The organism is Sphingomonas sp. Leaf62, assembly GCF_001421915.1.
In the GTDB taxonomy this organism is placed as follows: domain Bacteria; phylum Pseudomonadota; class Alphaproteobacteria; order Sphingomonadales; family Sphingomonadaceae; genus Sphingomonas.
This window is the reverse complement of the sequence record NZ_LMLN01000007.1, coordinates 1-55165: the sequence shown is the minus strand read 5'-3', so window position 1 is coordinate 55165 and position 55165 is coordinate 1. Positions and strand designations below refer to the sequence as shown.

General features: G+C 66.1%; 58 protein-coding genes, 1 tRNA gene, 4 pseudogenes and 1 riboswitch (1 of these 64 cut by a window edge). Of the genes and pseudogenes, 29 read left to right on the top strand and 34 right to left on the bottom strand.

The features are described from left to right. A protein-coding gene (locus tag ASE91_RS05095; protein ID WP_056623443.1) for an XrtA/PEP-CTERM system amidotransferase crosses the window boundary here: on the top strand, positions 1–1153 show its 3' portion. It extends 734 nt beyond the left edge of the window; 1153 of the gene's 1887 nt are visible here — the last part of the coding sequence; its start codon lies off the left edge, out of view; it ends in the stop codon at positions 1151–1153. A 111-nt stretch (positions 1154–1264) separates the two neighbouring features. Further along, the gene (locus ASE91_RS05090; protein WP_056623441.1) at positions 1265–4057 is read left to right on the top strand and encodes a DUF3857 domain-containing protein; all 2793 of its coding nucleotides are present in this window, start codon (positions 1265–1267) and stop codon (positions 4055–4057) included. A 79-nt stretch (positions 4058–4136) separates the two neighbouring features. On the opposite strand, the gene ASE91_RS05085 is transcribed toward ASE91_RS05090, so the two are convergent. Then, entirely contained in the window at positions 4137–5189 is a 1053-nt protein-coding gene (locus tag ASE91_RS05085) for a 1,9-bis(guanidino)-5-aza-nonane synthase (RefSeq protein WP_055756247.1), read from the bottom strand. Positions 5190–5375: 186 nt separating this feature from the next. Next, a complete protein-coding gene (locus ASE91_RS05080) occupies positions 5376–6617 on the bottom strand; it encodes a type III PLP-dependent enzyme (protein ID WP_082453829.1) in 1242 nt (413 codons plus the stop codon). A 193-nt stretch (positions 6618–6810) separates the two neighbouring features. Between ASE91_RS05080 and ASE91_RS05075 the strand changes: the two genes are divergently transcribed. Then, the gene (locus tag ASE91_RS05075) at positions 6811–7719 is read left to right on the top strand and encodes a threonine ammonia-lyase (protein WP_235530326.1); all 909 of its coding nucleotides are present in this window, start codon (positions 6811–6813) and stop codon (positions 7717–7719) included. Next, the gene (locus ASE91_RS19205; RefSeq protein ID WP_156357674.1) at positions 7716–7883 is read left to right on the top strand and encodes a hypothetical protein; all 168 of its coding nucleotides are present in this window, start codon (positions 7716–7718) and stop codon (positions 7881–7883) included. Before ASE91_RS05075 ends, ASE91_RS19205 begins: the two co-directional genes overlap by 4 nt. Positions 7884–7886: 3 nt before the next feature. Here the strand turns inward: ASE91_RS19205 and ASE91_RS05070 are convergent, their stop codons facing one another. Then, positions 7887–8114 carry a hypothetical protein gene (locus tag ASE91_RS05070; RefSeq protein ID WP_056623435.1) on the bottom strand — a complete coding sequence of 76 codons (228 nt, stop codon included), beginning with the start codon at positions 8112–8114 and terminating at the stop codon, positions 7887–7889. A gap of 173 nt (positions 8115–8287) precedes the next feature. Then, on the bottom strand, positions 8288–8944 hold the full coding sequence (locus tag ASE91_RS05065) for an alpha/beta hydrolase (RefSeq protein ID WP_055994400.1): 657 nt from the start codon (positions 8942–8944) through the stop codon (positions 8288–8290). Between the two features lie 41 nt (positions 8945–8985). Between ASE91_RS05065 and ASE91_RS05060 the strand changes: the two genes are divergently transcribed. From ASE91_RS05060 to ASE91_RS05050, 3 genes are read left to right on the top strand one after another with little or no spacing between them, the layout of a single operon-like run. After that, positions 8986–10101, top strand: a complete 1116-nt coding sequence (locus ASE91_RS05060; RefSeq protein WP_056623432.1) for a cysteine desulfurase family protein — start codon at positions 8986–8988, stop codon at positions 10099–10101. Beyond that, positions 10098–11201, top strand: coding sequence for a cysteine desulfurase family protein (locus ASE91_RS05055; protein WP_056623593.1), 1104 nt, complete (start codon positions 10098–10100; stop codon positions 11199–11201). Before ASE91_RS05060 ends, ASE91_RS05055 begins: the two co-directional genes overlap by 4 nt. Next, positions 11198–11527: a 2Fe-2S iron-sulfur cluster-binding protein gene (locus ASE91_RS05050; RefSeq protein ID WP_056623429.1), complete on the top strand. Its 330-nt coding sequence runs from the start codon at positions 11198–11200 to the stop codon at positions 11525–11527. Before ASE91_RS05055 ends, ASE91_RS05050 begins: the two co-directional genes overlap by 4 nt. On the opposite strand, the gene ASE91_RS05045 is transcribed toward ASE91_RS05050, so the two are convergent. Then, positions 11524–11877: a ribosomal maturation YjgA family protein gene (locus ASE91_RS05045; RefSeq protein ID WP_056623426.1), complete on the bottom strand. Its 354-nt coding sequence runs from the start codon at positions 11875–11877 to the stop codon at positions 11524–11526. The two genes, ASE91_RS05050 and ASE91_RS05045, sit on opposite strands and share 4 nt — an antisense overlap. A gap of 93 nt (positions 11878–11970) precedes the next feature. Here ASE91_RS05045 and ASE91_RS05040 point away from each other — a divergent pair, with 93 nt between their 5' ends. Continuing rightward, complete coding sequence (locus ASE91_RS05040) at positions 11971–13422, top strand: ATP-binding protein (RefSeq protein ID WP_056623423.1); 1452 nt, start codon at positions 11971–11973, stop codon at positions 13420–13422. A 23-nt stretch (positions 13423–13445) separates the two neighbouring features. On the opposite strand, the gene ASE91_RS05035 is transcribed toward ASE91_RS05040, so the two are convergent. The 5 genes from ASE91_RS05035 to serS form a co-directional block, all read right to left on the bottom strand. Next, complete coding sequence (locus ASE91_RS05035) at positions 13446–14828, bottom strand: leucyl aminopeptidase family protein (RefSeq protein ID WP_056623420.1); 1383 nt, start codon at positions 14826–14828, stop codon at positions 13446–13448. 59 nt (positions 14829–14887) lie between these two features. Then, positions 14888–16219, bottom strand: coding sequence for a 30S ribosomal protein S12 methylthiotransferase RimO (gene rimO, locus ASE91_RS05030; RefSeq protein ID WP_056623417.1), 1332 nt, complete (start codon positions 16217–16219; stop codon positions 14888–14890). Between the two features lie 112 nt (positions 16220–16331). Beyond that, complete coding sequence (locus ASE91_RS05025) at positions 16332–17342, bottom strand: potassium channel family protein (RefSeq protein ID WP_056623414.1); 1011 nt, start codon at positions 17340–17342, stop codon at positions 16332–16334. Beyond that, positions 17339–18415: a peptidoglycan DD-metalloendopeptidase family protein gene (locus ASE91_RS05020; RefSeq protein WP_082453828.1), complete on the bottom strand. Its 1077-nt coding sequence runs from the start codon at positions 18413–18415 to the stop codon at positions 17339–17341. Before ASE91_RS05020 ends, ASE91_RS05025 begins: the two co-directional genes overlap by 4 nt. Positions 18416–18434: 19 nt before the next feature. Further along, a complete protein-coding gene (gene serS, locus ASE91_RS05015) occupies positions 18435–19712 on the bottom strand; it encodes a serine--tRNA ligase (protein ID WP_056623411.1) in 1278 nt (425 codons plus the stop codon). A gap of 95 nt (positions 19713–19807) precedes the next feature. On the opposite strand from serS, the gene ASE91_RS05010 reads away from it, so the two are divergent. The 3 genes from ASE91_RS05010 (at position 19808) to dksA (ending at position 22076) form a co-directional block, all read left to right on the top strand. Further along, positions 19808–20260, top strand: coding sequence for a host attachment family protein (locus ASE91_RS05010; RefSeq protein WP_056623410.1), 453 nt, complete (start codon positions 19808–19810; stop codon positions 20258–20260). A 55-nt stretch (positions 20261–20315) separates the two neighbouring features. Further along, a complete protein-coding gene (locus ASE91_RS20060; protein ID WP_200911199.1) occupies positions 20316–21026 on the top strand; it encodes a hypothetical protein in 711 nt (236 codons plus the stop codon). A 591-nt stretch (positions 21027–21617) separates the two neighbouring features. Next, positions 21618–22076, top strand: a complete 459-nt coding sequence (gene dksA, locus ASE91_RS05000) for an RNA polymerase-binding protein DksA (RefSeq protein ID WP_055994371.1) — start codon at positions 21618–21620, stop codon at positions 22074–22076. A 45-nt stretch (positions 22077–22121) separates the two neighbouring features. Here dksA and ASE91_RS04995 read toward each other — a convergent pair whose 3' ends face one another. Next, positions 22122–22277, bottom strand: coding sequence for a YdcH family protein (locus ASE91_RS04995; RefSeq protein WP_082449468.1), 156 nt, complete (start codon positions 22275–22277; stop codon positions 22122–22124). Between the two features lie 150 nt (positions 22278–22427). On the opposite strand from ASE91_RS04995, the gene ASE91_RS04990 reads away from it, so the two are divergent. Further along, the gene (locus tag ASE91_RS04990; protein WP_055994365.1) at positions 22428–22625 is read left to right on the top strand and encodes a YdcH family protein; all 198 of its coding nucleotides are present in this window, start codon (positions 22428–22430) and stop codon (positions 22623–22625) included. An 83-nt stretch (positions 22626–22708) separates the two neighbouring features. Further along, the gene (locus ASE91_RS04985; protein WP_055994363.1) at positions 22709–23167 is read left to right on the top strand and encodes a DUF1465 family protein; all 459 of its coding nucleotides are present in this window, start codon (positions 22709–22711) and stop codon (positions 23165–23167) included. Here ASE91_RS04985 and ASE91_RS04980 read toward each other — a convergent pair. Next, positions 23162–24106: an NAD(P)H-dependent flavin oxidoreductase gene (locus ASE91_RS04980; protein WP_056623407.1), complete on the bottom strand. Its 945-nt coding sequence runs from the start codon at positions 24104–24106 to the stop codon at positions 23162–23164. The genes ASE91_RS04985 and ASE91_RS04980 overlap by 6 nt on opposite strands. A 306-nt stretch (positions 24107–24412) precedes the next feature. Here ASE91_RS04980 and ASE91_RS04975 point away from each other — a divergent pair, with 306 nt between their 5' ends. Beyond that, complete coding sequence (locus ASE91_RS04975; RefSeq protein ID WP_235530325.1) at positions 24413–24808, top strand: hypothetical protein; 396 nt, start codon at positions 24413–24415, stop codon at positions 24806–24808. 197 nt (positions 24809–25005) lie between these two features. On the opposite strand, the gene ASE91_RS04970 is transcribed toward ASE91_RS04975, so the two are convergent. The 6 genes from ASE91_RS04970 to cysS form a co-directional block, all read right to left on the bottom strand. Continuing rightward, on the bottom strand, positions 25006–26340 hold the full coding sequence (locus tag ASE91_RS04970) for an Nramp family divalent metal transporter (RefSeq protein ID WP_056623401.1): 1335 nt from the start codon (positions 26338–26340) through the stop codon (positions 25006–25008). Between the two features lie 26 nt (positions 26341–26366). Further along, positions 26367–27368, bottom strand: coding sequence for a ferritin-like domain-containing protein (locus ASE91_RS04965; protein WP_056623399.1), 1002 nt, complete (start codon positions 27366–27368; stop codon positions 26367–26369). A gap of 20 nt (positions 27369–27388) precedes the next feature. After that, positions 27389–28408, bottom strand: a complete 1020-nt coding sequence (locus tag ASE91_RS04960) for a ferritin-like domain-containing protein (RefSeq protein ID WP_056623395.1) — start codon at positions 28406–28408, stop codon at positions 27389–27391. 326 nt (positions 28409–28734) lie between these two features. Further along, positions 28735–30108: a class II 3-deoxy-7-phosphoheptulonate synthase gene (locus tag ASE91_RS04955; RefSeq protein ID WP_055994349.1), complete on the bottom strand. Its 1374-nt coding sequence runs from the start codon at positions 30106–30108 to the stop codon at positions 28735–28737. Positions 30109–30206: 98 nt separating this feature from the next. Then, the gene (locus ASE91_RS04950; protein ID WP_056623392.1) at positions 30207–30647 is read right to left on the bottom strand and encodes a TM2 domain-containing protein; all 441 of its coding nucleotides are present in this window, start codon (positions 30645–30647) and stop codon (positions 30207–30209) included. 70 nt (positions 30648–30717) lie between these two features. Next, positions 30718–32157 carry a cysteine--tRNA ligase gene (gene cysS / locus ASE91_RS04945; RefSeq protein WP_056623389.1) on the bottom strand — a complete coding sequence of 480 codons (1440 nt, stop codon included), beginning with the start codon at positions 32155–32157 and terminating at the stop codon, positions 30718–30720. A gap of 190 nt (positions 32158–32347) precedes the next feature. On the opposite strand from cysS, the gene ASE91_RS04940 reads away from it, so the two are divergent. Genes ASE91_RS04940 through ASE91_RS04930 form a run of 3 tightly spaced genes read left to right on the top strand, consistent with a single transcriptional unit; the run spans position 32348 to position 34908 of the window. After that, positions 32348–32920: an SRPBCC family protein gene (locus tag ASE91_RS04940; protein ID WP_056623587.1), complete on the top strand. Its 573-nt coding sequence runs from the start codon at positions 32348–32350 to the stop codon at positions 32918–32920. Positions 32921–32935: 15 nt separating this feature from the next. Beyond that, the gene (locus ASE91_RS04935; RefSeq protein WP_056623386.1) at positions 32936–34138 is read left to right on the top strand and encodes a zinc-dependent alcohol dehydrogenase; all 1203 of its coding nucleotides are present in this window, start codon (positions 32936–32938) and stop codon (positions 34136–34138) included. Then, positions 34138–34908 (top strand): SDR family NAD(P)-dependent oxidoreductase, encoded by a 771-nt coding sequence (locus ASE91_RS04930; RefSeq protein WP_056623384.1) that lies wholly within the window; start codon positions 34138–34140, stop codon positions 34906–34908. Before ASE91_RS04935 ends, ASE91_RS04930 begins: the two co-directional genes overlap by 1 nt. A 79-nt stretch (positions 34909–34987) precedes the next feature. Here ASE91_RS04930 and purU read toward each other — a convergent pair whose 3' ends face one another. Genes purU through ASE91_RS20465 form a run of 7 tightly spaced genes read right to left on the bottom strand, consistent with a single transcriptional unit; the run spans position 34988 to position 40281 of the window. Next, complete coding sequence (gene purU / locus ASE91_RS04925) at positions 34988–35869, bottom strand: formyltetrahydrofolate deformylase (RefSeq protein ID WP_056623381.1); 882 nt, start codon at positions 35867–35869, stop codon at positions 34988–34990. A 49-nt stretch (positions 35870–35918) separates the two neighbouring features. After that, entirely contained in the window at positions 35919–36836 is a 918-nt protein-coding gene (locus ASE91_RS04920; RefSeq protein WP_056623378.1) for a copper resistance protein B, read from the bottom strand. Next, complete coding sequence (locus ASE91_RS04915; RefSeq protein WP_056623583.1) at positions 36833–38674, bottom strand: copper resistance system multicopper oxidase; 1842 nt, start codon at positions 38672–38674, stop codon at positions 36833–36835. Before ASE91_RS04915 ends, ASE91_RS04920 begins: the two co-directional genes overlap by 4 nt. 51 nt (positions 38675–38725) lie before the next feature. Then, positions 38726–39292, bottom strand: coding sequence for an RNA polymerase sigma factor (locus ASE91_RS04910; RefSeq protein WP_056623375.1), 567 nt, complete (start codon positions 39290–39292; stop codon positions 38726–38728). After that, positions 39289–39732, bottom strand: coding sequence for a periplasmic heavy metal sensor (locus ASE91_RS04905; protein ID WP_056623373.1), 444 nt, complete (start codon positions 39730–39732; stop codon positions 39289–39291). The genes ASE91_RS04910 and ASE91_RS04905 overlap by 4 nt, the downstream gene beginning before the upstream one ends. After that, positions 39729–39995, bottom strand: a complete 267-nt coding sequence (locus ASE91_RS04900; RefSeq protein WP_156357672.1) for a hypothetical protein — start codon at positions 39993–39995, stop codon at positions 39729–39731. The genes ASE91_RS04905 and ASE91_RS04900 overlap by 4 nt, the downstream gene beginning before the upstream one ends. A gap of 46 nt (positions 39996–40041) precedes the next feature. Next, positions 40042–40281, bottom strand: coding sequence for a hypothetical protein (locus ASE91_RS20465; protein WP_156357671.1), 240 nt, complete (start codon positions 40279–40281; stop codon positions 40042–40044). A 302-nt stretch (positions 40282–40583) separates the two neighbouring features. On the opposite strand from ASE91_RS20465, the gene ASE91_RS04895 reads away from it, so the two are divergent. From ASE91_RS04895 to ASE91_RS18675, 8 genes and pseudogenes are all read left to right on the top strand, one after another. Then, positions 40584–41297, top strand: coding sequence for an SDR family NAD(P)-dependent oxidoreductase (locus ASE91_RS04895; protein WP_200911198.1), 714 nt, complete (start codon positions 40584–40586; stop codon positions 41295–41297). Positions 41298–41547: 250 nt separating this feature from the next. Continuing rightward, positions 41548–41715: pseudogene (locus ASE91_RS19190) on the top strand (oxidoreductase); the annotation flags it as partial. A 137-nt stretch (positions 41716–41852) separates the two neighbouring features. Then, positions 41853–42083: a hypothetical protein gene (locus ASE91_RS20925; protein ID WP_327196761.1), complete on the top strand. Its 231-nt coding sequence runs from the start codon at positions 41853–41855 to the stop codon at positions 42081–42083. 182 nt (positions 42084–42265) lie between these two features. Beyond that, positions 42266–42880 carry a YceI family protein gene (locus tag ASE91_RS04885; RefSeq protein ID WP_056623367.1) on the top strand — a complete coding sequence of 205 codons (615 nt, stop codon included), beginning with the start codon at positions 42266–42268 and terminating at the stop codon, positions 42878–42880. Between the two features lie 68 nt (positions 42881–42948). Beyond that, positions 42949–43530 (top strand): cytochrome b, encoded by a 582-nt coding sequence (locus ASE91_RS04880; RefSeq protein ID WP_056623364.1) that lies wholly within the window; start codon positions 42949–42951, stop codon positions 43528–43530. 25 nt (positions 43531–43555) lie between these two features. Beyond that, positions 43556–44098: a YceI family protein gene (locus ASE91_RS04875; protein ID WP_056623361.1), complete on the top strand. Its 543-nt coding sequence runs from the start codon at positions 43556–43558 to the stop codon at positions 44096–44098. A gap of 10 nt (positions 44099–44108) precedes the next feature. Continuing rightward, complete coding sequence (locus tag ASE91_RS04870; RefSeq protein WP_056623358.1) at positions 44109–44858, top strand: SDR family oxidoreductase; 750 nt, start codon at positions 44109–44111, stop codon at positions 44856–44858. Between the two features lie 21 nt (positions 44859–44879). Next, a complete protein-coding gene (locus ASE91_RS18675; protein ID WP_082453822.1) occupies positions 44880–45200 on the top strand; it encodes an NAD(P)H-binding protein in 321 nt (106 codons plus the stop codon). Positions 45201–45389: 189 nt separating this feature from the next. Here ASE91_RS18675 and ASE91_RS04865 read toward each other — a convergent pair whose 3' ends face one another. Genes ASE91_RS04865 through ASE91_RS19870 form a run of 4 tightly spaced genes read right to left on the bottom strand, consistent with a single transcriptional unit; the run spans position 45390 to position 47154 of the window. Continuing rightward, a complete protein-coding gene (locus tag ASE91_RS04865; protein ID WP_056623355.1) occupies positions 45390–45713 on the bottom strand; it encodes a LytTR family DNA-binding domain-containing protein in 324 nt (107 codons plus the stop codon). A gap of 60 nt (positions 45714–45773) precedes the next feature. Then, on the bottom strand, positions 45774–46115 hold the full coding sequence (locus ASE91_RS04860; RefSeq protein ID WP_055994302.1) for a response regulator: 342 nt from the start codon (positions 46113–46115) through the stop codon (positions 45774–45776). Next, a complete protein-coding gene (locus ASE91_RS18670) occupies positions 46112–46840 on the bottom strand; it encodes a sensor histidine kinase (RefSeq protein WP_162233623.1) in 729 nt (242 codons plus the stop codon). The genes ASE91_RS04860 and ASE91_RS18670 overlap by 4 nt, the downstream gene beginning before the upstream one ends. 26 nt (positions 46841–46866) lie before the next feature. Then, on the bottom strand, positions 46867–47154 hold the full coding sequence (locus ASE91_RS19870; RefSeq protein WP_162233622.1) for a hypothetical protein: 288 nt from the start codon (positions 47152–47154) through the stop codon (positions 46867–46869). Positions 47155–47225: 71 nt separating this feature from the next. On the opposite strand from ASE91_RS19870, the gene ASE91_RS04840 reads away from it, so the two are divergent. After that, positions 47226–48391, top strand: a protein-coding gene (locus ASE91_RS04840; RefSeq protein WP_156357670.1) for an IS3 family transposase whose coding sequence is annotated in 2 segments (ribosomal slippage) — positions 47226–47478 and positions 47478–48391 — 1167 coding nt in all. Because the reading frame shifts where the segments join, the coding sequence is not laid out codon by codon here. 108 nt (positions 48392–48499) lie between these two features. Here ASE91_RS04840 and ASE91_RS04835 read toward each other — a convergent pair. Further along, positions 48500–48573: transfer RNA gene (locus tag ASE91_RS04835), tRNA-Cys, on the bottom strand. Between the two features lie 317 nt (positions 48574–48890). Here ASE91_RS04835 and ASE91_RS19185 point away from each other — a divergent pair. Further along, positions 48891–49023: pseudogene (locus ASE91_RS19185) on the top strand (IS481 family transposase); the annotation flags it as partial. On the opposite strand, the pseudogene ASE91_RS20460 reads toward ASE91_RS19185, so the two are convergent. The 3 genes and pseudogenes from ASE91_RS20460 to ASE91_RS04825 all read right to left on the bottom strand — a co-directional run. Then, positions 49023–49400 (bottom strand): annotated as a pseudogene (locus ASE91_RS20460) (transposase); the annotation flags it as partial. The pseudogenes ASE91_RS19185 and ASE91_RS20460 sit on opposite strands and share 1 nt — an antisense overlap. 1 nt (position 49401) lies before the next feature. Further along, on the bottom strand, positions 49402–49716 hold a 315-nt coding region (locus tag ASE91_RS20455; RefSeq protein WP_235530334.1), incomplete at its 3' end, for a transposase. 57 nt (positions 49717–49773) lie between these two features. Further along, positions 49774–50028, bottom strand: a pseudogene (locus tag ASE91_RS04825) (transposase); the annotation flags it as partial. A 423-nt stretch (positions 50029–50451) separates the two neighbouring features. Beyond that, positions 50452–50533, top strand: a riboswitch (ZMP/ZTP riboswitch). Between the two features lie 17 nt (positions 50534–50550). Here ASE91_RS04825 and ASE91_RS04820 point away from each other — a divergent pair. Then, the gene (locus tag ASE91_RS04820) at positions 50551–51183 is read left to right on the top strand and encodes a LysE family translocator (RefSeq protein WP_056623341.1); all 633 of its coding nucleotides are present in this window, start codon (positions 50551–50553) and stop codon (positions 51181–51183) included. A 170-nt stretch (positions 51184–51353) separates the two neighbouring features. Here the strand turns inward: ASE91_RS04820 and ASE91_RS04815 are convergent, their stop codons facing one another. Then, entirely contained in the window at positions 51354–53711 is a 2358-nt protein-coding gene (locus ASE91_RS04815) for a glycoside hydrolase family 31 protein (RefSeq protein WP_235530324.1), read from the bottom strand. Positions 53712–54023: 312 nt separating this feature from the next. On the opposite strand from ASE91_RS04815, the gene ASE91_RS04810 reads away from it, so the two are divergent. Then, positions 54024–55103, top strand: a complete 1080-nt coding sequence (locus tag ASE91_RS04810; protein WP_156357669.1) for an AraC family transcriptional regulator — start codon at positions 54024–54026, stop codon at positions 55101–55103. The last annotated feature ends 62 nt before the right edge of the window (positions 55104–55165 follow it).

Sequence of the window (55165 nt, the reverse complement as noted above, 5' to 3'; positions counted from 1 at the left end):
GCGGATGCGCGAGGGTGTCCGGTCGCGGATGGTCGCCGACGTGCCGCTGGGCGCGTTCCTGTCGGGCGGGGTCGATTCGTCGGCGGTGGTCGCGCTGATGGCCGAGGCGAGCAGCGCGCCGGTACGGACCTGTACGATCGGGTTCGACGAGGCGGGGCATGACGAACGCGGGCCGGCCGCCGCCGTCGCGACGCGCTTCGCCACCGATCATGCGGTGCGGACGGTGCGGTCGGGCGATTTCGGGCTGATCGACACGCTGGTCGCGGCGTTCGACGAACCCTTTGCCGATGCATCGGCGCTGGCGACCTATCGCGTCTGCGCATTGGCGCGCGAGCGGGTGACCGTCGCGCTGTCGGGCGACGGCGCGGACGAGGCGCTGGCGGGATATCGCCGCTACAAATTCCATGCCGCCGAGGAACGAGTGCGCGGGCTGCTGCCGCCGGGATTTCGAGAGCCGGTGTTCGGGGCGCTGGGCGACGTCTATCCCAAGGCCGATTGGGCACCGCGTCCGTTCCGGGCCAAGACGACGCTGCTGGCATTGGCGCAGGACGGCAACGAAGCCTATGCCGGCGCGGTCGGGGTGACGACGCTAGGCGTGCGGCAGGCACTCTATACGCCGGCGATGGCGCGGCAGCTGGACGGGCATCGCGGCGAAGATCGCTATGTTGCGGCGATGCGCGAGGCACCGGGTCGCCATGCCCTCGACCGCGCGCAATATGCCGATTTCCGGCACTGGTTGCCCGGCGATATCCTGACCAAGGTCGACCGGACCAGCATGGCCGTCGGGCTGGAAGCACGCGAGCCGTTGCTCGACCATCGGCTGATCGAATTCTGTGCGACCTTGCCGCCCCGGTTGCGGCTGCGGCGGGGCGAGGGCAAGTGGCTGATGAAAAAGGCGTTGGAGCCGTGGCTGCCGCGCGACATTCTCTATCGGCCGAAAATGGGGTTCGTGACGCCGGTCAGCGCATGGTTTCGGGGGCAGCTGGCCGATGAGGCGGCGGCGCTGGCACGATCGCCGGTGCTGGCGAGCTGGTTCGACTTGCATGCCATCGAACGGATCGTTGCCGACCACCGCGCGGGCCGGGCGGAGCATGGCCGGACGCTGTGGCAGCTGGTGATGCTGGAGCGCAGCGCGGCGCGGCTGTTCGGCTGATCTGCTTCGTTTCTGCACGCAATCGCCACTCGACAAAGGAGTGCGCTGCGATAGACCTTTGGTGACCGGCGGGGGCCGGATGACGAGGGGGATTGCGTGAAGCGTTTGGTCATGGCTCGGGCTGCCGTATTGGCGGCAGTGTGTGTTCCGGCACTGGCATGGGCCAGCGATACGCCACTCTATCAGCCTGCCCCTTCATGGGTCGTCGCTCCGCCGCCGGTCCCGGCGAGCGCGGCAGAGGAATTGCCGCCGATCGTGCTGCTCGATTTCCAGAAGCGGATCGAGGGCGACCGGCTATGGTCCTATGTCCATCAGCAGACGCGGATCGCCAGCAGCGAGATGCTGTCGCAGGCAGCGACGCTGACCCTGCCCTGGGCACCGGACAAGGGTGACCTGATCGTCCATGGCCTGACCATCCTGCGCGGCGATCAGCGGATCGACCTGTTGGCGAAGGGGCAGAAGTTCGTCGTGCTGCGTCGCGAACAGTCGCTCGAACAACGCGAACTGACCGGTATCCTGACCGCGACGCTGGCGGTCGAGGGGCTGGAGGTCGGCGATATCCTCGACATGCGGTTCTCGGTCACCGGACGCGATGCGGCGCTGGGCGGGCGGGTGCAGGATGTCATTCCGCTGGTTGCGGCACCAATGCGGATCGGGGCGGGGCGGGTCCGCTATAGCTGGCCGAAGGGCAGCCAGCCGAAATGGAAGGTCATGGCCGACGGGGTGCAGGCGACGCCGGTGACGAAGGGCGAGTTTACCGAACTGAGCTTCGCGCTACCGCTCGCCAAGCCCAAGGAGATGCCCGAAGATGCGCCGTCGCGCTTCCGCCATCCGCCGTTGATGGAGGTGGCGAGCTTCGCCGACTGGGCCGACGTCTCGAAGACCTTTGCGACGCTGTACAAGACTGACGGGTTGGTCGCGCCGGGCGGTCCGATCGCCAGCGAAGTTGCGGCGATCATGAAGGCGGAGGCGACGCCGCTCGGCCGGGCGCAACGCGCGCTGGAGGTGGTACAGGACAAGATCCGCTATCTGGCGGTCGGGATGGACGGCGGGAACTATGTCCCGCAAGTCCCTGCGAAGACGTGGGAAGTCCGCTATGGCGATTGCAAGGCCAAGACGCTGTTGCTGCTTGCCATGCTGCACGCCATGGGGATTGAGGCGGAGCCGGTCATCGCCAGCGTCGGCATGGGCGACTTCGTGCCCGAACGGCTGCCGAGCGCGGCTGCGTTCAACCATGTGTTCGTGCGGGCGACGGTCGGTGGCGAGACGCTGTGGCTCGACGGGACGGGCAGCAATGCGCGGATCGCCGATGTCCGCGACACGCCAGGCATCGGCTATGTCCTGCCGCTGCGGGCGGCGGGGGCGGTGCCGGTGATGGTCGCGACCCATGCCAATGCGCTGCCGATGGCCAGCGTCATGATCGATGCCGACGAAAGCAGCGCGGTCGATCTGCCCAGTGCGGTCGACGTGACGTTCGTGGCGCACGGCATGGTCGCGGCACAGTTGCGCGCGGCGAAGAGCCAGCTGGGACCGAAAGAACAGCGCGAGCTGATTTCGAACGTCCTGCAGAAGGCCGCCGGCGAAGGGCAATTCGCGGATGGGACGATCACGCCCGATCCGGTGAGCGGCGATGTCGTCATCCGTGCGAAGGGCGTGGTCGGCACGAGCTGGGGCATGGAAGACCGGCGGCGCAAGCGGTCGCTGAACGGTCCCCTGAGCGAGCTGACCTTTTCACCCGACCGCAGCCGTCCCGACTGGACAGCGATCCCGGTCGCCGCGCCGCCGCCGCTGGGGTTCGAGCGCCGGTTGCGGATCCGGCTGCCCGATGGCGGACGGGGTTTCACGCTGGATGGAACGGCGGACGCCGATCAGCGGCTGGCGGGCCATGTCGTCAAGCGGACGACACGCCTGACGAACGGCCTGCTGACGATGGACGAGCGGGTCGACGCACTGGGCGTGGAGGTGCCGGCGGCGCAGATCGCCGCCGAACGCGACGCGGTGGCGACGGCGACGGCCAATATCCCGCAGGTGGTCGCGCCCGCCGATACGCCGCGCCGCTGGACGCTGGATAGCGCGGCAATGGCGCAGTCGAGCCAGATAAAGGCGATCCGCGCGGTCTATGCCAAGGCGATCGCCGCCGATCCCGACGAGATCAGCGGGTATCAGAGTCGTGCCAGTTTCGAGAGCGGGGTCGGCAATTACCGCGCGGCGCTGCCTGATCTCGACCGGGTGATCGCCAAGGAACCGGACATTAATCTGTATCTGCAACGCGCCTATGTCCACGACATGCTCGGCGACCGGGCAAAGGCGCTGGCCGATGCCGAAAGCGCGCGGCGGCTCGACCCGTCCAACCAGAGCGCGACGATGCGGCTGGCGTGGCTGAAGGCGGAGAATGGCGACCTGCCCGGCGGCGTCGCGCTGCTCGACCAGCGGATCGCACTGGGCGGTGAACAGAAGCGGGCGGCGCGGCAGGACAAGGCGGCGCTGATCGGCGAATTCGGGGACGCGGCGGAAGCGGTGAAGCTGTACGATGCGATGATCGCCGAAAAGCCGGGCTCGCCGAACCTGCTGAACGGTCGCTGCTGGATCAAGGGCACGCGGTCGGTGATGCTCGACACCGCGCTGAAGGATTGCACCAGCGCGATCGAATTGAGCGACAGCACGCTCGCCGCGCTCGATAGCCGGGCGATGGTCTGGTACCGGATGGGCCGGTATCCCGAGGCGTTGGCCGATCTCGACGCCGTACTGGCGGCGGAACCCGACATGGCGAGCAGCCGCTATCTGCGCGCCGTGGTGATGAAGGCGATGAAGCGCGATGCCGATGCGCTCGCCGATCTGACGATGGCCCGGCGTGTCGCGCCGCAGATCGATCGGCAATATGCGCGGTTCGGCTTCAAGATGTAGGCGGCGGAGATACGGCCGATACGAGAACGGCGGGAGATTGCTCCCCCGCCGTTTGCGTTTGCAGCGATGTGCCCGCGGTTCAGTCGAACATCTTGCCGAACGCGCGCTTGGCACGGTTCTTCCATGCGCCGCGATGATAGGCGTCCGATGCCAGCAGCGGCATGACCGAGCCGGCTTCGGCAAAGACCATCTGTTCGAGCGCGGTGTCGACCTTGCCCCAGCTGGCCGCTTCCTTCAGCGTCGACGACGAACACGCGCCGTCGCGGACGTCGGCGACGGTGATCTGCACGGCGTATTTGTGCATCTCGACATCGTCATGGCCGAGGATCTCGGCGCAGACGACGGTGTCCTGGATGAAGTTCTTCGGCACGCCGCCGCCGATCATCAGCAGGCCGGTGGTGCCCGCCTTGATCTTGATGTCGGTCAGTTCGCGGAAGTCGGCGATGGCGTCGAGCACCATGTACGGCTTGCCTTCCTTGGCGCGGTCGACCTGGTGCTTGACCAGACCGAAGCCGGCAGAGCTGTCGACGAAGGCCGGGCAGAAGATCGGCACGTCATGCTCATACGCCAGCTTCACGAGGCTGTTTTCCTTCTTGCCGTGCTCCGACAGATACTTGCCCATCTCACGGATGAAGGCGCGCGACGAATAGGCCTTCGGCTCGAGCGAATTGGCGATCTCACCGATGGTGTGATCGCAATCCTGCAGCTGCTCCTCGTCGATATAGGTGTCGTAGATGCGGTCGATGTAGAGCGAACGCAGCACGTTATCGTCAGGGATTTCAAGCGCCTGATAGTGCTTGTGACCAAGGCCTTCGAAGAAGTCCATGTCGACGATCGACGCGCCGGTCGCGACGACACCGTCGATCATGTTCGAGCGCAGCAGTTCGGCGTACAGGTCCATGCAGCCGCCGGCCGAGGTCGAGCCGGCGATCACGAGGAAGATCGAGCAGTCCTTGTCCTCCAGCATCTGGTTGTAGATGCGGGTGGCGCGCGCGAGGTCGCGGCTGGTGAAGCTCATCTTGCCCATCGCGTCGATGATCGGGCGGGCGTCGAACTTGGTGATGTCGACATGCTCGACGGTGGTGGAAAGCAGTTCGGCCTTGCGGGTGTCGTTGATCGTCGTGTCGGTCATGATGGTCCCATCATCATCGATAAGCCGTCGTCGTTATGGGGACGCGGAAACCCGGTATGGCCTCCTGCCCGAAAAAGTGGGGAGGAGCCGATGGCGGTCGCATAGCGCAAAGGCCATGCAAAGCCCACCCCCGGCCCCTCCCGCACAGGTGCGGGAAGGGGGAGGTGGCTGGTTAGGATAGTGGCGTTACAGCTTGACGACGTTGTTCGAAACGAACGCCGGCACGGGATCGAGTTCGATGTACATCGATTCCATCGGCTCGTCGTCGGTCACAACGGTCTCGCCATTGCCGAAGCCGTTGAACGCGGTGCGCATCGCCGAGCCATAGGCACCGAGCATGCCGATCTCGAAATAATCGCCGCTACGGGTATCGGCCGGCAGCGGGAACGGTCCCTGCATCTGGTCGATATCGTCGCAGGTCGGACCCCAGAAGCTGAAGTCCATGTCGCGCGCGTCCGATTCCGGCTGCCGCAGCAGCTGCACCGGATATTTCCAGCCGATATGCGCCGCATCGAACAATGAGCCATAGGCCCCGTCGTTGATGAACAGTTCCGCGCCACGGCGATGTTCGACGCGGACAACGACCGACGCATATTCGGCGCACAGCGAGCGACCCGGTTCAGCCCACAGTTCCGCCGAATAGCTGATCGGCAGGCTTTCGAACGCGCGGTGGATCGTTTCGAAAAAACGCTCCAGCGGCGGCGGGGTCATGCCGGGGTAGCAGGACGGAAAGCCGCCACCGACGTCGATGACGTCGACGGTGACACCGGCATCGACGATCGCACCACGAACGCGTTCCATCGCGTTGCTGTACGCGTCGGGCGACATGGTCTGGCTGCCAACATGGAAGCATATGCCGAGCGCGTCGGCGACCTGACGGGTCGCGATCAGGAGTTGCTTCGCTTCGCCCGGACCGACGCCGAACTTCGACCCCAGCGACAGCTTCGCATATTCGGACGAAACGCGCATCCGCACGCACAGGGTCAGATCGGTCGCGCCGTCGGTGGCGGCCACGATCTTTTCCAGTTCGTCCATGCTGTCGAGCGAGAAGGTCCGCACGCCATGGTCGAAATAGGCCTCGGCAATCGCTTCCGGGGCCTTGATCGGGTGCATGAAGTGGCAGGTCGCTTCCGGCAGCGTCGACTTCACCAGACGTACTTCGCCGATCGAGGCGGTGTCATAGTGTACGATGCCGTTGTCCCACAAGACACGGAGCAGGTCGGGCGACGGATTCGCCTTCACCGCATACATCGAGCGGCCCGGAAACTTCTCCACGAAGAATCGGGCTGCGCGCGCTGCGGCGTGCGGGCGAACGAGCGTCACCGGTTCGACCGGCCGGCGCTCTGCGATGTCGATCCCGCACTCCAACGAGGGGTCACGGGCGATAAAGGGGGCAGCTAGCCCCAGCGCGCTATAGTGCTTGGCCAATTCAAGGGACCTCCAATTGCCTTTCGGCATACGGTGACAAAAGCTGCCTTGCGGTTGGAAGTCCCATGGGGCAGCGGAGGCGCGATCTATGGTCCCTCATCCACGATGTAAAGTGGTTCTGCGACGGAACGGGCATTTTATGACTATTTTGCGACAGCCGACGCGAGCAGGGGTCCGCGATGCCGCGGCCAAGATGGCGGACATTCTGCCGCCGTCGCCGCTGATGTTAAGAGAAATCAATGGGTTGCAGGTAGCACTCAAGATGGAATCGCTGCAGCCGATCGGGGCGTTCAAGCTGCGCGGCGCATGGCACCGTTTGACCGCTCTCAGCGACGAATCGAGGGCGCGCGGCGTCGTCGCTTTTTCGTCGGGCAATCATGCGCAGGGTATCGCGTGGGCCGCCAGGAGGCTGGGAATCGCCGCCACGATCGTGATGCCTGCCGACGCCCCCGAGACGAAGCTGCGGGCAACGATGGCGCTGGGCGCGGAGGTCGTCCGCTCCGACCGGGCGACCGAAAGCCGCGAGAAGATCGCCGCGCATCTGGCGCATGCGCGCGGCGCGACACTGGTGCCGAGCTTCGACGATGCGTGGGTGATCGAGGGGCAGGGGTCCGCCGGGATCGAGGCGGCGGAGCAGATGGTGGCGGCAGGTCTTCCGGTGCCGTCGCAGGTCGTCGTGCCGTGCGGGGGTGGCGGATTGGCGGCCGGGATCGCGCTGGCGCTGCCCGATGCCGAGATCGTGACCGTGGAGCCGGAGGGCTGGGACGATATGCGCCGCAGCCTAGAAGCGGGATGGATCGAACCCGTCAGCGATGCGCCGCCGCCGACCGCCTGTGACGCGCTCCAGACGCTGCGGGTGGCCGAGCGGACCTTCGACGTGCTCTCACGCCGTGGTGCTACCGGGGTGGCGGTCAGCGAGGGAGAGATTGCTCATGCGCAACGCTGGGCCGCGCTCCACTTGCGGGCGGTCGTCGAACCGGGCGGCGCAGTGGCGCTGGCGGCGATCCTGTCGAAACGGGTGACGGTGAAGCCCGGTACGCTGGTGCTGGTGTCGGGCGGGAATGTTGATCCCGTCGCCTATGGCGCGGTCGTGGCGGCGTGACGCAGGGTCCGGCGGGAACGCTGCTCGCGGTGCTGATGCTGGTTGCGATCCTGCTGATCGTGTTCGGCATCCGGATGATCGCACGCGGCGAACGGCGCAACGGCAGCCTGATGCTGGTCTGCGCATTGGTGATGGTCGGGAACATCGCGATCTGGACGATGTAACGGTCAGTCGCGTTGCGGCGACATGCGATAGCTCCGCTGGTCGAGCGCCTGTCCGGCATTGGCGGCATTCTGCGCGTCGATCTGCGTCCATTCGGTCTTGGTGTGGCAGACTGGACGGGCCATGATCGAGCCGGTCGTCACTTCGCGGCGGCAGATCTTCTTTTCGGGTTTCGGCGGCGTCGGGGCGGCCACGGTTTGGGTGGCCGCCGCGAGCAGCAAGATGGTCAGCATGGGCAGGACGTCCTGTACCGGAATGGTATCGGCATCCTATGGTCACTATCGAATATGGCAAGCATCAAACGCTCGCCGCGGCGAAGCCGCGTCGTCGGTCGGTGCTGCTTGGCACCGCCGGCCGGGCGCTCCGCCGGGCGCGGACTGGCGTTGCCGATCCGCTACGCCGCGCCTCACTTGATTGGCGAGTTCGGGTCGAGCCGCATGTCCAGATACTTGTCCACGCTGCCCATCAGTTGCGGCATTTCGTTCTGGAAGAAGTGGTTGGCGCCGGGGATCACATCGTGATGGATGGTGATGTGGCGCTGGGTACGCAGCTTGTCGACCAGCTTCTGCGTTGCCACCGGCGTCACGACTTCGTCGGCGTCGCCCTGGATGATGATGCCGGAGGAGGGGCATGGCGCAAGGAAGGTGAAGTCGTACATGTTCGCTGGGGGCGCGATGGAGATGAAGCCGCGGATTTCCGGGCGGCGCATCAGCAGCTGCATGCCGATCCACGCGCCGAAGCTGACCCCCGCGATCCACGTCGTCTGCGCTTCGGGATGGAAGCTCTGCACCCAGTCGAGCGCCGAGGCGGCGTCCGACAGTTCGCCGACGCCGTTGTCGAACGTGCCCTGACTCTTGCCGACGCCACGGAAGTTGAAGCGCAGCGTCGCGAAGCCGCGGCGCTGGAACGTCTTGTAGAGTTCCTGCACGATGCGGTTGTTCATCGTGCCGCCCGACGACGGGTGAGGGTGCAGGATCATCGCGACCGGCGCGCGGGGGCGGGGAGCGGGAGCGAAACGGCCCTCCAGTCGACCTTCGGGACCGGGGAAGATGACTTCGGGCATGGGACGTCCTGTTACGTTTCGGGCGCGGCGATGGCGCGAAGATGGATCGCGGCTATATAGGCCTGTGCAATCGGAACGGAAGTGTTTTGACGACCCGAACCTATCTCGACCACGCCGCGACCACCCCGATCCGGCCCGAAGCGGCAGCCGCCGTCATCGACGGCATGGCGCGCTGGGCCAATCCGTCGAGCCCGCATGCCGAGGGGCGCGCCGCCCGGCGGGCGCTGGAGGATGCGCGCGCGCGCATCGCGGCGGCGCTGGGCTGGGATGGCGAGGTCATCCTGACCGGCGGGGCGAGCGAGGCGCTGGCGATCGCGCTGCGCGCTGCAGGCCGGTACGAAACGGTCGTTAGCGCGGTCGAGCATGACGCGGTCCTGCGTGCGGCGGAAAGCGACATCCGGCTGCCTGTGGGCGAGGATGGGCTGGTCGATCTCGACGATCGTTCGTCGTTGCTCGCCGCCTTCGATCCCCGCGAAGCGACCGAACGGTTCGCGATTCAGTCCGCCAACAGCGAGACGGGTGTGTTGCAGCCGCTCGACCGGATCGATGCGCTCCGGCGGGAGGCTTGGATCGGGCGGCCGATCACACTGGTTGCGGACTGTTCGCAAAGCGCCGGCAAGCTGCCGCTGCCGCCCGCCGACCTGATCGTCGTGTCGGCGCACAAGCTCGGCGGACCGCCGGGGATCGGCGCGCTGCTCGTCCGGGACCTGGCGTTGCTGCGCCCGACCGGCGGGCAGGAGCAGGGCTATCGCGGGGGCACGGAAAACCTGCCCGCCGCGCTGGGCTTTGCCGCCGCGCTGGAGGCTTCGCGCGACTGGTTCGACCGGGTGACGATGCTCCGCGCGGAACTGGACCGCATCGTGCGGGCGCATGGCGGCGACGTGATCGCCGATGCGTCACCCCGGATCCCGACCATCGCCGCCTATCGACTGCCGGGGCGGTCGGCGGCGGCGCAGCTGATGCGGCTGGATTCGGCAGGGTTTGCGGTGTCGGCCGGGAGCGCGTGTTCGTCGGGGACGCTCAAGACCAGTCACGTCCTGACGGCCATGGGCATCGACGCCAAGGCGGCGAGCGAAGTGATCCGCGTCAGTTTCGGCTGGACGACGACCGCCGACGACGTCGAGCGATTCGCCGAGGCATGGAGGGCGATGGCATGACCTATCTGGATTATCAGGCGACGACGCCGCTCGCGCCGGAGGCGTTCGAGGCGATGGTGCCGTGGCTGCGCGACCACCACGCCAACCCGCACTCGCCGCATCGCGAGGGGCGGCGGGCAAAGGCGACGGTAGAGGTCGCGCGCGATCAGGTACTGGCCGCGCTGGCCCCGGGTGCGGAGGGGCGGCTGTTCTTTACCAGCGGCGCGACCGAGGCGGCGAACTGGGCGATTGCAGGGACGTTCGAACGGTCCGGCGCTGCCCGGCCGAAGGTGGTGACGATCGCGACCGAGCATAGCTGCGTGCTCGATACGGTGCAGGCGCTGGCGGCGCGGGGGGCGGAGGTCGTGGTGCTGCCGGTCGGTGCGGACGGGCTGGTCGATCGCGATGCGGCGGTGGCGGCGATCGATGAACGGACCGCGCTGGTCGCGGCGATGCTGGTCAATAACGAGATCGGCGTGGTGCAGCCGATCGCATGGCTCGGCGAACTGGCCCGGTCGGTCGGGGCGGTGATGGTCTGCGATGCGGTGCAGGGCTGGGGGCGAGTCGCGCTGCCCGTTTCGGTTTGCGACCTGATCGCGGTGTCGGCGCACAAAATCTATGGGCCGAAGGGGATCGGCGCGCTGTGGGTTCACGCCGGAACCGAACCGGCCACCCTCCTGTACGGCGGCGGGCAGGAAGGAGGGTTGCGATCGGGCACGCTCAGTCCCGCCTTGTGCGCCGGGTTCGGCGTGTCAGCGGCGTTGCTGACGCAGGACGATCCGTCGCATGTCGAGACCTTGTGGGATGCGGCGCGGGCGGTGTTGTCGGCACCCGACTGGGTGCTGAACGGGGATGCCGGGGCGCGCTGGCATGGCAATCTCAACGTGCGGATGGACGGGCTGGATGTGGCGCGGCTGATGAGCGAATGTCGTGACATCGCCTTTTCGGCCGGATCGGCCTGCGCCAGCGGATCGGGGCGGACCAGCCATGTGCTGCGCGCGATCGGATTGAGCGATGCGCAGGCGAAGAATGCGATCCGGATCGGGTTCGGGCGCTACACGAGGCAGGAGGAACTGGTGGCGGCATTGCAGGCGATCGATCGCGCGGCGCGGGGGCAATGATGATCGTCCGCTTCGTCCGCGCCGATGGCACCGTCGAGGAAGCGCGCGGGGCGGCCGGCGACCGGCTGCTCGATCTGGCGCAGGCCTATGACCTGCCGCTCGAAGGGACGTGCGGCGGGCAGATGGCGTGTTCGACCTGCCACGTCATCGTCGATCCCGCCGACGCGCCGCGCCTGCCGCCGCCGGGCGAGGACGAGGAGGACATGCTCGATTTTGCCGAAGGCGCGGTCGCGACCAGCCGGCTGGCCTGTCAGATCGTGCTCGACGAGTCGCTCGACGGGCTGACGGTGCGGATGCCCGCTGCGGCCCGCGACGCGCGGCGCTAACGTTCGACCAGCAGCACTGCGACCGCGCCGCTGGCATAGGCGATGAAGTCTTTCGGATCGAAACCGCTGCCGAGGATCATCCGGGCGAAGCGGTCGTGATCGAGGCCGATGGCGGCAAGCACACGGAAATACTGGCCGAACTCGATCACGACGGCGATGGCGAATGCGATCAGCGTCGCCGGCAGGACGCCCGCGCTGGTGACGGCGCGCAAGCCGGCATAGACCAGCACCACCGCCAGCGCGTCGCCGACATAGGGCCGGACGATCGGATCGTGCAGGAACAGCGCGATGGCAAGCTCGATCGCCAGCAACGCGATGGTCAGCGCGGCATAGCCCCTGTGCAGTCGCATGGTTGCTCCCCGAACGGTGCGATCGGCATGGCGTGCGACGGGCGTCGACGCAAGCGCTTGCCCCGACGCGGCACCACCGCCTAAAGACCCGCGATGACCGTGAACGTCGATATGGGGACGGACCCGGCGGGCAAGACCGTTCCCCTTGATCTCGAAGAATTGTTGGCGACCCGATTGCTGGTGCAGGGCAATTCGGGGTCGGGAAAGTCGCATCTCCTCCGCCGCCTGCTCGAACGCAGCGCGGGCCATGTCCAGCAGGTGGTGATCGATCCCGAAGGGGATTTCGTCACGCTGGCAGGCGCCTATGGCCATGTCGTGATCGAGGCGGCCGACCATAGCGAGCGCGAGGTCGCGAGGTTCGCGACGCGCGCGCGCGAGCATCGCGCCTCGGTGGTGCTCAGCCTCGAAGGGCTGGAGGCGGAGGGGCAGATGAGGTGCGCCGCAGCGTTCCTGAACGCGCTGTTCGATGCGCCGCGGGAGCATTGGTATCCGGCGCTGGTGGTCGTGGATGAAGCGCAGTTGTTTGCGCCGGCGGGCGGGGGCGAGGTCGTCGAGGAAGTGCGGCGTGCGTCGCTGTCGGCGATGACTAACCTGATGTGCCGCGGGCGCAAGCGCGGCCTTGCCGGCGTGATCGCGACCCAGCGTCTGGCGAAGCTGGCCAAGAACGTCGCGGCCGAGGCGTCGAACTTTCTGATGGGGCGCACCTTCCTCGACATCGACATGGCGCGGGCGGCCGATCTGCTCGGCATGGAGCGGCGGCAGGCCGAGGCGATCCGCGATTTGCAGCGCGGGCATTTCCTCGCGCTGGGACCAGCGGTGTCGCGGCGGCCGTTGTCGATCAAGATCGGTCCGGTGCAGACGTCGGCGCGCAGCGGCAGTCCCAAGCTGACGCCGCTGCCGAGCGCACCGGTGGCCGATATCAAGGGTTTGTTGCTCGCCCCGGTCGAGGCGATGCTACCGCTTGGGCCGCCGATCCGGCACGTTGCGCCGCCCGAAGCGGTGGAGGCGGCGATTGCCGCGCCGGTGCGACCGAACAACGCGCCCGACCTGCCCGAACGGTCGGCGGACGAAACCGATACGATCGTCGCGGAGGTGCTGCGGGCGCTGATCGAGGACGAGGGCGATCAGCCACGCGCGGCGGCGGTGCTGTATCAGGACTTCGACGTGCGCTGCCGCATGGTCGGCCTGCCGCGCCCGCCGCTCGACCTGCCGGCCTTCACGCGGCGGCTGGCGTGCGCGCGGGCCGGCATTTTCGAAGCGCCGGACGAGGAATGGGCACAGGCGCTGGCGATCGCGGATGTGTTGCCCGACGACATGCTCGGCGCGTTCATGCTCATCGCGCGGGCGGCGCGGGAAGGGCGGCCCTGCCCGAGCGATGCGGCGATCGCGCGGACCTATGGGACGAGTTCGCTGGGGCGGGTAAAGCGGCTGCTCGCCTATATCGAGGGGCGCGATCTGCTGGTGTGCCGCATCGATCTGGCGGGCAAGCGGTCGATCGCGTTGCCGCATCTGGGGTGGACGACCGAGGCGGCGGAGGCGGCGTGATTCCTCCCCGTGCCGGGGAGGAGTTAGGGGTTGGCGTAGCGATCCTTCAAGAGCCGCCATGTCGCGCGCAGGCCATAGGCCTCGCCGCCCTTCGCCCGGCCCGGTTTTGCCGCCGCGCGCCATGCGAAGGTGTCGAGATGTGCCCATGCGATCCCCGGCGCCACGAACCGCCGCAGGAACAGCGCGGCGGTGACCGCGCCCGCCATGCCGCCATCGGGGGCGTTGACCATATCGGCGATGTCGGATTTCAGCAGGTCGTCATACCCGTCCCATAGCGGCATCCGCCACAACGGGTCCTCTTCCGCCGTGCCCGCCGCGAGCAGGTCGGCGGCGAGCGTGTCGTCATTGGCGAAGGTCGCCGGCAGGTCGGGGCCAAGCGCCACGCGCGCGGCACCGGTCAGGGTCGCGAAGTCGATCAGCAGCTCGGGGTGATCCTCGCACGCCCGGGTCAGCGCATCGCCCAAGACGAGCCGCCCTTCGGCATCGGTATTGGTGTTCTCGACCGTCAGCCCCTTGCGCGTGGTCAGCACGTCGCCGGGACGGAAGCTGTCGGCCGATACGCTGTTCTCGACCGCCGGGATCAGCAGATGGAGCCGGACCGGCAGATGCGTCTCCATCACCAGCCCGGCGAGGGCCAGCGCATGGGCCGCGCCGCCCATATCTTTCTTCATCAGGCGCATGCCCGAGGACGGCTTGATATCGAGCCCGCCACTGTCAAAGCACACGCCCTTGCCCACCAGCGCGACGCGCGGATGCGCCGGATTGCCCCAGCCCAGTTCGATCAACCGCGGTTCGCGGCCTTTGGCGGCGGCTTTTCCGACCGCATGGATCATCGGATAGCCGGTCTCCAGATCGCGACCGGAAGTGACGGTGACGGTCGCGCCGTGCGCGTCGCCGATGGTGCGGACGGCAATGGCGAGTTCGGCAGGGCCGAGGTCGGCAGCGGCGGTGTTGACCAGATCGCGGACCCGCGCGGTGGCGGCGGCCTGTCGCAATGCTTCGTCGATCCGGGCCGGTTCGGTGGAAAGCAGGATGCGGGGGGCGTCGTCATCGCCCTTGCGATAGCGGGTGAAGCGATATTGCGCGGTCGCCCAGCCGAGCTTCGCCGCGCCGGGGGTGCCGCTCGCGAGGCGATAGCTGCCGGCGGGAAGCTGCGCGGGCAGGTGCGCCAGATCCCATGCCGACAGGTTCGCCGGGTCGGCGACGACGGTTGCGACCGACCATTCTTCGGGTCGTTCGCCCGGCAGCGTCGCGGTCTTGCCGGCCTTGGCGACCAGCCGCTGCGCCGTCGCGGCGGCGCGGATGCGCGGGGGTTGCTGATCAAGCCACGCATCGAACGCGGCTACGGGGATCAGGTGGATGGTACGGGCGTCCTGCCCGCGGTCGGCGATGATCATCGGAGTCATCGCTCGGATGTAGGGGGCGGGGGGCGTCCTGTGCAATCCTCCCCGTGCCGTAGAGGATTTCAGGCCACCGGCACGCCGTACAGGTCGTGTTCGTCGGCGTCCTCGACCTCGGCCTTGACGATATCGCCCTGTGCCAGATGGCCGGCGTCGCGCAGGAATACCTCGCCGTCGATACCCGGCGCGTCGGCAGTGCTGCGGCCGGTCGCGCCGCCTTCCTCGCCGACCTCATCGATGATGACGTCGATCGTGCGCCCGATCTTTGCGGCCAGCTTGGCGGCGGAGATCGCAGCGGTCTTTTCCATGATCCGCGCGTAGCGTTCTTCCTTCACCGCCTCCGGCACCGGATCGGGCAGCGCGTTGGCGGCGGCACCCTCGACGGGTTCGAAGCGGAACGCGCCGACCCGGTCGAGCTGCGCCTCGTCCAGCCAGTCGAGCAGATACTGGAAATCGGCTTCGGTCTCGCCCGGGAAACCGACGACGAACGACGAACGGATCGCGATGTCGGGGCACACCTCGCGCCAGCCGCGCAGGCGTTCGAGCACCTTGGCATCGTTCGCCGGACGCTTCATCGCCTTTAGAACATTGGGCGACGCGTGCTGGAACGGAATGTCGAGGTACGGCAGCACCAGCCCCTCGGCCATCAGCGGAATGACGCTGTCGACATGCGGATAGGGATAGACATAGTGCAGCCGCACCCACGGCGCGATCTGCCCCAGCTCGCGCGCCAGATCGGTCATGTGCGGCACGACCTCGCGCCCCTTCCATGCGCGCGGTTCGCGGCGGATGTCGATGCCATAGGCCGAGGTATCCTGGCTGATGACCAGCAGTTCCTTCGTCCCCGCCGCGACCAGCTTTTCCGCCTCGCGCAGGATCGCATCGGGCCGCCGGCTGACCAGATCGCCGCGGATCGACGGGATGATGCAGAACGAGCAGCGGTGGTTGCAGCCCTCCGAAATCTTCAGATAGCTGTAATGGCGCGGCGTCAGTTTGAGGCCGCTTTCAGGAACGAGATCGACGAACGGCGAGGGGATCGGCGGCGCGGCTTCGTGCACCGCCTCGACCACCTGTTCATATTGATGCGCGCCGGTGACGGCCAGCACCTGCGGAAAGCGGGCACGGATCGTGTCCGCCTCCTGCCCCATGCAACCGGTGACGATGACGCGGCCGTTTTCGGCGATCGCCTCGCCGATCGCTTCGAGCGACTCTTCCTTGGCGGAGTCGAGGAAACCGCAGGTGTTGACCAGCACGACATCGGCCCCTGCATAGTCGGGCGACATCTGATACCCGTCGCTGCGCAATTTGGTTAGGATGCGTTCGCTGTCGACAAGGTTCTTGGGACAGCCGAGGGAAACCATCCCGACACGGGGAGGCGAAGGAAGACGAGTTGCCATGATTGCCCGGTCACATAGCGATTTCGGCAAAAAATGATAGGGGCGGTGGTGCGGTCCGGTTTGCCGCGTCGAGCGAAGGTCGTGAAGCTGCGGAACCGCGCGGCGTCCGGCGTTATCGGGTAACCACTTCGACGATCATGTCGCCGGGTTGCAGGTTGCGGGCTTCCGGGCTGTCGAACCGGATCTTGTCACCCTGCCGATAGACGCGCAGGCCGAGGCCGGTAGTGATCGCCGAGAGCGGCTGGCCCACCTCGTGCGCGGCGACCGGGCGTTCGGACAGCGCGACCGCGCCGTCGATCGACGCCAGATCGAGCATATAATCGGCCATATGCGGCCCGCGACACGATCCGGCGAGCAGCAGGCCGGCGAAGCTGACCGGATTGATGACTGTCGTCGCCCCGGCGGCACGGGCGGGAAACTCGTTGTCCTCCGCCTTCACGATGACGCTGATCGTCAGATCGGGAGCAAGATGGCGGGCGGTCAGCGTCACCAGCACCGACGTGTCGTCGCGACCGGTGGCGACGATCAGCGCCCGTGCGCGGGCGATGCACACGTCGTTCAGCGTCGCGTCGCGGGTGGCATCGGCCAGCAGCACGATGCAGCCGAGTTTTTGCGCGGCGTCGAGATGCGCCTGAACGGGATCTATCACAACGATCCGGCGCGGGTCCTCGCCCCGCGCGACTAGTTCGTCGACCGCCTCGGAACCGGTCTTGCCGAAGCCGGCGACGACGATGTGACCGGTCAGTTTGTCTTGCAACAGCGCCATGCGCCAACGCTCCCAATTGCGGCGAAGGACGAATTGATAGGTCGTGCCGATGAACAGCAGTACGACGAAGACCCGGATCGGCGTAACGATCAACGCGTCGAACAGCCGCGCGCGTTCGCTGACCGGCGCGATATCGCCATAGCCGGTGGTCGTGATCGAGATCATCGTGAAGTAGATCACGTCGGCGAAGCTGACCTGTCCGTCATAATTGTCGCGCAGACCCTCGCGATCGAACCAGTGCACCGCGACCGCGATGCCGACCAGCGTCAGGACCGCGACCACCCGCCACAGGATCGATGCCCAGACCGGCAGCGGCGACGATTGCCGCAGGACGGCGCGACGGGATGGTGGTTTCACCGGCGGGGCAGTCGTGACAGCGGATCAACCGGGGTACGGCCCGACCGCACCTCGAAATGGACCGCCGGGCGTTCGGCATAGCCGGTGTCGCCCGACAATGCGATCTTCTGCCCCTTCTTCACCGCCTGCCCGCGCTGCACCAGCAACTGGCTGGCATGGCCGTACACGGTGGTGAGGCCGCTGCCATGGCGGATGATGACCACCCCGCCAAGCCCCGGCACGCCGGTGCCGACATAGGCGACGGTCCCGGCGGCGGCAGCGGCGATCGGCGTGTCGATCGGGACCGCAATCTTTATGCCGTTGTTGCGCTCCCCGCTGTCGCCCGCGCCGAATCGTTTGAATACCCGGCCATCGACCGGCCAGATCAGCGTGCCCGGATCGGCGCTGGGCGGGGCGACGGCAGCGGTCGACGGCAGGACCCGACGGGGCGAGGTGACGGCGGGGGCAGGGCGTGCGTCTGGTTCGATCGCCGGTTCGCCGCCGGTCAGGATGTCGTCGATGTCGAGCTGGAACGCGGCGGCGCGTTCGGCGGCCGACCGCGGCACGGCATCGACCGGGATCAGAATGCGCTGCCCGGCTCGCAGGATGAACGGTTCGGTAAGCGCATTGGCCGTGGCGATGCGCGACCAGTCGACGCCGTACGCGCGGGCAATGGCGATGCCGCTCTCGCCCTTGCCGACCATATGGTAGCGGCCGCCGGGGATGGTCAGGCGCTGGCCGGCGCGGATTATGAACGGCGGCGGCAGATTGTTGGCGCGCGCGATCGCCTCGGTCCCGGCACCGGTCAGGTTGGCGATGCCGCGCAGCGTATCGCCGGGGCGGACGACATAGCTGCTGGGCGCGACGCTCCGCGCGTCGGGCACGACCCGCCTCGCTTCCCATGCGGGCGGCGGCGACGGCAGGGCGGTGACGCCGTCGCCTTGGGACTCGGTGGCGGGCGGAGTGCCGGGGGCGGCGGTCGGTGCCGGTTCGACCGTCGGCTGTGACACGATGCGGCCCGGATTGGACGGGATACAGCCACTCGCGCCGATCATCAGCGCCGCCGCTATCGCACCCCGTGTCGCGAACCGCATCACCGCCCCCGTTCGTTGCTTAACCCGCCGGGGTCAGGACGTCCTGCCCGACATACCGGCGCAGCACGTCGGGCACGACGACCGAGCCGTCGGCCTGCTGATAATTCTCCAGCACTGCCACCAGCGTCCGCCCGACCGCAAGGCCGGACCCGTTGAGGCTATGGACGAAGCGCGTCGCCTTCTCCCCCTCCGGGCGATAGCGCGCGTTCATGCGGCGTGCCTGAAAATCGGTACAGGTCGAACAGCTCGAAATCTCGCGATACCGGTTCTGGCCCGGCAGCCATACTTCGAGATCATAGGTTCGCGCCGCCGAAAAGCCCATGTCGCCGGTACACAGTTTCATGCGACGGAACGGCAGGACGAGGCGGTTGAGGATGTCCTCCGCCGCCTGCGTCATCCGCTCATGTTCGGCGTCCGACTGATCGGGGGTGGTGATCGACACCATTTCCGCCTTCTCGAACTGATGCTGGCGGATGAAGCCGCGTGTGTCGCGCCCGGCGGCACCCGCTTCCGAACGGAAGCACATGGTAAGCGCGGTAAAGCGCAGCGGCAGTTCGCGCTCGGCGAGAATCTGCCCGGCGACGATGTTGGTCAGCGACACTTCGGCGGTCGGGATCAGCCAGTGATCGCCGGTCGTGCGGAACAGATCCTCGGCGAATTTCGGCAACTGACCGGTGCCGTACAGCGCCTCGCCACGCACCAGCACCGGCGGCACGACCTCTTCAAAGCCATGGATGCCGGTCAGCGTATCGAGCATGAACTGGCCGAGCGCACGATGCAGTTTGGCAGCTGCACCGCGGACCAGCGTGAAGCGTGCGCCCGACAGCTTGGCCCCGGTTTCGAAATCGAGACCGATCGCCGGCCCGATCGCGTCATGCTCGGCGGGGGGGAAGGCGAAGGCGGTGGGATCGCCGACCGTCTTTTCGACGACATTCTCGTCCTCGCCCGTCCCTTGCGGAACGTCGGCGAGCGGCAGATTTGGGATCGCGGCAAGGCGGGCGGTCAGTTCCTCGCCGAGCATCGCCTCCTCCGCCTCGATCGCGGGCATCCGCTCCTTGAGCGTTGCGACTTCGGCCATCAGCGCGGTGGCGGTCGCTTCGTCGCGGCTTGCCTTGGCCGCGCCGATCGCCTTCGACGCTTCGTTGCGGCGCGCCTGCGCGACCTGCACTTCGGTCAGCAGGGCGCGACGGCGTTCGTCGAGATCAACGATCGCGGCCGACAGGGGCTCCATCCCGCGGCGGGCAAGGGCGGCATCGAAGGCGGCGGGATCGTCGCGGATCAGGCGGATATCGTGCATGGCCGGGCTATGGCGAGCGCCGGTCGGCCATGCAAGCCGCAACCGCCGCCGCCGCCGGTGCGTTGGGAGGTCGTTGCAATCAGAGGAGAGATGGAATGCGGATTCCCCATGACGCCTGTGTGTTGGTCGCGGATGGCCGCAAAATGCTGTTTTTCCGCAACGAGGGCGATGCGAATACGCCGAACCTTGTCGTCGAGGATCAGGCGATGCAGGCGAACCCCGCCGATCGCCATCAGAAGACCGACGCCGCCGGACAGGCGCAGTCGCTCCGTGGCGGCAATTTCGCGCAGGGCGGCGGCAGCATGGGCGAGACCGACTATCATCAGCAGGCGGAGGATCGCTTCGCCGCCGAAGCGGCCGAACTGCTGCGCAAGCGCGCGCTGGCCAACGAGTTCGAGGCGCTGATCGTCGTCGCCCCGCCCAAGACGCTGGGCGAAATGCGCAAGCATTATCACAAGACGGTCAGCGAGCGCCTGACCGGTGAACTCGACAAGGACCTGACCGGCCATCCGGTCGACCAGATCGAAAAGCTGATTTCGGCTGCATGATTGATCCGCGGACCGCGCGTTGTCGCGCGCGGTCCGTTAGTCGGCGACGGCGGTCTTGCGCGCCAACCGCTTGCGCAGGACCAGCGCCGCAGCCGCTCCACCGAACAACAGCAGCATCGGCGGGGCGGGGACCGGCGTCGGCCCGTCGGGATTTCCGGGCGGCGGCTTGCCATTCGAACTGCCGTTCGAGCTCCACCCGCCGTTCGAACTCCACCCCTTGCTCGACGAGCCGTTCGACGAGGACGAGGTCGACGTGCTGGTCGAACCCGACGATGCCGAGGACGTGCTGGTCGAAACGTTACCGCTCGACGAAGACGAGGTTGAGGACGAGACGTCGCCGCTGGACGAGGCCGACGACGATACATTGCCGCTCGACGAAGACGACACGTTTCCACTGGATGAGGAGGAAACATTGCCGCTGCTGCCGCCGGAGGCGGACGACGTGCTGCTGGTGCTCGAAACGCCACCGGTGCTGGTCGACGACCCGCCCGACGACGTCGAGGAAGAAGAGCCGCCCGAGCCACCCGACGAGGTAGAGGTCGAACCGCCGCTCGTGCTCGATGTCGAGGAGACGATGATCCCGCTCGACCCGCCGCCGGAACCGCCGCCGCCGCCGAAGAAGCCGCCAGCAAAGAAACCGCCACCGATCCCGCCGCCGCCGGTGCCACCGACCAACACCGGTCCGCCGCCAAAGCCGCCGCCGCCCAGCATCGGCGACATGTCCGTACCGGTGAAGGCCGGGGGTAGCGGGACCGGTGCCCCCTGACTGGCGACGGTTACCACGGTCGGCGGGCACACCGTCTTGGTCCGCGTGACGACGCGGGTGACGACACGGCGCGGTGCCGGACGGGGCGCTGCCCGTTTGGTGATGGCGCGTTTGGTGATCGCCCGCTTCGTGATCTCACGGTTCTGGGCATATTCGGCGACATGCACGGCACCGCCGCCAAGGACGGCACCACCGCAGGCACATGCGCACAGTTTCGCCAGGGCCATCTTCACCGACATGCCGCACCATTCTTCCTGTAAGAACCACCGGTCATCGCGTCGCCACGATACTCGGGGGTCAATCTGCTCCACCAAGACAAAACAAAGCGTAAAACTCAACCCATGCCGGGTTCGTTTTGCCGCCTTATTTGGGAACGGCGCGACACGCCAGCCGGCGACGGCGGTTAACGTACCGTAAAGGGACGTGGGTTCACAAGCGAACCGATCCGGTTAACCCTTTTGAACCGCCGCGCTTTCGACGGCTGGTCCTGGACGCTTGTGGTGCTGCCTTCCGCCCGATATAGGCGCGCGGACAAACGAGAGGCGGCACCCCGCGGACTTCGTCAGGGGAAGCTCCGGGGTGGAGATTGGGATGGCCACGGTTTTGAGCGATACGACACGACCTCTCGACATACCGCCGCCGGCAAATGATGACGGGTATCGTCCGCACGCGGACGAGCCGTTCATGAATCCGCGGCAACAGGCCTATTTTCGCGCCAAGCTGCTCGCTTGGAAGGAAGCGATCCTGCGCGAATCGCAGGATACGCTGGCGCATCTTCAGAATGAATCGCTGCGAGAGGCGGATCTGACCGATCGTGCGTCGAGCGAGACCGACTGGTCGATCGAACTGCGGACCCGCGACCGGCAGCGCAAGCTGATCTCCAAGATCGAGGCGGCGGTGCGTCGGATCGACGACGGTGAATATGGGTATTGCGAGGTGACCGGAGAGCCGATCGCGCTGGGCCGGCTGGAAGCGCGTCCGATCGCGACGATGACGGTAGAGGCGCAAAGCCGTCACGAACGGCAGGAAAAGGTTTCGCGCGAGGAATAGCGTCGATGCGAAGCGCGGGGCCGATGACCGACCCCGCGCGGTGCGTCACAGCGACGATATCTCCTGCTTCACCTGCAATTTGCGTTTCTTTAGCGACGACAGGAGCGACTGATCGGGCGCGGGGCGATGGGTCTCTACCGAAATCTGTCGGTCGAGCGTCGCGTGTTTCGCTTCGAGTGCGGTGAGGTGGGCAGACTGCATCGTTGCATCCTCCTGCTTGGCTGTTGGGGGAATGAGTAGAACACAGGACCGGGCCAATGTCGCCATGTCCGATGGGATTTTCGACACGACGTGCGAAAATCGCTGACGGACCGTTGCCAGCGCCCGGACGGCGGGTGACTATGGGAGCCGATGGACGAATCGGACCTTGAGCAGCGGCTGGGACTGTTGCGGATCGAGCACCGCGATCTGGACGACGCGATTGCGGCGCTGGCAACCGCGACTCACCTCGACCAGTTGCAGCTGGCACGGCTGAAACGCCGCAAATTGCGCCTCCGCGACGAAATGGCGGCGATCGAGGACCAGTTGATCCCCGATATCATCGCCTGATCGTCATATTCGGGGACGGACGGCACAGCCAGCCAATCCGGCCGCCTCTTTCGCGAGTCGAGCCGGCGTGGCATCCTGCCGCCATGGACGTAGCCGAAAACGGTGCGATGGTGCATCGCCGATTGATCGATTCGATGTACGTCGAAGCGATGGTGCTCGCCGATGAGGCACGCGCCTATTTCGATCAGGTCGGGATGGCCGAGCGGGCGACGCTCGATCCCATGGCGCGTGTGGTGCTGTCCTGCGAGTCGCTGAAGATCACGACCCGGTTGATGCACGTTATCGCATGGCTGTTGACGCAGAAGGCGATCGACGCGGGCGAGATGTCGCAGGAAATGGGTGACGATCCGTTGCGCACGCTGGCCGCCGGGCCGGCAACCGACGACGACACGCTGGGGGCGATGCCGGTGGGCACGCAGACGCTGATCCGGGCGAGCGTTGATCTGTATCGGCGGGCGGAACGGATGGAGCGGTCGCGGAGCGCACCGCCGGCAGCCAGTCCCGCGCGGGCGATGTTCGAACGGCTGGCGACGCGGCTATAGCAGGCGGGTACGGGCGGCCTGATATTCGGCCGCCATCCGGGCGACAAGATCGGCGGCGGGGACGACCGCGTCGACCGCGCCGATGCCTTGCCCGGCACCCCAAATATCCTTCCATGCCTTGGCCGCCGAACCGAAATTCATCGCCGAATGGTCGCTTTCGGGAAGAGCGTCGGGATCGAGTCCGGCTGCGACGATCGAGCCACGCAGATAATTGCCGTGTACGCCGGTGAACAGATTGCTGTAGACGATATCGTCGGCGCGACCGTCGACCACCGCCTGCTTATAGGCCGGGACGGCACTGGCTTCGGCGGTCGCGATGAAGGGGGATCCGACATAGGCGAGGTCGGCACCCGCTGCCTGCGCCGCCAGTACCGCCCCGCCATTGGCGATCGCTCCCGACAGCGCGAGCGGGCCGTCGAACCATTGCCGCACCTCCTGCGTGAAGGCGAAGGGGTTGAGACGACCGGCATGGCCGCCGGCCCCGGTGCAGACGAGAATCAGCCCGTCGGCACCCTTTTCCACCGCCTTGTGCGCGAAGCGGTCGTCGATCACGTCGTGCAGGGTAATGCCGCCCCAGCCATGGACGGCAGTATTGAGATCCTCGCGCGCGCCGAGCGAGGTGATGACGATCGGAACTTTCCATTTGGCACAGGTAGCAAGGTCCGCCTCCAGCCGATCGTTCGAACGGTGGACGATCTGGTTCACCGCGAACGGCGCGGCGGGACGGTCGGGATTGGCGCGGTCATGCGCGGCCAGTTCCTCGGTAATGCGGTGCAACCATTCGTCGAGCTGCGCCTGCGGGCGGGCGTTCAGCGCCGGGAACGAGCCGACGATCCCCGCCTTGCACTGTTCGATGACCAGATCGGGGCCGGAGATGATGAAGAGCGGCGAGCCGATCACGGGGAGGGCGAGCGTGTCGAACAAGGGAGGGAGCGCCATATCAGTTTCATAGCGCAACCATAATCGCTGTCCAGTGGCGGAAGGTGGCGAAGTTGACACGATGGCGATGTTAGAGCGTGGGGCAGTTGGCGTTTAAATACCGCAATGGCAATTGGTTAGAATAGTTCGGATCCCTCCGAAGTTTACACCGGCTGTACCGCGAACCCGAGACCGGAACGGCGCTTTCAAAGAACAGTCGCATCGTCGCACGGCCCGGCAAAGTAGGAAAGCTTGCCCGCCACCTATGGCCAACGCGTTGTTAACCGGTCTGTCCTATCGTCGTTCGCGGCAGAGAGAAGGATGATGATGGTCGAGGTCACGCGCAAGCGTAGTCTGGTGCTGTTCGAGGTCGGTGCGGCGGCGCTGTTGCTGTTGCTGGCATTCGGGCTGGCGGCGAAGGGGGTGCTCGACATCCACCATTATCCGAGCCAGCCGGTCGTGGCGGCGGCATTCGCGACGCCGGCCGGGTGCGACTATGCCGGTGAGAAGTCGACCGCCCGGGTGCCTGCGCCCTGCGTCACCGCCGCGTATCGGCTGGCCGGGCTGACCGACCTCGGACTTCATGCCGGGAAGGGCGACGAACATTGGTACCGGGTCGGCGACGATGCGCTGTTGCTGCTCTGCGTCGACGGCGACGCGACCTGTCTGGTGCGCGCGCGGGTGTCGGGCAAGTTCGTGCGCGGCGCAGGCGATCAGGCTTAGGAGCGATCGACATTCAGCGACAACCACGGAATTTCGTTATTCCCGCGCAGGCGGGAAGCCATGACGCCGAGGGTTTGGCTGGATTCGCGACGCCGGCGTATATGGACTCCCGCCTGCGCGGGAGTAACGAAAGGGGATGGAACACTAATCCGGCGTCCAGCGAACCGAATGTCGAGCCCGTCTAGTTTAGATGCCGGTCAGCCGGTCACGACCTGATACAACAGCACCGAATTGAGCACGATCACCGCCGCACAGATCGTCCATGCCGCCATCGCAAGGACCGGGCGATTGGCGAATTGGCCCATCTTGGCGCGATCGCCGGTGAAGCGGACCAGCGGGTAGACGGCGAAGGGGAGTTGCAGGCTCAACACCACCTGGCTGGCGATCAGCAATTGCGCGGTCCCGCTCTCGCCATACAGGCTGGCGACGACCACCGCCGGCACGATCGCGATCAGCCGGGTGACGATCCGCCGCAGCCACGACGGCAGCCGGATGTTCAGAAACCCTTCCATCACGATCTGTCCGGCGAGCGTCCCGGTGATCGTCGAGTTCTGCCCCGATGCCAGCAAGGCGACGGCGAACAGGATGCTGGCGGCACCGGCACCGAGCATCGGCGTCAACAACTGATACGCGTCCTGAATTTCCGCCACGTCGGTCCGCCCGGCGGTGTGGAAGGTCGCGGCGGCGAGGATCAGGATCGATCCGTTGATGAACAACGCCAGCATCAGCGCGATCGAGCTGTCGATAGTGGCGAGCTTCACCGCTTCACGCCGGCCCTCGACCGATCGATCAAAGCTGCGCGTCTGCACGATCGAACTGTGCAGATAGAGGTTGTGCGGCATCACCGTCGCGCCGAGTATGCCGATCGCTATGTACAGCATCGCCGGGTTGGTGACGATCTCCGCACGCGGGATCAGGCCGCCCGCGATGGCGGCGAGCGAGGGTTGGGCAAGCGCCAGCTCGACCGCGAAGCAGCCCGCGATCACGATCAGCAGGGCGACGATGAACGCCTCCAGCTTGCGAAAGCCATATTGCTGGAGCAGCAGGATCAGCATCACGTCGACCGCGGTGATGCACACGCCCCATACGAGGGGAATACCGAACAGGAGTTGCAAGGCGATGGCGGTGCCGATCACCTCCGCCAGATCGCAGGCGATGATCGCCAGTTCGCATAAGGCCCACAGCACCCAGCGGGTCGGTGCCGGATAATATTCGCGGCATGCCTGCGCAAGGTCGAGGCCGGTGACGATGCCGAGCTTGGCCGACAGCGATTGCAGCACCATCGCCATGATGTTCGACAACAGGACGACCGACAACAGCGTATAGCCGAACGCCGATCCGCCGGCGATGTCGGTCGCCCAGTTGCCGGGGTCCATATAGCCGACCGCGACCATATAGCCGGGGCCGGCAAAGGCGCCGAGCTTTCGCCAAAATTGTCCCGCACCGGCCGGAACGGGCACGGTGCGGAACGATCCGGGAAGGCTGGGTCGACGTTCCGGGGCGGGTTCGGCGGCGGACGGTGGTGGTGCCATGGTCGGTCGCGTTCCCCGGAATCGTGTCAAATCGCGGCGCTGGTCTTCAGCAGCCCGTTGACGCCAGCGGGGAAGAACCCGCCGAGCGCGACCGAGCTACGCGTCTGATATGCGACGTTCAGCACCTGGGCCGGCGCGCGGGCATAGGTGATGCCGCTGCCGTCAGTGGGCACGATATTCGACGCGTTGTTGGCAGGACGCACGCCCTGATCGATATCGGCCGCGCCGTCGAACCCGTCGCGGGCGGTCGACAGTGCTTCGGTCGCATCGATCAATGCGGGCGTGGCGATGCCGCGACGATAAAGCGCCGAGCGGATCAGGCCGGCATGATAGGATTTGGCACCCTGCATCCCGGCGGCGGCATCGAGGAACGCGGCACCAGCGAGCGAGCCGATGATCCCGCGATAGGCGGTGACGACCACATCCTCGAACACGAACGCGCCGAGCAGGAAGCGATCATCGCTTTCATACACGTCGTAGGTCGCCGTCGCGGCGGTGATGAGCGCGGCGGTGCGGGCAAGGTTGGAAAAGGCGCTGGTCGCGGTGACGCCAAGGTCGATCGCGGGCTGCGCGATCACGGTCGAACCGATCACGCCGCGCAGAAAGGCGACATGGGCACGGGTGTCGGCGGCGAGTTCGCGGGCATAGCGACCGATCGTCGCATCTTCGAACACGCGCTGCCGCCCGCCGGTCGCCGCACCGGCGGTGCCGCTGCCACCGAGCAGGCTGGCGTCGAGGCCGGCACCGGTCGTGGCGACGCTGTAATATTGCCCCTGCAGATACGCGAAGTTCAGCGTGAAATTGAGAATGTCGGCATCCGTCGCCGGGCTTGGCACCGGTGTCGGCGTGCCCGATGCGGTCGGCGTGGGGGTGGGCGTCGGCGTCGGCGCAGGATTGCCGTTGTTGCCACCGCAGGCGGCAAGCAGCCCGGCCCCGGCGACGGCGGCGGAGACGCCACCGGCGGCGCGCAGGAAGTCGCGGCGGCTGTCGCCGGCATTGCGGTCCATCAGGATCGATTCGTTGGTCATTGGTCTCGCTCCCGAAAGGCTCAGTTCGCCGCGCTGGTCTTGATGTTGCCGTTGACGCCGGCCGGGAAGAACCCGCCCGTCGCGACGGCATTGCGGTTCAGATAGGCGATGTTGAGCACCTGTCCGGTGGTGCGGCCGTAAGGCAGGCCGTTGGTGTCGAACGGCATGATGTTCGACTGGTCGCCGATCGGGCGGATGCCCTGATCGATATCGATGCCGCCGTCGAGGCTGTCGCGCGCGTTGGAGATCGATTCGGTCGCATCGATCAGCGACGGTGCCGCCAGCCCGCGGACATAGAGCGCCGAACGGATCATCGACGCATGATAGGCTTCCGCGGCGAGGATGCCGGCGGCGGCCTGTCGGATCAGCGTGTTGGCGATGATCGGCAGCGCACCGCGATAGGCGGTGACGCCGACATCCTCGAACAGATAGGCGGCCAGTAGAAAATTATCGTCGCTGGCGTACGGATCGAAGGTCTCGCCGGCGCCGATCAGCCCGGCGGCCCGCGCGGCGTTCGAAAACGCGCTTGTCGCGGTCGCGCCGATGTCGAGTGCGGGCATGGCGACGGCGGAGTTGCCGAGCGCGTTGCGGATGAATTCGACGTGGGCGATTTCGTCCTGTGCGATTTCGCGGGCGAAATTGGCGATGACGGGGTCGTTCAGCGTCGCCTTGCGTCCACCCGTCACTGCGCCCGGCGTCGTGCCGGTCGGGCCGGTCAGCAGGCTGGCGGCAAGGCCGGTGCCGTTGGCGGCGAAGGCATAGAATTGCGCTTCGAGATATTCGAGATTCAACGCGAAGTTCAGCACGTCGATGTCGGACGCACCGGCGGTTCCCGAGGGGGAAGGGGTCGGCGTGGGCGTTGCGGTGGCGGTCCCGGTGGGGGTCGGCGTCGGCGAGGAATTGCCGCTATCGCACGAGGTCAGCGCGAGGCCGCCGCCGATCGCCGCGGCGGCACCGAACGCGCGGAAGAAGTCGCGGCGTTCCTCACGCCGGCGCGTCCGTGCGTCCAGCGCCTCTACCATCTGTGTCTCGTCGGTCATCTACCGGTTCCCTTAACGCGTTCGGCCCCGTCCCGCACGGAATCGCGGAACGACCCGGGCCAGTCGTGTGACGTGCGCGCCATGGTGGCGGCGCGCGTGCCCGTTGCCGACGTGCTGTATTGCGTGTGGGCGCAAGAGGCTAGGGGGTGGTTGTGCTTCGGGAAATTCGACGGGGCCGGGAGGCGGTACAGAGGTAAGAGCGTCCTCGCGAGCGTGCTAGGATCACTCGATATTCCGTGATTCAGGCATCCGTCCTCGTCACCCCGGATCGAGTCCGGGGTGACGGGTCGGGGCAGTACCGGGCAGGAGCCCGCTTGAAAGCCCCGTTACGCCGCGACGCGGCGGCGTTCGGACAGTTCCTCGTTCAGCATCTCGGCGAGCAGGAACGCCAGTTCGAGGCTCTGCCCGGCGTTCAGGCGCGGATCGCAGTGGGTGTGGTAGCGATCGGCGAGGCTCTGTTCGGTGACCGCAATCGCGCCGCCGGTGCATTCGGTAACGTTCTGCCCGGTCATTTCGGCGTGGATGCCGCCGGCATGGCTGCCCTCCGCCCGGTGTACGGCGAAGAAGCCGCGCACTTCGGCGAGGATCCGGTCGAACGGCCGCGTCTTGTACCCCGTCGTCGCCTTGATCGTGTTGCCGTGCATCGGATCGCACGACCACACCACCGGATGCCCTTCGCGCTGAACGGCGCGGATCAGCTTGGGCAGGCCCGCCTCGATCTTGTCATGGCCATAGCGGGTGATGAGCGTCATGCGGCCGGCAACCCGGTTCGGGTTGAGCGTGTCGAGCATCCGCAGCAGCGCATCGGGCTCAAGGGTGGGGCCGCATTTGATGCCGATCGGATTGCCGATACCGCGCAGGAATTCGACATGCGCCGACCCGTCGAAGCGGGTGCGGTCGCCGATCCACAGGAAATGGGCGGAGGTGTCGTACCAGTCGCCGGTCAGCGAATCCTGCCGGGTAAGCGCCTGTTCGTACGGGAGCAGCAGTGCTTCGTGACTGGTGTAGAAGCTGGTCGCCTTCAGCTGCGGCACGCTGTCGGCATCGATGCCGCAGGCGGCCATGAAGTCGAGCGCCTCGCCGATGCGGTCGGCGACGTCGGCATATTTCTTGGCCCATGGGGACCGGCCCATGAAGTCGTGCGTCCAGCGGTGGACCTGATGTAGGTTCGCATAGCCGCCCGTCGCGAAGGCGCGCAGCAGGTTGAGCGTTGCCGCCGCCTGCGAATAGGCGCGGATCATCCGCTGTGGATCGGGGATGCGGCCTTCGGGGGTGAAGGCGATGTCGTTGATGTTGTCGCCGCGATAGCTGGGCAGTTCGACGCCGTCGACGACCTCGGTATCGGCCGAGCGCGGCTTGGCGAACTGGCCGGCCATGCGGCCGAGCTTCACGGTCGGCAGCTTCGACGCGAAGGTCAGCACGACCGCCATCTGGAGGATGACGCGGAAGGTGTCGCGGATATAGTTGGGATGGAATTCCGCAAAGCTTTCCGCACAATCGCCGCCCTGCAACAGGAACGCGCGGCCCTCGGCCACTTCGGCGAGCTCGGCGGTCAGGCTGCGGGCTTCGCCGGCAAAGACCAGCGGCGGATAGTTCGCGAGCTGTGCCGTCGCTGCGTCGAGCGCCTGCGCATCGGGGTAATTGGGAAGCTGGCGCGCTTCGGCGGTGGTCCAGCTATCGGGGGCCCAGTTGGCGGCCATGTGCGGTATCCATCAAGTCGGTTCGGGCAATTCCCATGCGCGAAACCGGTCGGTCGCGCAATGAAGGAAAGGTTGGTGAGGCCGATCGACCGCTTCGATCAGCCGTAGCGGTTGTGGAACTCGTCATGGTCCATGACGAGATAGCGGATCGCATCGATCAGCGCCCAGATACCGGTGACGAGCAGGCCGACGACGGTGCAGGTCAGCAGCAGCATGACGATGCCCGACCCGGTCTTGCCAAGGTAGAAGCGGTGGATGCCGAGCGTGCCGAGGAAGAAGGCGAACAGGACCGCTGCGATCTTGTCCTTGCGCGGGCGGCGGCGGCGATCGTTATTCGCCGGGACCGGCGCGACGGTGCCGGGGACGTGGTAGATCCGCAGCGCGCGGCCGTTCGACACCTCGAAATCGACCTGCGCGCCCACCGCCGGGCCGACGCGGTCGCTCCAGTCGTCGGGCTCGAACCAGTAACGCTGTCCGTCGTCGCCGGCGATCCGCCCCTCGCGTCCGTCCCGATCGACGCCCAGCACCTGTCCCCGCATATCGTCCCCCGATGATTCGCGGGCCGGGTATGAAGGCGAAGCGGGGCCGGGAGCAAGGGGTTAGCGGATGCTATCCCAGCGTCGGCCGCCAGTCCCAGCCGAGCGGGTCGCCGTCCATGACCTCCACGCCCGCGGCGGTCAGTTCGTCGCGGATCGCGTCGCTCTTCGCGAAATCCCTGGCGGCGCGGGCTTCGCGGCGGTCAGACAGGCGGGCTTCGATCGCGTCGGCGTCGATGGTCGCACCGGCGGGACGGACGCGCAGGTCGGCGCGTTCGAGGGTGGCGAGACCGAGGCCCAGCACCGCGTCGAAATCGGCGAGCGCCGCCAGCCGGTCGGCGGGGGTCAGCTTCTTGTCGGCGAGCAGTTCGTCGAGCACCGGCAGTGCGCGCGGCGTGTTGAGGTCGTCGGACACGGCCGCATCGAGGCGTTCGCGATAGGCCGCGGCTTTCGTCGCATCGCCGGTACCCGAGGCGCGGGTGCGCAGGGCGACGACGGTCATCGCCAGCCGCTTCAACCGGGTCAGCGCCGCGACCAGATTATCGGCGGAGAATTCGAGTTCGGACCTATACTGCGCCGACAGGCACATCATCCGATAGGCGAGCGGATGGACGCCACCATCGATCAGCGTCTGGAGCGTGGTGAACACGCCCTTCGACTTCGACATCTTGCCGGAGCGTTCGACGAGGAAATTGTTGTGCATCCAGAAGGCGGCACCGCTGTCGGCACACCCGCAATAGGCCTGGTTCTGGGCGATTTCGTTCGGGTGGTGGATCTCGCGATGGTCGATGCCGCCGGTGTGGATGTCGAACGGCGCCCCCAGATATTTGAGGCTCATCACCGAGCATTCGAGATGCCAGCCCGGCGCGCCCTTTCCCCAGGGTGAGTCCCATTCCATCTGCCGCGTCTCGCCCGGCGGGGTCTTGCGCCAGATGGCGAAGTCCTGCGGATGGCGCTTGCCCGCGACGGGATCGATGCGGCCTTCGCCGGCATCGTCGTGTCCACCGGCCAGCGCGCCATAGTTGGGCACGGTGCTGCTGTCGAAATAGAGGCCGCTGTCGAGTTCGTAGCAATGCTCGGGTGCGATGCGTTCGGCAAAGGCGATCATCTCGGCGATGTGATCGGTCGCCACCGACCAGCGCGTCGGGTCGTCGATGTTGAGGTCGCGCAGATTGCCCTTGAACGCGGCAGTATAGTGCGCGGCGATGTCCCAGATCGACTGGGCGCGCGCCTTTGCCGCCGCCTCCATCTTGTCGTCACCGGCATCAGCGTCGGAGGTCAGATGGCCGACATCGGTGATGTTGATGACATGGGTGAGCGGATAGCCTTTCCACCGCAACACCCGGCTGAGCGTATCGGTGAAGACGTACGCGCGCAGATTGCCGATATGGGCATAGTTGTAGACGGTCGGCCCGCACGAATAGACGCGCACGCCCTTTACCGGGTCGAGCGGTTCGAACCGCTGGAGGCTGCGAGTCAGCGAATTGTGAAGCGTGAGCTGGGCACCATGCATGGCCGATCGCATAGCGCCGCGCGCCCCGTCTGCAAATCCGTACCGTTGACCGGTAAAGTGGCAGTTGGCCCGGAACAGGGCTGGGCGACAGTGGTTGAGGATGCGGTGGTTAAAAACCGCAGCTAGAACAAATATTTAACATGGATCAATTCGCCGGGCCGCTGGGTTCGGCGGACAGGAGAGCATGACCATGGCCCGAAGCGAACACCCCGATGATATCGAACGGGACGATGCGCCTGCCTTCACATCGAAGGACGGGGCCGAACGCGGCGCGGCCGCACCGAACGGCGAGTCGTCGGTGTCGGGCGTTGCGGTGACCATCAACCGACCGGCCGGCGAACTCTATGCCTATTGGCGCGACTTCCGGAATCTGGCGACGTTCATGCAGAATGTTCAGGCGATCGAGTTGCACGATCGCGACCGATCGCACTGGACGGTAGCCGGCCCCAACGGGCAGTACGAATGGGACGCCATCGTTACCGAAGATGTCGATGGCGAACGTATCGGCTGGCGCGCCGAAAATAGCGACGTGCCGAACAGCGGCTGGGTATCGTTCCATGAAGCGGCGCCCGGACGCGGCACGGTGGTGACGGCAATGATCGCCTATTCTCCACCCGCCGGCATCCTTGGCAAGCTGGTTGCCAAGGTGACGCAGAAGGAACCGGCGATCCAGTCGCGCCGTGATCTGCGCCGGTTCAAGCAGCTGATGGAAACCGGCGAGATCGCGACGACCACGCCGCCCAACCGCGAACCCAAGTCTTAAAAGAAGGAGCCGGCGATGCGCGCACTTACCTGGCACGGCAAGCATGACGTCCGCGTCGATACCGTTCCCGATCCCGAGATCATCAATCCCCGCGATGCGATCATTAAGATCACGTCGACCGCGATCTGCGGGTCTGACCTGCACCTGTATGACGGCTATATCCCGACGATGAAGGCCGGCGATATACTCGGCCACGAATTCATGGGCGAAGTCGTCGAGACGGGGCCGAATTCCACGCTGAAGAAGGGGCAGCGCGTCGTCGTGCCCTTCGTCATCGCCTGTGGCAGCTGCTACCATTGTTCGAAGCAGCAATTTTCGGGTTGCGAGAACGGCAACCCTGCCGACAATCAGGATATTGCGCAGGAATTGTGGGGACAGGTCGGGTCGGCTCTGTTCGGATACAGCCATATGACCGGCGGCTATCCCGGCGGACAGGCGGAATATGTCCGTGTCCCGTTCAGCGATGTCGGGCCGATCGTGATCCCCGAAGGGATCGAGGACGATAAAGTGCTGTTCCTGTCCGACATCCTGCCAACCGGATGGATGGCGGCCGAAAATGCCGATATCGAGGACGGCGATATCGTGGCGGTCTGGGGATGCGGCCCGGTCGGGCTGTTCGCGATCCAGTCGGCGTTGCTGATGGGTGCGCACCGGGTGATCGCGATCGATCACTTCCCGCACCGCCTCTCACTGGCCAAGGGATTAGGGGCGGAGGTCCTCAATTTCGAGGAAACCGATATCTACGATGCGCTGATGACGATGACCGGCGGGATCGGTCCCGATGCGGTGATCGACAGCGTCGGTCTCGAAAGCCATGGGATGTTCGTCGACAATATCGTCGACCAGATCAAGGCATCGACCTTTCTCGGCACCGATCGACCGCATGCCTTGCGTCAGGCGATCGTCGCTTGCCGCAAGGGCGGACGGGTCTCTGTGCCGGGCGTCTATGGCGGATTGATCGACAAATTCCCGTTCGGCGCGCTGATGGAAAAGGGGCTGACGCTCAAGACCGGGCAGACCCATGTGCAGCGCTATCTGCCAGGGCTGTTGGCTGCCATCATGGAGGACAAGATCGACACGACCTTCATGATTTCCGACCGGATGGCGCTGGAGGATGCGCCAAAGGGCTACCAGAAATTCCATGACGAACAGAATGTCTGCACCAAGGTCGTGCTGAAGCCCGACTGGGCGAAGGCCGCCGCGACGGGAGAAGCGTGATGGCGAACAAACTGGCAGTAATCACCGGTGCCTCGACCGGGATCGGGTATGAACTGGCAAAGATCGCGGGGGCGGAAGGCTATGATCTGATCGTCGTTGCCGACGAACCGCAGATCACCGTTGCCGCCGACGATTTCGGTGCGGGAGCGGTGCGGGCGGTCGAGGCCGATCTGGCGACGTTCGAGGGCAACGACCGGTTGCTGGACGAGGTGGCCGGGCGGCCGGTCGACCTGCTGATTGCCAATGCCGGGCGCGGTCTCGGCCACGCCTTTGTCGAGCAGGACGTGTCGGCGTGGCGTCGGGTCATCGAAACCAACGTCACCGGCACGACGTACCTGCTGCAAAAGGTGGCGCGCGACATGGCGGCGCGGGGCGAGGGGCGCATCCTCATCACCGGATCGATCGCCGGCCTGATCCCTGGCAGCTACCAGGCGGTATACAACGCGACCAAGGCGTATCTCGACAGCTTCGCCTATGCGCTGCGCGAGGAGTTGAAGGACAGCGGGGTGACGATCACGGTGCTGATGCCGGGGCCGACGGATACCCGCTTCTTCGAACGTGCCGGCATGATGGATACACCGGTCGGCAAGGACGATTCGAAGGAAGATCCGGCGAAGACCGCGCGCAATGGCTGGGACGCGGTGATGGCCGGATCGGCGCATGTCGTGTCGGGCGCGAAGAACAAGCTGCAAGCCGCGATCAGCCATATCACGCCGGACAGCGTGCTGGCGAAGATGCATACGAACATGGCAAAGCCCGACGGGGAGTAGGACGATCGTTCGCAAACTGAACCGTTCGTCCCGAGGGCTCAGGCCCTGCTGGCGCGAACGGTTCGGGGCACATCGGACCTTATCGAAACACCACCGTCCGGTGACCGTTCAAAAACACCCGCCGTTCCGCTGCCCAGCGGACGGCGCGGGCCAGCACCTGCGCCTCGACATCGCGGCCGATGCGGATCAAATCGGCTTCGGTGTTGCGGTGGTCGACACGTTCGACCGCCTGTTCGATGATCGGGCCTTCGTCGAGATCGCCGGTGACATAATGGGCCGTCGCGCCGATCAGCTTGACGCCGCGATCATGCGCGCGGGCATAGGGGCGCGCGCCCTTGAAGCTCGGCAGGAAGCTGTGATGGATGTTGATGCAGCGTCCGGCCAGCCGCAGCGACAGGTCGCTGCCGAGCACCTGCATGTAGCGGGCGAGCACCAGCAATTGCGCATCGGATTGTTCGAACACGCGCAGCATCGCCGCTTCCTGTCCCAGCCGGTCGCCGTCAACGATCGGCAGGTAATGGAACGGCACGCCATGCCATTCTGTCAGCGCGCGCAGCGACTGGTGGTTGGAAACGACTCCGACGATCTCGACCGGCAGGTCGCCGGTCTTCCACCGGTGGAGCAGGTCGTTTAGGCAATGGCTGCCTTTCGACACGGCGATCAGCACGCGCATCCGCTCGGCAAAGGGGACGATCGACCAGTCGAGCGCGAAGTTTTCGCCGATCTCTGCGAACCCCCGCGTCAACGCATCGAGATCGATCGGAAAGGCCGGGCCGGCGCCTGCGAATTCCACCCGCATGAAGAAACGTCCGGCTTCGAGATCGGCATATTGCTGGCTGTCGAGGATGAAGCCGTCGATCCGCGCCAGATGCCCGCTGACCGCCGCGACGATCCCGACGCGATCGGCGCACGACAGCGTCAGCACATAGGCGGGTGATCCCGCTGCGTCGGAAACCGGCATCGACTTTTCCCCTGTTGGTCGGGGGGGCTCTAGCGACAAATGCGCGCGGTTAGAACCATGCGCGGATGCCGGCGACCAGACCGATGCCGCCGCTATCATCGCCCGCCGCGCGGCCGAAGCGCCGGGTATCGCCGAAGCGACGTTCCCAGTTCACCCCGACATAGGGCGCAAATTCGCGGGCGATCTCATACCGCAGGCGGAGGCCCAGTTCGGCATTCGTCAGCCCCGATCCCGTACCGGTCTCGCGTATGTCCTGTGCGGACAGGTTCAGTTCGGCGCGCGTTTGCAGGATCAGCCGCTGGGTGAGGCGCTGATCGTAATAGCCCTCGATCCGGCCGAGCAACTCGCCTTTGGTCGAGAGGAAGGCGGCAGCGTTCAATTCGAACCAATAGGGGGCGAGGCCCTCGACCCCGACCGTGACATAGGTGCGAGCCGGGGTCGGGCGGATGTCCTGCCGGATGCCGGCCTGCAGGTTGAAATAGGGATCGATCGCGCGCGAATACAGCGCCTGGACCTCGGCGGCGTCGAGGCGGTCGCCGCCTTCGCCCTCGCTCTTGACGACGAGGCGGTGGATGTCGCCGCCATACCAGCCCTCGCCTTCCCACGCATAGCCGCCGTCCTTCCACTCGGCACGGTCGAGCAGCAGTTGGGCGAAGCGCTGGCCGCCGCCTTCCTCGGCCATCATCGCATCGCGCGACCGGGCCATGACATCGCCGCCCCAGACGCGGTCGGCGTAATGCGGCATCGGGACCGGCGGGGGCGGCGCGCTGCCGGGCGACTGATCGGTGCCGGTGGGTTCGGCCGCTTCGGCGGGTGCGGCCGGTTCGGTGGTCTTCTCGGCCGGCTGCGCTGTGGGTTGTGCAGGTGCCGCGGGCGGCATCTGCATATGGTCCATATGGCTATGGTCCTGCGCGACGGCGGGGACCGCAGCGGCGAGCGCGAGCAGCGTGGCAAGGGTGCGGATCATGCGGCGGCTCCCTGCGGACGGACCGAGACGACGCGCATCATGCCGGCGAGCATGTGGTAGAGCATATGGCAATGGAACGCCCAGTCGCCGACGGCATCGGCGGTCAGGTCGAGACTGACGATCCCGCCCGGTTGCACCAGCACCGTATGCTTGCGGGGACTATGGTCGCCATGCCCGGTGACGAGTTCAAAGAAATGGCCGTGCAGATGGATCGGATGCGCCATCATCGTGTCGTTGATCAGGTTGATACGGACCCGCTCCCCTTCGGCAAAAGCAAAGGGTTCATGGGTGTCGACCATCCGCTTGCCGTCGAACCCCCACATGAAGCGTTCCATGTTGCCGGTCAGGTGGATGTCGATCTGGCGACCCGGCGCGCGGACGTCGGGATTACGATCGAGCGAGCGCAGCTGGCGATAGGTCAGCACGCGGTGGCCGGCATCCTCCAGCCCCTGTCCCGGATAGTCGGTGCGGTCGGCTGCCATCGGCGAGATCGTCTGGACGCCCGGTGTCTTCGCGACGCCCGGCGCGTTGGCGAAGTCGCGCATGCCATGATCCATCTCGGCCATGCCGCCGCCCATGCCGCCCATGCCGCCCATTTCATCGCTCGCCGCGCCATCATGGCCCATCGCGGCGTGGTCCGGTGCGGGCTGTGCCTGCGTCTGCGCCGTCGTGGCGAGACGACGCGAGGCATTCTGTTCGGCGGTCGGGTCGGGACGACCGGGTTTGCTTTCATTCCCCATGCCACCCATGCCCATATCGGTCATCGTCGCGAGCGGGCGGGCCCGCAGCGGCGGGACCGGCGCGGTCAGGCCGGGGCGGGGGGTGAACGTCGCACGGGCCATGCCCGACCGGTCGACGCTTTCCCCGACCAGCGTATAGGCCGCGTCGCCGGGGGTGACGATCGCATCATAGGTTTCCGCGACGCCGATCTGGAACTCGTCGACGGTCACCGGCTGCACGTTCAGCCCGTCGGACTGCACGATCGTCAGCGGCAGGCCGGGGATGCGCACGTTGAACGTCGTCATCGCCGAGGCATTGACGATCCGCAGCCGCACCCGCTCGCCGGGGGTGAACGCGCCGGTCCAGTTGTCGACCGGACCATGACCGTTGACCAGGTAGGTATAGGTCGCCCCGGTCGCGTCGGCGATATCGGCGGGGTCCATCCGCATCTTGCCCCATTCGGCGCGGTCCTTCGCGCTCTGGTCGCGACCCGCCAGCAAGCCTGCCAGCGTCTGCCGCTGAAAGTTGTAATAGCCGGGTTGCAGCTTCATCCGGCGAAAGATCGTCGCCGGGCTCGACCGGCTGTGATCGGACAGGACGATCACATGCTCGCGGTCGAAGGCGACGGGGTCGGGGGCGGCGGGATCGATGACGATCGGACCGTACAGCCCCGCCTGTTCCTGCCCGCCCGAATGGCTGTGATACCAATAGGTCCCGTTCTGCCGGACCGGGAAGTCGTACAGAAAGCTCTGTCCCGCCGGGATACCGGGAAAGGAGATGCCGGGCACGCCGTCATATTGGAACGGCACCAGCAGCCCGTGCCAGTGCAGCGAGGTTTCGACGTCGAGATCGTTGACGACGCGGATCCGCGCGCGTTGCCCTTCGCGCAGGCGGATCAGCGGGGCGGGGGACATGCCGTTGATGCCGATGCTGCGCGACGGGCGGCCATCGACCATGCGGTTGATCCGGCCGATCCGCAGTTCGATCAGGTCGCCCGACACCACCGGGCCGTTCGTCGCCTGTCGTGCGCCAAGCGGCGTCCATGCGCCGAGCGTCATCGCGCCGCCGCCCAGCGCCACGCCCCGTAACAACCGGCGGCGATCGATCGTCGTCGTCATGCAAAAATCCTCGTCATCCATCCGGTCATACGCAGCACGGGCACCGCCCCCTCAACCAGCCAGCAATTCGGCGAGCCTGATGCGGGCGCGCCGGATGCGGGTCTCGACCGCCTTGGTGGAAATGCCGAGCAGCGCGGCGGCGTCGGACTGGCGCATCTCCTCGACCGTGCACAGCAACAACGGTTCGCGCAGGGTCGCAGGCAGCATCGCGATCGCAGCGCGCAGCCGGGCGGTTTCCTGTCGCTGTTCGGCGGCCACTGCCTGATCGGGACCGTTCGTCGCGATCGAGTCGGCCATCTCATCGACCGATCGTGCGCCGAAAAAGAAGCGCCGCAGCGCCCGCCGTCGCGCAAGGTCGCGGCATTTGTTCAGCGCGATCGTCGCCAGCCACGCCGCCATCGGGCGCGATCCGTCATAGCGGCCGAGTGCGCGATAGGCGGACAGGAACGTCTCCTGCACCAGATCGAGCGCTTCGTCGGGATCGCCGACGCTGTTCAGGATCAGGCGATACACCCGGCTGCGATGACGCTGCATCAGCGATGCGAAAGCGGCTTCGCTGCCGGCCAGTGCCTTTGCCGCCAGGTCGCCGTCATCTGGGCCGGGATCGGCTACGGTCACTGCGCGGGGTGGGTGAGCGCGCGTGCCACCGCCCGGTCGAACGCCGGGGTCTGATCGGGACGCAGCAGTCGCCGCATCGCGAAGACATGCGCGAGGGTGGCTTTCTGCAACGTGCCCATCGTCCGGTGCGACGCGTCCACTGCCGCGGCGACGCGCGGGCCGTCATCCTGCTCGGCGGCCATCGCCTGCGCCAGCCGCGCATTGTCGGCGCGCATCTGTGCCTGCAACGCCGCACGCCGCGTCGCATACCCCGCCTCCAGCGCGTCGAGCCGGCGCATCTGCTCGGGCGTCAACCGCATGTCGTCATGGAGCAGGGCATGGAGTTCACCGCCATGCGCCGTCGAAGGACGATCGCCGATCATGCGACCGGCAAGTACCCCGCCCAGCGCCGCGAGAAAGGCGACGATGGCGACCAGAACCGTCCACCGGGTCCGGCTCATCGGCCGGCCAGCAGCGTCGACGGAGCGAGCGCGAGGTCGTCGGCGAAGGTCGCCGCCGGCTGCGGACGCGGGATCGGATCGGCGGCGATCAGCCCCATGGTCACCGCCCCGATCGCGGCGACCCCGGCCAGGCGCACGCCCGCCGCACGCGCCGCGCCATCCGCCCGCATCCGGGCGAACACGGTCGGGGCAAGCGCGTCGAGGCGCGGATCGTCGGTGACGTGCGACAGCCGGCGCAGCGATTGGTCGAGATCGTCGATCATAGCATCCATTCCACCCTTACGCTGAAATGCTACGCAGCGTCTCCGGTCAACCCTCGACCAGGACGCAGATCATGCCGAATTTCTCGGATTTCTCGACCCGGCTGGCGATTGCCGACCTTTCGATTTTCACGCCAAGCTGCTCACGTTGTCGAAACGAGCAGCCAACGGCTTGACCGACGATCGCGCCGGGCATCGGTCCGACAGGTGGGCGGGCCGCCAATCCCACGCACATCGTCTGCGCGTCACCCTTGGACGCACGACGCCCGAAGCGGATACGACAGGCCATCCCTAACCCGCTCCGATCGCCTGGGCGATACCGCGCAGCCCACCGGCACTGCGGGTTCTTGGCATATGCCGTCCTGATTTCCAGTCGCCGGGCATCCGTCCCTATCGCCGTCCGGAGGCAACACGGGGCGAGTCATGTCTTGCCGCTATGGAGTACCGGCTCTTGCCGAATATCTCGAACGCAAGCGTGGAAACTTGATCTCTTCCCGGCATTTTCAAAGCGTGGGAACTGCCATGCCGGAACGCATTCACAGCTTTCGAAGAGGCAGCCAGATGGACAATTTCCCAACACATGCAGGCCGCGTGGCGGTCGTTACCGGCGCGGGTCGAGGCATCGGGGCGGCGATCGCGATCGGTCTGGCGGCCCGCGGCGCTCGCGTGGTGATCGCCGACATGACGCCGCCGGACGCCACCGTCGCGACGATCGGCGGAGCGGCCGTCGGCGTCGCAGCGGACATCTCCACCCCCGCGGGCTGGGCGGCGATCGAACACGCCGCCACGGCGGCATTCGGCGACGTCGACATCGTCGTCAACAATGCGGCCTATTATCCCAACCACCCGATCGACGACCTCGATTTCGAGACGTGGCGCCGGACGATGTCGGTCAATCTGGACGCGCAATATCTCTCCGCCAAACAGTTCGTGCCGGCGCTGCGGCGCAGGGGCTGGGGCCGGTTCGTCGGCATCTCGTCCAACTCGATCGGCCTGAACGTGCAGGGCATGAGCCATTACATGGCATCGAAGATGGGCATCATCGGCTTCATGCGCGGTCTGGCCAACGATGTTGCCGCCGACGGCATCACCTGCAACGCGATCCTGCCCGGACTGACGCATACCGTCGCCACCGAGGCGCAGGGCGAGGAAGCCCGCCGCGCGGTGTGGCAGGCGCAGGCGATCCAGCGCTTCGCCGAACCCGACGAGATCGTCGGCCCGGTGCTGTTCCTGACCAGCGACGACGCCGCCTTCATGACCGCACAGGCGGTGGTCGTCGACGGCGGACAATATCGGGTCGGCTGAATCCCTTTTTCGGAGTGACGGACATGGCGGGACGTTTGCAGGACAAGGTGTGCATCATCACCGGCTCCGGCGGCAGCATCGGGCGCGAGTCGGCGTTGCGCTTCGCCGCCAATGTCGCGCTGTTCCTCGCATCCGACGAAAGCTCGTTCGTGACCGGCGTCGATATCAAGGTCGATGGCGGTGTGGTGAGCGCCCCGCGCGCGGCCTGGTCGCGCCCTGCTCCCCCCTTGTTCCAGAAAGCAGTTTTCGCATCACCGACCTCCGGTCCGACATCCTGTTCCAGCCCGGCAGCATCGGCGCGTTGCCGATCCGCAACCGCATCGTCATGGCGCCGATGGCCCGGTCGCGCTCGCCCGGCGGCGTGCCGGGGGCGGACGTCGCCGCCTATTACCGGCGCCGGGCGGAAGGCGGCGTCGGGCGGAGGCGGCGCTCGCCACACCGGTCAACAGGCTGTAGGAAGAGGAGGACCGGGACGGGACATGGCGGGCATATGTCAACGGGATGTTGGCAGGGCCCTACCGATCGCTGTTCGCGCGGATTGACCTGTTGATACTGTTGGCCGCGCCGGGATGGGACGTGGTGCTCGACTGGCGACTGGAGCAGGAACGGGCGCTGCGACGCAGTGGTGCCGAGGGTCGGGACGTCATGACGGATACCGAGGTCGCCCGCTTCATCATCCACTATGAGAGGCTGACCCGGCACATCCTCGAAGAGATGCCGCAACGCGCCGACGTCGTGGTGTTAATGGTTAAGGACCGGCGTCTTTCGTCGCTGCTCGCTCGATAGCATCCGTTCGGCATACCGGTCTTCGAGCACCATGTCCCCCAACCGGCAAGACCGGTACTGTTCGAAACGATCGAACGATCTGGTCTAAACTATTCGTCTGTTCGGGACGCGCTTTCGCCAGCATATGCCCCACAGCATCGCTGCCGATCACGAAGCATTCGCCGCCGAAAAGGGAAACCGCCATGAAGACACTGATTGCCGCCGCACTCTCGATCACCGCCATCGCCGCGACCACTGCGACCGTGGCCCAGACCGCGCCGGCCGAGAGTCCCGCCACCGTGAAGGCGGGCACCTACACCGTCGAGACCTATCACACGTTGGTCCGGTTCGGGGTGAACCACTTCGGCATCAACGAATTCTTCGGCACCTTCCCCGGCGCCAAGGGCAGCCTGACGATCGATCCGAAGAACGTGGCGGCGACGAAGCTGGACGTCGCGGTGCCGGTCGCCACCGTCTCGACGACCAACGCGACACTCGACAAGGAACTGGTCTCCGCCGACTGGCTGGACGCCGCGAAGTTTCCCGAGATACGCTTCATCTCGACAACCGTCACGCGCACCGGCGCGACGACCGCCCGGATCGCGGGCAACCTGACGCTGCACGGCGTGACGAAGCCGGTGATGCTCGACGCGACCTTCACCGCGGCAGCGACCAACCCGATGAACAAGGCGTATACGCTCGGCTTCAAGGGCAGCGGCGTCATCAAGCGGACCGATTTCGGCGTCAGCAAATACGCGCCGCTGGTCAGCGACGAGACGACGATCAATATCAGCGCGGCGTTCGAGTACAAGAGCTGATCGTTCGCCCGCGATGCCCCGTCCGGCGCGGCCGGGCGGGGCGTCATCACTTCGGAAAGGGATCCTCCATGCGCACCCGCTATTCCGCCGTCGCCATGGTCCTGCACTGGACCATCGCGGTGCTGATCCTGGCCAATCTGCTGCTCGGCTGGCGAATGGGCTATCTGAAGGGCATGGCGCAGTTCGACATGTTCCAGCTCCACAAGTCGATCGGCATCACCGTGCTGGTGCTGAGCGTCGCGCGGCTGGCGTGGCGGCTGCTCAATCCGCCGCCGCCGACAGTCGCGCCGATGAAGCCGTGGGAGCACCGCGTCGCGAGCGCTACCCACTGGTTCTTCTACGTCATGATGATCGGCATGCCGCTGACCGGCTGGGCGATGGTGTCGGTCAGCCCGTACAACATCCCGACGTTGCTGTGGAAGACGATCCCGTGGCCGCACATCGGCGTCCTCCATTCGCTCGATGCGGCCGGCAAGGCGCAGGTCGAGGCAATCGGCGGTGGCGCGCACCTGTATCTCGCGCTGGGCGGCGCGGCGCTGATCGCGCTGCATGTCGCGGCGGCGCTGAAGCATCAATTCATCATGCGTGACGGCGTCCTGGGCCGGATGGTTCCGGGCCTGGCCAGCACGCCGACCGCAAACCGAGGATAATCGAACCATGCGTTGCTTCCCCATCATGGCCGCCGTCCTGGTCGCCGCCCCCGCCATCGCCGCGCCCGCCCCGTCATGGACGATCGACAAGGCCCGATCGCAGGTCGCGTTCGTCGCCAGCACGAACGGACAGGCGATCAACGGCAGCTTCCGCCGGTTCGACGCGCGCATCGCGTTCGATCCCGCCAACCTCGCCGGGTCGAGCGTCGCGGCGGTGATCGACACCGCCTCCGCCGCGACCGGCGATGCCTCGCGCGACGAATCGCTGCCGACGCCGGACTGGTTCAACGTCCGCGCCTTCCCGCGCGCGACCTTCGTGTCCAAGTCGTTCAAGAGCCTCGGCGGCAACCGCTATCAGGCGGCGGGGACGCTGACGATCCGCGGCGTGGCGCGGCCGGTCGTCTTGCCGTTCCAGCTGGCGATCAACGGCAACGCCGCCCAGATGCGCGGCATACTCACAATCGACCGGCGCTGGTTCGGTGTGGGGCAGGGGCAGTTCGCCGGCGTCGATGCGGTCGCGGCCGCGGTCAAGGTCAACATCACCATCAACGCCCGCAAGACGGGTTGAGGATATCGCCATGCAGCAGAGCGGCAACACCATTCTCATCACCGGCGGTGGATCGGGCATCGGCGCGGCGCTGGCGCAGCGGTTCCACGATCTGGGCAACACCGTCATCGTCGCCGGACGGCGGCAGGCGGCGCTGGACGCGACGATCGCGGGGCGGGCGGACATGCACGCGATGACGCTAGATGCCGATGACGCGGGGGCGATCACGGCGTTCGCCGCCGCGGTGACGGAGCGTTTCCCCGACCTCAACGTCCTCATCAACAATGCCGGCATCATGCGCGTCGAGTCGCTCGATACCGCGCGTGACCTCGGCGATGCGGAGGCGACGATCGCGACCAACCTGCTCGGTCCGATCCGGATGACCGACGCGCTGGTCGATCACCTCGTCGCGCGCGGCAACGGGGCGATCGTCAACGTCACTTCCGGCCTCGCTTTCGTGCCGCTGGTCGCGACGCCGACCTATTCGGCGACCAAGGCGGCGCTGCATTCCTACACCGTGTCGCTGCGCGCCGTGCTGTCCGGCCGGGTCGAGGTCATCGAGCTCGCGCCGCCCGCGGTCCAGACCGAACTCACCCCCGGCCAGTCGACGCGGGATGGCTATCAGCCGCTCGACGCATTCGCCGACGAGGTGATGGCGCTGTTTGCGCAGGAGCCGACCCCGGCCGAGCTGCTGGTCCAGCGCGTCCACCCGCTGCGCTTCGCCGAGCGCGACGACCGCTTCGCCGCGATACTGGAACGGCTGAACGGTCAGGCGCACTGAGCCTCTTCGAAGCGCTGGATCATGGGCAGGATCGGCCTCATCGGCGCATCAGGAAACGGCGGCGCGTGCATCCTGAAAAAACGGTCGGACCGCGGCCATAGTGTCACCGCCATCGCGCGCCGTGTGGACAGGATCACGACGCTGCCGGGCATCACCGCTCTTTACGGCGACATGGCGGATGCGGAGCAGCTTGCCAGCCTGCTCGCAAGGCAGGGCGCGGTCGTCGGCCCCGTCCAGAGGCGTTGGGCGCATAGCACTTGCCCGTTTCGCTCAGCAGGACAAGGCGCGAGATTCGCGCTCAACCGGTTGGCGACGATCGCCCGGACGAACCGCCGTCGATGATGATGACGAAGGCGGGATCGGCGTCCCGCCGCGGTCGAGGGGCTTGAGGCTGTGTGTCAACATCGGTCCTTCTGCTGTAGCGGGCCGGGCATGTCGGCGCATGGCTTTCGCCGGCTCGTCTGCGAAGCCGCATCCGGTCAGATGGATGAGCACCAGCCTTGGCAAAACCGGGTAACTTTCGATCGACGCTCACAGCCGGAGGCGGTGACGAATCCCGCTCAAATAGTTTCGACCCACTGGCCTTTCTGTGTCATCGGCGTCGATGACGACCCACGCCCCTGCGCCGACATAACGCATTCCCTTTATGCGCGTCAGATCGATGACCGTGGACCGATGGATGCGCACGAACGACTGTGAAGCGAGGCGGCTCTCCATATCGCCGAGAGTCGCGCGAAGCAGATAGGACCGGCCTTCGCCGATAATCCGGATATAGTCGCGTTCGGCCTCAATCCGTTCGATCCGATCGGTGGCCAACCGGATGACCGATCCGCGATATGGTACCCAGAAATCCAATGGGGCGCTGGCGATCGCTGAATCCTGCGCCAGAGTTGCGGTCAGACGATCTAGTGTCCGTCAGATACGTTCGGGGACGATCGGCTTCAACACATAGTCGACGACGGCAAGGTCGAACGCCTCCTTGGCGAAGTGGTCGTGCGCAGTGATGAACACGATCCGCGGTGGCGTTGGCAGCGCGCACACCTCGGCGGCGACTTCCAGACCACTCAACCCGGGCATTGCGATATCGAGGAACACGACCTGTGGCCGGGTTTCGGTGATCAGGTCCAGCGCGGTTGGCGCGTCTACCGCCTCGCCGACGATCCGTACCTGTCCGGACCGCGCGCAGAACCGGCGCACGCCCTCGATCGCGAAAGGTTCATCTTCGATGATGACGGCCGTGAAGGGCGCAGCTGTCACGACGACACCAGCGGCACTGTAAACTCGGATCGGAAGCCGCCGCGCTGCAGCGTGCGCGCGACCAGTCGACCGGCATTGCCGAATCGGGCCAACAGACGCTCGGTGACGTTGCAAAGCCCGATGCCCAGTCCGATCAGCGTCGCCGGCTCGTCCGACGGTGATCCAGACCACGCGTCATCCTCGATCCGGACGACGAGCATGTTCGCGTCGGACCGGAACGCCCGTATCGAAAGCAGCACGGACGCGCTCGTCATTGCCACGCCGTGCTTGATCGCATTCTCGACCAATGGCTGGAGGATCAGCGCAGGCAGCCGGGCGTGGCGGACGTCATCGTCGACGTCGATGGTCACCGTCATCAGATGCGCGAACCGGCGGCGCGCGAGCGTGAGGTAGCGCAACTGCATGTCCACCTCGTCAGCCAATTCGACCTCGGCTACCGAATCGGCGGCCAGCCCGTAGCGCAGGAAGGCGCTGAACTCGCCGATCATGCCCTCCGCCTCGGACACGTCCCGACGATTGACGAGCGTCGCCAGAGAATTCAGGCAATTGAACAGGAAGTGCGGGTTAATTTGATAGCGAAGCGCGCGGATCTCGGCGAGCCTCGCCTGCTCGCCTGGGATCTCGGCGAGCCTCGCCTGCTCGCCTGCTCGCGGGCACGACTGGCAAGGCGTTCCGCCGCTGCGGTCTGCGCAGCCGATTCCAGCCAGAGATAGAGCAGACCCCAAGCGGCGAACACGAACAAGAAGTTGACCTAATATTCCTTGGCAACCAACCACAGATACGCAGGCGTGCACACCGTTCCATCGACGCATAGCTCGTTGGTGAATAAGGAAAGCACATAGAACGCGAACGAATTGATGAGAGCGAAAAGGCATCCCGCGAGGATGCTGAGACCGGCGATCCAGATTAACCTGGTCGTGGTCGTGATCGGGCTAATTCGGCGCAGGACAAGGTGCATGGCCCAGGCCAGTCCCGCCCCGGCAGCCGAAACCGCGATCTGCCGTATTATCGACGGGATTTGATTGCTCTCGTCGATCAACAGCGTTCGGACTGACGTGACCCCCGTTTCTTCATCCACCTGAACTAGAGCACGTCAGAAGGAGGGACGGAATGAAGCGGAAGCAGTTTTCGGAAGAGCAGATCATCGGCGTCCTGAAGGAGGCCAAGGCGGGCGCGGTGGCAACGGAGCTGTGCCGCAAGCACGGTATGTCGAGTGCGACCTACTGCGCATGGAAAGCAAAGTTCGGCGGTCTGGAGGTATCCGACGCGAAGCGTCTGCGGTCGCCGGAAGAGGAGAACGCCCGGCTTAAACGGCTGCTCGCGGACACGATGCTGGATAACGCGGGTCTGAAGGATCTGCTGTCAAAAAAATGGTGACGCCCGCCGCGAAGCGGCAAGCAGTCGCACATCTCCAGACGACGCTGGGAATGAGCGAGCGGCGGGCGTGCACGGTCGTCGGGGCAGACCGCACGAGCATGCGGTATCGCTCGTGCCGAGCGGATGATGGCAACCTGCGGTCGCGTTTGCGTGAGCTTGCGCAGCAGCGCGGGCGGTTCGGTTATCGACGGCTGCACATCCTGCTTCGTCGGGACGGCATCACGATCAACCGCAAGAAGACCCAGCGGCTCTACCGTGAGGCGGGTTTGACGGTCAGGCGCCGGAAAGGGCGAAGGCGCTCTGTTGGCGCGCGGGGTCCCGCGCCGGTGCTGGCGCTTCCCAACCAGCGCTGGAGCCTGGACTTCGTGCACGACCAGCTCGTCACCGGTCGGCGGTTCCGCGTGCTCAACATCGTCGATGACGTTACACGGGAGTACCTTCGGGCGGTGGTGGACACGTCGATCTCGGGCCGACGGGTCGCGCGCGAACTGGCCGATCTGATCGCCGAGCGTGGCAGACTGAAGATGATCGTCAGCGACAACGGGACCGAACTCACCTCGAACGCGGTGCTCGCCTGGTCCGGCGACGTGGGCGTCGAGTGGCATTACATCGCGCCGGGCAAGTCGACGCAGAATGGTTTCGTCGAGAGCTTCAATGGTCGCATGCGCGACGAGTTGCTCAACGAGACGCTGTTCTTCACCATCGGTCAGGCCCGCTCGATCCTCGCCCGCTGGTTCGACGACTACAACACGGAGCGGCCCCACTCGGCGCCTAGCTACGCTACTCCGGCCGCGTTCGCTGCCGGGCTTGAACAGCAACGGCCGGGGTTAACCCCGCCCGTTGCTTCACCTGCGCTCATGCGCGACAACACCGGTCGGTCGCTAATTGCCGCCGGATGAAAGCATAGGGTCACGTCAGTCTGAAAAGAGCGCAACTGCTCGTTTTCAAAGTTTCCCCCGCCTGCAGATGCTCGGGTAAGCAGCCTGGTGTGAAAGCCGACATAACCCTGGAGGCGCGACCGGGAATCGAACCCGGGTGCAAGGATTTGCAGTCCTCTGCGTCACCACTCCGCCATCGCGCCTCGATACGGTGGAGCGGCCGTTTGCGTTGGTTTTCATGCCACGTCAACCCAGCGATCGCGGGATTTCACCGATGTTTGCTGCACACATGATATAAACGTTACGTGAAAGCGACATGGCCGCCCGTAGCACTAGGCCTTCGCCCTACGTTGCGCCACTGGAGGTAGCCATCTCGCGAGCGCCCTTCGTGGGGTTAGACCAATATTGTGCAGTTTTGCTTCGAGGAGAACGGTGGCGTCGCATCGCTGCGTGGCAGAACTAGGTGTTTGATCCCACGGTTTGATGGTACGATCCTTTCTTTGGAATGGAAGGAAGCCGCATGGGACAGGTACATCACGGGAGCGCCACGACCACGCACGCCGTCCGAGCAGCAATACAGCTTGTCGCAAGCTTCGCTCTTGACGCTGAGTCGTGAGCTGGGGATCAACCCAAAGACAGTCGCGAAGTGGCGTACTGCGAACTGGGCCTTTGCCATGGTCCACTCACGCGGCGGCATTCTCCACTCTTTCTCCGACCGGTTCAGGATCAGGTAGAGCAGCTTGGTGGCGGCTTCGTCGCTGGGGAAATGCCCTCGGGCACGCACGGCCCGGCGCAGTTTCGAATTGAGCGCCTCAATGGCATTCGTCGTGTAGATGATCCGCCGGACCTCGTCGGGAAAGGCGAAGAAGGGGGTGACCTCGGCCCAGGCGCGTCGCCAGCTCTGGGCAATGGCGGGGTAGCGGGTACCCCAGGGACTGGCCTCGAACGCGGTCAGTGCCAGCTCGGCGGCCTCGGCGCTGGTCGCGATGTGGAGGGCTTTGTTGCGGACCATGCCCTCGTCGCGGATCTCNCGGCCGTTGCTGCCAGATCGCCACCTCGTCGAGCACGGCGTCGGTCACCGTCGAGATCAGGTCCGGCGACACGTCGATGCCATACAGATCGTGCAGGTGCCCGGCGATCTTCCGGCTGTAACCGTTTCGCGTGTTCCCAGCACCGTCATCGCCGGCGAGGTGGTAATTTATCTCCGCGTTCAACGCGCGCTCGGTCAGTGCCTTCTTCAAAGCATCGAGCAGGCCGCCCTGAGCAAGGGCGGCGCCGGCATCACCACCTGCCAGTAGCTGGTCGAGCAAATCATTCGATAACGCAGGCTCTTTGCGTCGGGAAATATGGGGTCTCCATCTTTCCCATTATGCCCGCCCGCACACGAAATTCCTGACAGGCCCCGATACAGCCGCCTTGATGCCGTCATGGGCGTCCGAGATGATGAGTTTCACGCCCCGTAACCCACGCCTTGCGAGGCTGCGCAGGAAGTCGGTCCAGAACGTCTCTGCCTCCGATGCGCCGATCGCCATTCCCAGCACCTCGCGCCGCCCGTCGCCGTTCACGCCGACCGCGATGGTGACGGCAACTGAGACGATGCGGCCGGCCTGCCGCACCTTCAGGTACGTCGCATCGACCCAGACATACGGCCAGTCGCCTCCGATCATCTCACGGAGGAAATCGGCGTCCGCGCTCTTTCCCACCAGCACCTGCAGGTTCATCGTATCGTCGGTCATCGGGGTCTCCGTCGGTTGGATGTCGCAACCCAAACCTATCCGAAGATCTCCGATGGCTACCCCTCAGCTACACCACACCCCGGGGACACGACCCTTTCGCTCCCCTCTAGGATTTGCTCGAGCCGTATTGAAGCGGCTCTCATGCTCCGGCGCAGGCCGGAGCGTCGGCTATCGCATTACTTCGTCCCAAAAACGAACGGCCAGCAAGACGGCCGGGCATTCTCATTGGGATACTGGATCGAGAACGGCTCGGCGTTCCCGGAACACGTAGAAACCGGGAAACGGGAATGATCGGCCGCGTCGATCGACCCTCTTTACCGGTCGCGCCGCGCCTCTCTATCTTTCGGAACCTTACGTAACTGACGTTGAAAGATGGGGACCCATTGGGAAGCGCGGGGGTAGCTGGCCGCGCGTCTGGGCATCCTTCCCGTATGAAGAATGTAGATGCCCGAACTGACCAGCCTGCTGACCTTCGCCGTCATCGCGCTCGGCATGGTCCTGACGCCGGGACCGAACATGGTGTACATCATATCGCGGTCGATCTGTCAGGGCAGAACTGCCGGCATGATCTCGCTGGGCGGCGTCTCCCTTGGATTCGTGTTCTACATGCTGTGTGCCGCATTCGGCATCACCGCCTTCGTGCGGATGGTGCCCTGTGCCTACGACACCATCCGCATCGCCGGCGCCCTCTATCTGCTGTGGCTTGCGTGGCAGGCGGTCCGTCCCGGTGGCCGCTCGCCGTTCGAGGTCAGGGACTTGCCCGAGGACGGGCCGCGCACACTCTTCCTCATGGGCTTTCTGACGAACCTCCTGAACCCGAAGATCGCCGTGATGTACCTGTCCCTGCTGCCGCAATTCATCGATCCGGCGCGGGGCAGCGTGCTGGGGCAGACTCTCATCCTGGGGACGGTTCAGATCGTCATCAGCGTCTTCGTCAACGCCATGATTGCGGTGTCGGCCGCGTCGATCGCTGTGTTCCTCACTCGAAGTCCGACATTCGCGCTCGTCCAGCGCCGGGTGATGGGAACGGTGCTGGTCGGCCTGGCCGTCAGGATGGCGACGCAAGCGCGCCGGTAGTCGGGATGATTGCTCGCTTACCGTTGGCGCGTTGCCAGCGGTGAGCGAAAGGGGTGGAACACTCCCCTTTGGGGATCGAGACATGAGAATGGATCGACCTTCCTGAAAATCTGTCGTCACGCTCTTCCCGAACTGCGGGGATACATCCCGTTCGCGATGCTATTTCCCCGTCATTCGAGCCGCACCGTGACCGGTCGGCCGGCATATCGGATGTTCGCGTCGCGCGGCATCGCTGCAACGGCCTTGCCGCCCGCGATCTGGACGATCCGGAATACCCTGTCCCGCGCCATGCCGGGATAACGTCCCTTGCGAGCGCCGATTGTCAGCGTGCCCGCCCGGTCGTCCAGCGCAAGCTCGATCGTGGCGTGCTCGCCGCGCCGCCATCCTTCGCCGTCGCCGGCATCGTCGTACAGGGTGAAGCGTCCATCGGCGCCGCGATAGACACGCAGTTCGATCGGCCGGTCCGGCGACTGGTCGGCATATTGGACGGGCGCGCCGAGTGGCAGGATCGTGCCGGCCGCGACATGGAGCGGAATGCGACCGATCGGGGCCGCGACCGTCACCCGCCGGCCCCCTGTTTGCCGCTCTCCGGTCCAGAAATCGTACCAGTCGCGCCCGGCGGGCAGGATGACGTCGCGCGCGACCGCGCCTTTTTCCACCACCGGGCTGACCAGCAGGGTGCGGCCGAACAGATACTGGTCGCGCACGTCGCGCACCGCCTGGTCCGCGGGAAAGGCCATGCCGAGCGGGTAGAGGAACGACGCGCCCCGATCGGTGACCTGCCAGGACAAGGCATAGAGGAACGGCAGCAGGCGATAGCGCAGCGTCACCGCGCCGAGCAGTGGACCGCGGCTTTCCTCGGGGAAGCTGTACAGCTCCTTGCCCTCGCCGGTGCCGTGGATGCGGAACATCGGGTTGAACACCGCGAATTGCAGCCAGCGCGTGAACAGCTCCTGATAGGCCGGGTCTTTCGGACTGCCGCCGAAAAAGCCGCCAATGTCCGCGGACCAATAGGGAATGCCACTCATCGAAAAGTTGACTGCGGCGGGGACCTGCCGGCGGAAGACGTCCCAGCGCCCGGCCACGTCGCCCGACCACGTGACGGCCGCGTTACGCTGCTGTCCCGCCCACGCGGAGCGGGTCAGGATGATCGGCCGTTTGCCCGAAACGTCGCGCGTCATTCCGTCATGCACTGCCGTCGTGTGCATCAGCGGGTAGGCGTTATAGACGACCGCACCCGAGCCGAGCGCCGTGGTGACGTCGCGCATCTCGCCCGTGCGCCCACCCAGTTCCGCCTCGCTGCCGTCGAGCCAATAGCCGTCGAAACCAATCGGACCGATGCGCTGCGATATCTGTTGCCAATAGAGCGTACGGGCGCGCGCGGAAAAGGCGTCGTACCAGCGGCCTTCCCCGGCAGGATATACGTTCGGGTAGGTCCGCGCATATAGTCCACCGATCGCGTCGAGCGCCTTCGTGGTATCCAGCCCGGCATCGAAGCGTGGCCAGACCGAAACGATGCTGTGGACGTTCTGGCGATGCAGCGTGTCGAGCATCGCCTTTGGATCCGGGAAGCGCGCCGGATCGAAACGCTGGCTGCCCCATTCGCCCGGCTTCCAATATTGCCAGTCCTGCACCACCGCATCGAGCGGGATGCCGCGGCGGCGATATTCGGCCGCGACGCCCAGCAGTTCGGCTTGCGAGGTATAGCGTTCCTTGGATTGCCACAGACCCCAGGTCCAGCGCGCCATCAGCGGCGCCTGTCCGGTAAGCTGGCGATATGCGCCGATGATGTCGTCCACGTCCGGTCCGGCGAACAGGAAATAGTCCACGCCGCTGCCGGCCTGCGACCGGAAAACGATGCGGTCGACGGCCTGCGGGATCGTGACCGCGACATCGGTCACCGCCGGATTGTTCCAGAACAGGCCATAGCCGGCCGTGGACACGAGGACCGGTACGCCGACATCGGTATTCGCCTGCTGAAGCCTGACCGTCGTACCGCGATAGTCGAGCAGCCCCGCCTGATGCTGGCCAAGGCCGTAGATCGCCTGATCGCTACCGACCTCGAAGCGCTGCTGCACCGCGCCATCGGGATCGGGTACATCGCCGAACCGGCGTGTCGCGGGATCCGCTTCGCCAATGATCGGCTTGTCGTCCACCCCGCGCAGCGACACCATGCCGGTCCTTTTATCGACGGCAATGCGCATCGCCGGGGTGGCGAGCACATAGCGGCCGGCTTCCTCGGCCATTGTCCATGCGACGCCGCGTGGCGTGCCGATCACGGCAAGCCCCGGCGCGATCGTTTCATTCGTTCTCGACACCGTGACACGGACGATGCGGTCGGCCCAGATGGTAACGCGCAGCATCCCGTCGGGAACGCGGAAGCTGGCACCCTCAGCGGTTCTGGCCGCCAGCACCGCACCAGCCTGCGGTGCCTGTTCTGCGGACTGCCAGGGCACCTGTGCCGCGATCGGCATTGCCCACGACGCCAGCATCGCTGCCGCCAGGCCGGCCTTTCCCTGCTGCATCATTCCCCGCCCCCTCGACATCGACGACCGCCTTTCACGTTGGCCGCATTCATGTCAGACAAATCGGATATCAGCAAGGTGGCCGGTCGCACCTTCGGCTAGCGTTCCAGAGGGTGCCATCTTCGGGTTCGGCAGCCTGGTCCCGGCGATCGAGACATTCCCGCAAAGCGATCGGGAGAAGAGAATGCGACAGCGTTCTCGCAACCCGCCCGGCCTCGTATGTCGAGGACCCCTAGGCGGCAGCGCGTGTACACCTCAATCGCCCATTGACGTTGCCGATATGGCGAGGCTGATAGTCGCGTGAATATCGGTCCCATGTCCCTCATCCTCGGTCTGTTCGAGGTGCAGATGCTGGTGTTGGCGGCTGCCATCATCGGGCGGGGCGAGATGGCGCGACGCTCTCTCGGTGCTTTGCTGATAGTCCTGTGCGGCGTGCTGACGCCGTTCACTATCGGCTATGCTGGCTTCTACGATCGATGGCCGTGGCTTTCGTTCGCGCCGTTCGCCGTTCCTCTGGCGATGGGGCCATTGCTCTATGCGCACCTGAACGCCCTGATCTTCGATCGACCGATACCGCGTTGGCACGCCGCGTTGCCGACGGCCCAGTTCGCCTATCAGGCTGCGGCCTTCTGCCTGCCGCTCGATCTGCGCGGCGCGTTCGACCGGGAGGTGCAACGCCCCTGGCTCGACCCGGTTCTGGCGGCGCTGCTGCTCGTGTCGATGGTCGGATATGCCGTCGCCGGCCTGCGCGCGTTGCGCCGCCATCGAGGCTGGTTGCTGGCGCGCCGATCGGACCTCGCCGCGGCAAGGCGCGTGCGAGCGGTGCTGATCGCCTATGCCGCGATCGTGACGGTGCGGACGGGATACCTGATCACGGATGCACTGATCGCGCCGCTGTCCTACTTCGACATGTTCGGTTTCTACGTCGTGCTGGCGGTCGTCGGCAATTACCTGGCGATCGAGGGCTGGCGGCAGGCGGACGCCCGGCCGCAGCCGATCGTGGAGCCGGTCGAGCGCGATTGGCGACCGATCGCGGCCGGGTGGATGGACCGGATCGAGGCGCAGGAATGGTGGCGCGATCCGGACCTCGATCTTGCCGGGCTGGCCCGCAGGCTGGGGACCAACACCGCCTATCTGTCCCGCGGCCTCAACGAGGGGCTGGGGCTGGGGTTCGCCGAAGCGATCAACGGGCTGCGCGTCGAGCATGTCGCCGCCCGCCTGCGGGATGGCGCCGATGGCGATATCCTGACGCTCGCGATCGATGCCGGCTTCGGATCGAAGGCGACCTTCAACCGCGTCTTCAAGGAGCGGTTCGGCGTCACGCCCTCGGCCTATCGGCGCGTCTCAACCGACAAAAACGACGCGGCACGCCCGGATTTGCAGCGCACCACCTGACTGGACTTGCCCCGGAAAAGTGGAGAGTTCTCCTTAAGGTGAAAGGCGAACTCGATGACGAA

Excerpts from the sequence above, each read along its gene's own strand:
- ASE91_RS05055 (WP_056623593.1), top strand. The coding sequence starts at position 10,098 with ATGACCTATCTGGATTATCAGGCGACGACGCCGCTCGCGCCGGAGGCG.
- ASE91_RS05045 (WP_056623426.1), bottom strand. The coding sequence starts at position 11,877 with ATGCGACTGCACAGGGGCTATGCCGCGCTGACCATCGCGTTGCTGGCG.
- serS (WP_056623411.1), bottom strand. The coding sequence starts at position 19,712 with ATGCACGATATCCGCCTGATCCGCGACGATCCCGCCGCCTTCGATGCC.
- ASE91_RS05065 (WP_055994400.1), bottom strand. The coding sequence starts at position 8,944 with ATGCCCGAAGTCATCTTCCCCGGTCCCGAAGGTCGACTGGAGGGCCGT.
- ASE91_RS04935 (WP_056623386.1), top strand. The coding sequence starts at position 32,936 with ATGCGCGCACTTACCTGGCACGGCAAGCATGACGTCCGCGTCGATACC.
- ASE91_RS04905 (WP_056623373.1), bottom strand. The coding sequence starts at position 39,732 with ATGAGCCGGACCCGGTGGACGGTTCTGGTCGCCATCGTCGCCTTTCTC.
- ASE91_RS04970 (WP_056623401.1), bottom strand. The coding sequence starts at position 26,340 with ATGGCACCACCACCGTCCGCCGCCGAACCCGCCCCGGAACGTCGACCC.
- ASE91_RS04975 (WP_235530325.1), top strand. The coding sequence starts at position 24,413 with ATGGTCGAGGTCACGCGCAAGCGTAGTCTGGTGCTGTTCGAGGTCGGT.
- ASE91_RS04870 (WP_056623358.1), top strand. The coding sequence starts at position 44,109 with ATGCAGCAGAGCGGCAACACCATTCTCATCACCGGCGGTGGATCGGGC.
- ASE91_RS04815 (WP_235530324.1), bottom strand. The coding sequence starts at position 53,711 with ATGATGCAGCAGGGAAAGGCCGGCCTGGCGGCAGCGATGCTGGCGTCG.
- ASE91_RS05085 (WP_055756247.1), bottom strand. The coding sequence starts at position 5,189 with ATGACCGACACGACGATCAACGACACCCGCAAGGCCGAACTGCTTTCC.
- ASE91_RS05010 (WP_056623410.1), top strand. The coding sequence starts at position 19,808 with ATGCGGATTCCCCATGACGCCTGTGTGTTGGTCGCGGATGGCCGCAAA.
- ASE91_RS18675 (WP_082453822.1), top strand. The coding sequence starts at position 44,880 with ATGGGCAGGATCGGCCTCATCGGCGCATCAGGAAACGGCGGCGCGTGC.
- ASE91_RS05060 (WP_056623432.1), top strand. The coding sequence starts at position 8,986 with ATGGATCGCGGCTATATAGGCCTGTGCAATCGGAACGGAAGTGTTTTG.
- ASE91_RS05090 (WP_056623441.1), top strand. The coding sequence starts at position 1,265 with ATGGCTCGGGCTGCCGTATTGGCGGCAGTGTGTGTTCCGGCACTGGCA.
- ASE91_RS04900 (WP_156357672.1), bottom strand. The coding sequence starts at position 39,995 with ATGATCGACGATCTCGACCAATCGCTGCGCCGGCTGTCGCACGTCACC.
- purU (WP_056623381.1), bottom strand. The coding sequence starts at position 35,869 with ATGCCGGTTTCCGACGCAGCGGGATCACCCGCCTATGTGCTGACGCTG.
- ASE91_RS04990 (WP_055994365.1), top strand. The coding sequence starts at position 22,428 with ATGGACGAATCGGACCTTGAGCAGCGGCTGGGACTGTTGCGGATCGAG.
- ASE91_RS04965 (WP_056623399.1), bottom strand. The coding sequence starts at position 27,368 with ATGACCAACGAATCGATCCTGATGGACCGCAATGCCGGCGACAGCCGC.
- rimO (WP_056623417.1), bottom strand. The coding sequence starts at position 16,219 with ATGGCAACTCGTCTTCCTTCGCCTCCCCGTGTCGGGATGGTTTCCCTC.
- ASE91_RS04995 (WP_082449468.1), bottom strand. The coding sequence starts at position 22,277 with ATGCAGTCTGCCCACCTCACCGCACTCGAAGCGAAACACGCGACGCTC.
- ASE91_RS04875 (WP_056623361.1), top strand. The coding sequence starts at position 43,556 with ATGGCCGCCGTCCTGGTCGCCGCCCCCGCCATCGCCGCGCCCGCCCCG.
- ASE91_RS05035 (WP_056623420.1), bottom strand. The coding sequence starts at position 14,828 with ATGACTCCGATGATCATCGCCGACCGCGGGCAGGACGCCCGTACCATC.
- ASE91_RS04820 (WP_056623341.1), top strand. The coding sequence starts at position 50,551 with ATGCCCGAACTGACCAGCCTGCTGACCTTCGCCGTCATCGCGCTCGGC.
- dksA (WP_055994371.1), top strand. The coding sequence starts at position 21,618 with ATGGCCACGGTTTTGAGCGATACGACACGACCTCTCGACATACCGCCG.
- ASE91_RS05040 (WP_056623423.1), top strand. The coding sequence starts at position 11,971 with ATGACCGTGAACGTCGATATGGGGACGGACCCGGCGGGCAAGACCGTT.
- ASE91_RS04930 (WP_056623384.1), top strand. The coding sequence starts at position 34,138 with ATGGCGAACAAACTGGCAGTAATCACCGGTGCCTCGACCGGGATCGGG.
- ASE91_RS04955 (WP_055994349.1), bottom strand. The coding sequence starts at position 30,108 with ATGGCCGCCAACTGGGCCCCCGATAGCTGGACCACCGCCGAAGCGCGC.
- ASE91_RS04985 (WP_055994363.1), top strand. The coding sequence starts at position 22,709 with ATGGACGTAGCCGAAAACGGTGCGATGGTGCATCGCCGATTGATCGAT.
- ASE91_RS20465 (WP_156357671.1), bottom strand. The coding sequence starts at position 40,281 with ATGGCCTGTCGTATCCGCTTCGGGCGTCGTGCGTCCAAGGGTGACGCG.
- ASE91_RS05075 (WP_235530326.1), top strand. The coding sequence starts at position 6,811 with ATGGCGGACATTCTGCCGCCGTCGCCGCTGATGTTAAGAGAAATCAAT.
- ASE91_RS04885 (WP_056623367.1), top strand. The coding sequence starts at position 42,266 with ATGAAGACACTGATTGCCGCCGCACTCTCGATCACCGCCATCGCCGCG.
- ASE91_RS04880 (WP_056623364.1), top strand. The coding sequence starts at position 42,949 with ATGCGCACCCGCTATTCCGCCGTCGCCATGGTCCTGCACTGGACCATC.
- ASE91_RS05070 (WP_056623435.1), bottom strand. The coding sequence starts at position 8,114 with ATGCTGACCATCTTGCTGCTCGCGGCGGCCACCCAAACCGTGGCCGCC.
- ASE91_RS04920 (WP_056623378.1), bottom strand. The coding sequence starts at position 36,836 with ATGATCCGCACCCTTGCCACGCTGCTCGCGCTCGCCGCTGCGGTCCCC.
- ASE91_RS05050 (WP_056623429.1), top strand. The coding sequence starts at position 11,198 with ATGATGATCGTCCGCTTCGTCCGCGCCGATGGCACCGTCGAGGAAGCG.
- ASE91_RS04915 (WP_056623583.1), bottom strand. The coding sequence starts at position 38,674 with ATGACGACGACGATCGATCGCCGCCGGTTGTTACGGGGCGTGGCGCTG.
- ASE91_RS04810 (WP_156357669.1), top strand. The coding sequence starts at position 54,024 with ATGTCCCTCATCCTCGGTCTGTTCGAGGTGCAGATGCTGGTGTTGGCG.
- ASE91_RS05020 (WP_082453828.1), bottom strand. The coding sequence starts at position 18,415 with ATGCGGTTCGCGACACGGGGTGCGATAGCGGCGGCGCTGATGATCGGC.
- cysS (WP_056623389.1), bottom strand. The coding sequence starts at position 32,157 with ATGCATGGTGCCCAGCTCACGCTTCACAATTCGCTGACTCGCAGCCTC.
- ASE91_RS04980 (WP_056623407.1), bottom strand. The coding sequence starts at position 24,106 with ATGGCGCTCCCTCCCTTGTTCGACACGCTCGCCCTCCCCGTGATCGGC.
- ASE91_RS04950 (WP_056623392.1), bottom strand. The coding sequence starts at position 30,647 with ATGCGGGGACAGGTGCTGGGCGTCGATCGGGACGGACGCGAGGGGCGG.
- ASE91_RS04940 (WP_056623587.1), top strand. The coding sequence starts at position 32,348 with ATGGCCCGAAGCGAACACCCCGATGATATCGAACGGGACGATGCGCCT.
- ASE91_RS04960 (WP_056623395.1), bottom strand. The coding sequence starts at position 28,408 with ATGACCGACGAGACACAGATGGTAGAGGCGCTGGACGCACGGACGCGC.